Below are 57,077 nucleotides of genomic sequence, written 5' to 3'. Positions count from 1 at the left end.
GTGACTGAGATAAGTCAGCAGGTTTACGAATTGCATATGATCATATTCTGGATCTGTGTGATCATCGGGGTGTTGGTATTCGGCGTTATGCTTTGGGCTACTATCTTTCATCGCAAGTCCAAAGGGGTGAAGCCAGCAACATTTCACGAAAGTGTTAAGGTTGAAATTGCCTGGACAGTGGTTCCTTTTCTTATTCTTATCGGTATGGCTATCCCCGCCACTAAAACACTGATCGCGATGGAAGATGTGTCATCTCCTGATGTGACAGTGTTAGTTACCGGCTCTCAATGGAAGTGGCATTACAAATACATGGATAACGACGTTGAATTCTTTTCTCTACTTGCCACCCAACCAGAGCAAATCAATAACAAGCTGGAAAAGAATATCAATTACCTGTTGGAAGTTGATCGCCCTTTGGTTATTCCTACTAATCAAAAGGTCCGTTTTCTGATCACCTCAGACGACGTTATTCATTCCTGGTGGGTTCCGGATTTTGCTGTTAAGAAAGACGCCAACCCTGGTTTTATCAATGAAGCCTGGACACGAGTTGATAAGCCCGGAATCTATCGCGGTCAATGTGCTGAACTTTGCGGAAAAGATCACGGTTTCATGCCTGTTGTGGTTATTGCTAAGGAGCCTGCTGATTATGCTGCCTGGATCGAAGAGCAAGAAGAAATACAACGCAAAGCCAAAGAAGAAGAGCAAAAGCTGCTGGCGATGAATATGGATATGGATGAGTTAATGAGTGTTGGTGAGCGAGTATACGTTACCAACTGTGCTGCTTGTCACATGCCTAATGGTGAAGGTTTACCTGGCGTATTTCCTGCTTTGAAAGGCAGCGACATTGCCATAAACGACATGCAAAAACATATTGAAGTTGTGGTTAATGGCGTAGCAGGTACGGCCATGCAGGCTTACGGAAAACAACTTTCGATGAAAGAACTAGCAGCAGTAATTACCTACGAGCGTAACGCATGGGGCAATGACACTGGTGAATCAGTGCAAGCTAAAGACGTTAACGCCGTATTGAACGGACAATAAGGGGAAGTTGAGATGAGTACAGTGACAGACGATATCCATCACGACGAGCACCATGATCACCACGATCATAAACCAACGGGCATAAAACGCTGGTTGTACACCACAAACCACAAAGATATCGGCACCTTATATCTTTGGTTTGCATTTATTATGTTTTTAATCGGCGGGGCTATGGCCATGGTGATCCGGGCAGAGTTATTCCAGCCTGGATTACAGATTGTCGATCCTAACTTCTTCAATCAGATGACCACAGTGCATGGCTTGATTATGGTATTCGGTGCTGTAATGCCAGCATTTACCGGCCTCGCTAACTGGATGGTGCCCTTGATGATTGGTGCACCGGACATGGCACTGCCAAGAATGAACAACTGGAGCTTCTGGATTTTACCTTTTGCTTTCCTGATATTGCTGATGTCTTTGTTCATGGAAGGTGGTGGTCCCTCTTTTGGTTGGACCTTCTACGCGCCACTATCCACAACCTACAGTAATGACTCTACAGCACTGTTTGTATTCTCTGTTCACATTATGGGCGCCAGTTCCATCATGGGGGCGATTAACGTTATCGTCACCATTTTAAACATGCGTGCCCCTGGCATGACATTAATGAAAATGCCCTTGTTTGTTTGGACCTGGCTAATTACCGCATTCTTATTGATAGCGGTTATGCCAGTGCTGGCGGGCGCGGTAACTATGGTGTTAACCGATAAGTTCTTTGGTACCAGCTTCTTTGATGCGGCTGGCGGTGGTGATCCGGTGATGTTCCAGCACATCTTCTGGTTCTTTGGACATCCGGAAGTTTATATCATGATCTTGCCAGCCTTCGGCATAATCTCACAGATAGTGCCCACCTTTTCCCGAAAGAAATTATTTGGCTATTCCTCGATGGTTTATGCGACAGCTTCTATCGCGCTATTGTCCTTTATCGTGTGGGCTCACCACATGTTTACCACTGGGATGCCGGTAGGGGCCGAGCTGTTCTTTATGTTCGCCACCATGCTGATATCGGTACCCACCGGGGTTAAGGTATTTAACTGGGTTGCTACCATGTGGCGCGGCGCCATTAGCTTTGAAATCCCCATGATGTTTGCCCTGGCCTTTATCGTGTTATTCACCATAGGTGGCTTGTCAGGTTTAATGCTGGCGATTACCCCCGTGGATTTCCAATATCACGATACGTATTTTGTGGTAGCACATTTCCACTACGTTCTGGTGACTGGCGCAGTGTTTTCAATCATGGCTGCCACCTATTATTGGCTGCCAAAGTGGACCGGGAAAATGTACGACGTGACGTTAGCCAAGTGGCACTTCTGGTGTTCTTTGATTTCAGTAAACGTGCTGTTCTTCCCTATGCACTTTGTGGGTTTGGCAGGCATGCCTCGTCGAATTCCAGACTATGCGTTGCAGTTTGCTGATTTTAACAAGTGGATCAGTGTGGGGGGCTTTGCGTTTGGGCTTTCACAACTGATTTTCCTGGCGTTACTAATCAAAGCGTGTCGCAAACAAGGCGAGCCAGTTACGGCTCAAGTTTGGGATGGCGCAGAAGGTCTTGAGTGGGAAGTTCCGAGCCCGGCTCCTTACCACACTTTTGAAACGCCACCGGTTGTAAAGTAAGTCATTTTTAACAATGAACTCTGAAAAACAACAAGAAAACAAAAAGGTCATCATTAAGTTGGTGGCCGTTGTTTTCGGTATGTTTGGTTTTGGCTTTGCGTTAGTTCCTTTATATGACGTGTTTTGTGCCGTAACAGGTATCAATGGAAAAACCTCTAACGAAGCCGCGCTATACCAAAATATTGAAGTGGACGAGAGTCGTCTTGTTACCGTGGAGTTTATTACTCGCACTAACACAGGTATGCCATGGGAATTTGAAACTAAGACGCGGCGTGTAGAAGTGCACCCGGGAGCAATGCACCAGGTAGACTTTTATGCCCACAATCCCAGTCAAAGAGATATTGTCGGTCAAGCCGTACCATCTGTCTCGCCTGGGCCTGCAGCTATTTATTTGAATAAAACAGAGTGTTTTTGCTTTGAGCAGCAACCACTCAAAGCGGGTGCTGAGATCACTATGCCTATGCGTTTTTATGTGGACCCAGCACTACCGGATAATATTACATTTTTTACAGTGCAATATACTTTGTATGACGTAACCGAACGTGGCCAAGAAATTGCCATGAATCGCGGTTAAAGGAGATGAAATGAGCGAACAACAATACGAAAAATACTATGTTCCCGACCAAAGCCCTTGGCCATTTGTGGGGGCCGTTGCCCTGTTTTTGATGGCCTATGGCGCTGGCACCTTTGTCATCGAAATGAAGAACGGTACGGATGGCAGCGGTTCGCTCATCCTGCTGGCCGGCTTTTTGGTTTTACTGTTCATGTTGGTAGGCTGGTTCAAAAACCAGATTGATGAATCTATGTCTGGTATGCATAGCGCGCAATTGGGTCGCTCTTACCGTCAGGGCATGTCATGGTTTATCTTTTCTGAGGTGATGTTCTTTTTTGCCTTCTTTGGTGCACTATTCTACGCAAGAGTAATTGCCGTTCCTTGGTTAGGCGGAGCGTCCAACAACGCTATGACTAACGAAGTCTTGTGGCCCACTTTCCAGGCCATGTGGCCTTTGGTTGAAACACCAGGCGGGACGACCACAGAAGCAATGCCTTGGACCGGATTGCCACTCTATAACACCTTAATCCTGTTATTTTCTTCTGTTACTGCGCATTTTGCTCATGTGGCGTTGGAGAAGGGAGAGCGCGGCAAGTTAAAACTGTTTTTAGGTGTGACCATCCTGCTGGGTTGTTCATTCCTGTATTTGCAAGTAGTCGAGTATGTACATGCATACCAGGAAATGGGACTGACGTTGGATTCAGGCATCTATGGCAATACTTTCTTTATGCTTACTGGATTCCACGGACTCCATGTCACATTAGGCACCATTATGCTGATAGTGATGTTCGGCCGAGTTATGATGGGGCATTTCTCTCATGACAATCAATTTGCCTTCCAGGCGACCAGCTGGTACTGGCACTTTGTTGATGTTGTATGGGTATGTTTGTTCGTCTTTGTATACATACTATAATGAGAATTAAAAGGGCCGGGGATTAGGCGTAATAATCCCCGTTGCTACCGCGATTACCAGTAGCAAAATTATGATGGCAGAGGTCATCACTCTTCTGCCAATAAATTTAGTCATTGAGCCCTGTCCAGGTTCGTTCTTAAGCATAATCATCATGGCTTTAAATAAATTGTAAATCATAAACAATAACAGTAACGCCACGATAATTTTAACAGCCATAAATAACTCCGGGTTTGTCGCTAAGCAGTAATGAAAAAACCGCCTTTAGTCCCTACCATAATCAGTTTTGTCGCGGTTGTCATCTTATTGAAATTGGGTTTCTGGCAATTGAGTAGAGCGCAAGAGAAGCAGTTGATTGCTGAACGAAAAAGTACGCAAGAAGAAGTGGTTTTCAATAGCGTGCAATCGGCACTGGCCACAAGTGGAGCGCACGACTTTAAGCGAGTAAAACTAACTGGTCAGGTGGATCTGGAGCATTTACTGTATTGGGATAATAGAGTACTTGATGGGATCGTGGGCTATGAAGTGTTGGCGCCGGTGACTACCAATGCTGGAGTTTTGTTGGTGAATTTTGGTTGGGTACCGGACCAGGATTTTCGTCGCTCTTTGCCAGAAGTGAGTTTACCTGAAGTCATACAACAAACTCACATTGTTTTGTATGCGCCCTTGCACAACCAATTGGTTCGTCAATCTGGAGTGCCAGAACAGTGGCCTCATCTATTGCAGCAACCAGACTTAAAAATGCTGAATGAGATATTGCAAACAACGCTCATTCCCATGTTAGGTTATGTAGAGGACTCAAAAGCTTTTGGGTTGAGCAACAATTTTAAACCGGTAACTATGTCCCCAGAGAAGCACATAGCCTATGCTATTCAATGGTTCCTCTTGGCGTTGGCATGTTTATTAATTTACGGCTTTGCGTTAAGGAAAAAATGGAAAGATGAGCGAACAGAAAAAACAAAATAATCGCAGTACCTTGGTCATTTTTGTATTGGTATTTCTTTTACCTGTGGTATTAGCTTGGTTCGCTTTGCAGGGGGATTGGTTTAATAAAGGTGCGACAAATAAAGGTGAACTCATGTCACCTGCGGTTGAAATGGCGGATATTCTTCGTGGTGACAAACCCGTGTGGCGTATTGTTTATGTGTTGCCACAGCAATGTGATGCGCGATGTGAAAACGCCCTTTACAGTTTGAATCAGGTTTGGGTTGCCTCAGGTAAAGCCCAAGAACGGGTGGTCCCCAGCTTGTTAGTCCTGCCAAAGAGTGACGTGGGTGCGGTAGAAAAGCTCAGCAGTGAAACGCCATTCGCTTTAATAAATACAACTTCAACATACCTTGATAAGGTGTTTAAAAACCAGTCTGTTAGTGGTATTTTCATTGCAGATACGCTGGGGAATGTAATTTTGCGTTATTCCCTCAGTGAAGAACAACAACAAGCGGTAATGCAAAGCCGCGATATACTTGCCGATCTAAGAAAGGTCCTGAAGCTTTCGCGTATCGGATAGAGCTGTTTTATGAAAACGTTAGTTAAGGTCAGCATTTTTCTTGCTTTGGTGGTCATCATTTTGGGGGCATATACCCGATTGACTGATTCAGGGTTGGGGTGTCCAGACTGGCCGGGTTGTTATGGCCATATGGTCGTGCCTAAATCAGATGAGGCGATATCCAAAGCGGAGATTGCTTTCCCGGAGCGTCCTCTAGAGGCCAGCAAAGCCTGGATCGAAATGATTCACCGTTATTTCGCAGGCACTTTAGGATTGCTGATTTTATTCATATTCATAAGTGCCCTCAAAAACAGACAGCAACAAACACCCATTAAACTGCCCTTTGTTATATTGTTATTGGTTATCTTCCAGGCAGCATTAGGCATGTGGACTGTGACCATGAACTTATTGCCAGTGGTGGTGATGGGCCATTTGTTGGGTGGCTTTACCTTACTCTCTTTACTGTTTCTATTACACCTTCGTTTGAAACCCTACCGAATTCCCGGTGGCGATCCCAGAGTACGTAAGTTCGGTCGATATGCGACGTTGGGTTTATTCATTTTAGTGATTCAGATTGCGCTTGGCGGTTGGACCTCTGCCAACTATGCTGCTTTGGCTTGTACTGAGCTACCCATTTGTGAGGGCAACTGGTATGAAAATCTTAACTTCTCTGGTGCTTTTAGTGTGCCGGAAGCAGACAATTATGAGTTTGGTGCGCATCCTTACGACGAGCGCATGACCATGCACATAGTGCATCGATTTGGTGCACTCATTACCTTCTTGTATTTGTGCTGGTTGGGTATCAGATTGTACACCTCAGCAATTTCCGACCGGGTAAAAAACCAATCAGTGTTGATGGTATCTGTATTAGGAGTACAGATTGCTTTGGGTGTTTCGAACGTCGTGTTTAGCTTGCCCGTAGCCGTCGCGGTTGCACACAATGCCGTCGCAGCTCTGCTGCTTTTGACTCTAATCTTGTTGAATTACACCCTGTATAGAAAGGCGTAATGTTATGGAAAAAGTAATAAAAAACGGGTCTTCTTCGCAAACGTTTCAGGGGGCTTCCTGGCGTGATTATTATGAAATGACCAAGCCTAAAGTGGTGTTGTTGTTATTGCTAACTGCGCTTGTGGGCATGTGTTTGGCTGTTGAAGGAGCACTACCGATTCAACCGCTTGTTGCTGGTATGATTGGAATAGGCATGCTGTCTTCCTCCGCAGCGGTGATCAATCACGTTGTGGATCGCAATATCGATGGCAAAATGGCACGAACTTACAACCGTCCTGTGCCAAAAGGCAAAGTCTCCCCCGGACGTGCCTTGGTGTTTGCCGCGGTTCTATGTGTCGTTGGTTATCTTATTTTAGAGTTATTTGTAAACACGCTGACAGCTGTATTGACCTTTGCCAGCCTGGTGGGCTATGCCTGCGTTTACACTATGTACTTAAAGCGTGCTACGCCACAAAACATTGTTATAGGTGGTTTGGCTGGAGCGGCGCCGCCGCTACTTGGTTGGACCGCTATGACAGGGGAGATCCACGGTAATGCGTTACTGTTGGTGCTTATTGTCTTTACCTGGACACCACCTCATTTTTGGGCGTTGGCCATACATAGAGAAAAAGATTACGCCAAAGCTGAAGTGCCAATGTTGCCAGTAACACACGGTGTAGAGTTCACCAAAACCTCGGTTCTCGGCTATACCGTATTGCTTGGATTGATATGCTTAATGCCCTATCTGGTTGGTATGTCTGGATTGATATATCTCGTAGGGGCGACTTTACTCAATATTGCCTTTTTGATTTACGCTTGGAAACTCAAGTTTGCCGCCAATGAGCAAACAGCCATGAACACCTTCAAGTTTTCGATACTGCATCTGATGATTCTATTTGTTGTGTTGTTAGTGGATCACTATTTTAAAATAGTTATATGAAACAAAACCTTTTTATTGGTATCTGCGCCGTATTAGCACTGATAGGTGGCATTTGGGGAGCGTTAAATGTCGCTCCGCCGAAAACCCCGGCTTATGCTCAAATGTACCCAGTACCGCGTATATTGCATGAAAGTGAATTGAACGCTCATGATGGTTCGACGATTACCCCTGCGTGGTTCAAAGATCAGTGGACACTGGTTTTTGTAGGGTATACCTGGTGCCCGGATATCTGCCCTACCACATTGGCGGAACTCAAACGAATTTATCCAGAATTACAAGCTATCAGCAGTCAATATCCAGTCAGAATTCTGTTCGTTTCAGTTGACCCCGGCCGAGATGATGTACCACGGCTTAACGAGTACATTCAGTTTTTTCACGAAGATTTTTTTGCTGCTACTGCTGAGCACAAACAACTCTTTCCGCTAGTGCGCAGCATGGGAATGGCATACGCGATAGCCGAAAGTACTGACAAACCCGATTACCTTGTAGATCACAGCGCCTCGATTGCTATCATCAATCCGGATGCTCATCTTATCGGGCGATTTAAGCCCAATTATCAGCCCGGTGAAATGGCGATAAGTGACGGTCAACAGATATTGGCGGATCTACCTATTCTAATCGGCAGCCACTAGTCTAAAAATTTTCCTTCCGAGGTTGCCACAAACCAAGGCTGAGAGTGCCAGTAATAGCGGCCCTTATAAGTTTTACTGGGGGCTGTGCAATTTACTCGCGAGCGTCCCGGTTTAAGCGTCACATCACTGGACACGTACAATGTATCTTCTTGCCATAAGGTGCTGATGCGCTCGCCGCGGAAATAGCAGCTTAGCAGAGTTTTATTAAAATCACTGGTGTCTAGTGTTATTGCATACTCTAGTTTTGGAGGCGTGTAAAACACCGGGTTTTCTATGGCGGCGGATACAACTGGCATGGCCAGAGTTTGTAATTTGGTCTTCAAGGTATTGAGGTTGCTGTATATGCCTGCTGCAGGAAAGCGCGGTACCTCCGACAGTTTGGTTTGATACCCGACAGCCCCTGAATGCTGAGCAAACCCAATCAGTCCAAGCTCTTCGATTAATTTGCTTAGAGCCTTATTGTATTCACCGAAGGGGTAGGCAAAAAATCCTGGTGAACTCCCCAGGTTTTTTTCTAGTGCTGCTTCTGCATTCAATATGCGCTGTTTGGTTTGAACCAGCCAGTCAGCTTCTCTGGCCTTGTCCAGCATGTGGCGGTGATCCCAATAATGATTTGCAATTAACACCCCTTCTTCGGACAAGTGTTTTAGTTCTTGCCAATCCAGATGACTGGGGCTGACTCCCACCTCCGAAGGATTGATAAAAATAGTGTAGGGAAAGCCTCTTTCTTTCAGCAATGGATGCGCATTATCCTTGATATTGCGAAAGCCATCGTCGAACGTTATGGCTACAGCCTTGTCAGGTAGCGGGGCATTTGCTTTTATCTTCGCCATCATTTCTTGTAATGACAATACGTTATGGTTGGCGTTCAAATAGGCTAAGTGTTCTGCAAATTTTTCAGGGGAAATTGAGGTCGAGGGGGGCGTATCACTGCTGACGTGATGGTATAACAGAATGGTTGCGCTATTATTGGCCTGCGCCAGGGAAACTGCGGTGAAGTAGAAAACAATGGCAAATACTCTGATTAATACACTCATACAACTCACTAATTAAAATCCAATACAGAAGAAGAGTATCAGTTTGACTTTTTATCATGCAACTCGTCATTTCATTGCTTTGGCCTTTCCCATGATTATCAGCAATATTTTCTTGCCATTGGTAGGGCTTGTGGACACGGCTATTGTAGGGCATTTGCCGGGTAGCCACTATCTCGCAGGTGTTGCTCTTGGCAGCATCATCATTACCCAGCTTATTTGGGTTTGTGGTTTTTTGCGCATGGCCGTAACAGGGCTTAGCGCCCAAAGCAGCGGCCCGGAACAAAAGCAAGAATCCATCTCCGTGCTGGGTAATGGGGTTTTATTGGCTTTGCTGTTGGGCTTATTGTTGTGGTTGTTCAGTCCCTTCCTGTTTCAAATGGGGGTGTATTTTTCCGGTAGCAATACACAGGTGGTTGCAGTTGCTCACGATTACTTTTTTATTCGAATGTCAGTTGCGCCAGTTTCGCTGGTAAATCTGGTGCTGATAGGCTGGCTGCTTGGCAGACAACAACATAAAAATGTGATGAAAATACAGATTATTGCCAATCTGTTGAATATGCTGCTGAGTGTCTTTCTCGCCATTGGGCTAACGATGGATACCGCTGGGGTAGCCATCGCAACAGCACTGAGCGAATGCCTGGTTTTGCTCATGTGTTTGTTTGCTATCGCTAACATTGAAGCCCAATGGTGGCGCAGATTTCACATTGCCAAACAATCCTTACAACGTTTACTGAGATTAAACCGAGACGTGTTTTTCAGAAATCTGTGTTTGCAGATTTTTTTGGGGATTTTTACCTATCTTGGATTACAGCAAGGCCAGCTAACCGCTGCGACAAACGCAGTATTGATGCAGTTTTTTGTGCTAATTGCGCTCGGATTGGATGGGGTGGCCTACGCTGCAGAAGCGCTAATTGGCGAAGCTTCGGGTAAAAAGAGTAAGAGCAAGTTTCGCCTCTGGACTAAGGTCAGTTTGCTTATTTCCAGCGCAGTCGCTATTTGTTACACGCTGGTGTTTGCGCTGGGGTTTAGATTCATTACCCATCTGTTAACGGATATAACCGAAGTACAGAGTTACATTCAGCAATTCAAAATTTACATCGTTTGCTTACCTCTCATCGCTCATTGGTGTTTTTTATTCGATGGTTGGTATGTCGGTTTGACTCAAGCTCGCGCTATGCTACTCACTATGTTGTTGAGTGCTGGTGTAGCAATAACTTGGTATTGCTTGCATTTTCTGGCGCTAAATGCTGACATTCTGTGGCAAGGCTTTTTGTTATTTTTATTGGCTAGAGGCGTTTTGTTGGGAGGCCATTTCTATTCCAGGCTTTACCATCAAAAAACTACGTGAGCGACTTTGTCGAGCCAAAAATCCACTTGCAGCAGTTTGCATCTAACCGAAGGGTGATCTTTACTTGAATCAGGCGCCAGAAATAATGATGTGTAAACACAAGGATATGAGGAGCAAACATCGTGGATGTTAAGCTAAAACGGCTTGAAGAGATAAAGATTCTCGCTGGCCCGATAGTGCTGAGCCGAGCATTGGACAGTGATGGAAAATCCTATTGGTGTAAAACGGCGCAACAGTCAGACAAACCAGCGCTGGAGATGCTCGAGCTTGAAATAGATAGTCACTTGAAATTCGAATCACCTGCATTGATTACATCTTCAGGTTGTATAACTCGCGAGCGGGATTACGTCAATTTATACCCGGCCGTTGAAGGCGCTGAACTCTTTGACAGCTTTCTCAAAAATCGATCCCTTGAGGTAACTGAGCAGCTAAAAATTAGTATCGCGTTGGCAAAATTGTTAGCTGATATTCATCAGCAACACAGTATGCTAGGTTTTGTTGAGCCGGACACGCTATTCGTGGATAAGCAGAGTTTGCAGGTCTATTCACTGAATACCTGGAATTTGCAAAAAGAGCGCAGCATTGACGAGAAAAAACAAGCGTTATTGATGGCGGGCTGCAATTTGCACACCGCATCACCAGAGGTAACCGGTAGAACGGACTGGATCCCGCAGCGTTATTCTGACTTGTATTCTTTGGGCACCTTGTTGTATCGCATTTTTATGGGGCATTACCCTTTTGAATTTCAAGACCCTTTGACCCTCATTCATGCGCACATAGCCAAACCCGTAGAATATGACCCGGGAAGAGCCTTTGCCGTACCGGAAGTATTGCTGAGTATCATCAGTAAGCTTTTAAACAAAACTCCAGAAGCGCGCTATCCAGACGCAAAGACATTAGTTGCTGATCTTGAACGTTGTTTGAATGAGCACAGCGAAAAGGGAGTTATAAGCGATTTTCGGATCGCTAAAGAGGAACAGAAAAAGGTCATTGGTTTTCCCAAATATATCTATGGCCGCGATTCGGAATTGGCCTTACTTCAGCAATGGTGCAACCAGGCAAGCGAGCAAGTCGGCATGGCATTACTGAGTATCTCCGGAGAACAAGGGATAGGCAAAACGGCACTGCTGCAAGAATTTAAGGCCGCGGTTCTACCGCAAAGTGCCCTGATTGGTTTGGTGAACGTGGAACCACAAATCCATTCCCTCAAACAAACTGCAATTTTTATCATGTTACAACAGTTGATTGAGCAGGCGCTTATCCTTGAGGAGTCACAATTACGCACGTTACAAGAGCAACTAAAAAAGGTTGCAGCTGAGCAAAGAGTACAACTTTACAACCTGTTCCCGGAACTGAAAGTGATATTACCCGATGAAAAAGGGGCCGCTTTCATCAAGAGTCAGGCGATAGAAATCGTTCTGACTCAGTTGTTGCTTTGCTTTTCAAAACTCGATAAAGATTTGTATCTGATTTTTGATGATGCCCATTACATGGATAAAACCACCTCTGATATTTTATTGGAGCTGGCTTCTTTGGGGCCACAATGCAATCTAAGGCTGGTTTTGCTGTTACGTGAAAACGAGCTTTCCGAAACATCCTCGGTGCAGCCTTTAGCCGCCGCTGAGCAGTTTGGCCTACTGACACATAAGGTTGAACTATTACCCCTGAGTGCTGCTGCCACTCACAATCTGGTGGAAGACACGTTTTGGGAAACACAATTTAGTCTGGAGTCTCTGTCGGAACAGGTTTTCCACAAAACTCAAGGCAATCCTTATTTCGTCAAATCATTCATTCAAAAATTGGTTGCTGAGGGGGCATTGTATGAAGACGAAGAGCAGGTCTGGAATTGGCATCCCGAGGAAGTCAGTCGTTCAAATATAACCGCAAATGTGGCTGAGCAGACAGGGGCAGGTTTGGCGAGTTTACCCCTAAGTCAAAGGCAATGCTTAAAGCTTGCAGCATTGATGGGTAAAGATATTGACACCGAAATACTCACGCAGGCTGTTGCCGTGTCCCCAGCAAAGCTCATTGAGTTTATCGAAAGCTGGAGCTCCTTGGGGCTATGGGTGCTGCGAGGCACAGAGCAAAAGTGCTATCAGTTTGCCCACAAAAAAATTCAATTAGCTGCCAGGCAACTTGATGTCGGTGTGAGCACTGAGCAGTTGCGCTTTTCTCTGGCTGATGCACTGTTTCAACAAAAAAGCCGTACCTGGCTCAGAGACAACGTGTTGCACTGGCTCTTTTGGGTACATCCGCTGTCGGGATATCAAAATGCCAAGGTGCCATCGGTGCAACTTGCTGAATATTACCTTGTTGCTGCGAATCGCGCTCAAGAGGAGCTTGAAAACGATGAAGCGTTAATGTGCTTTAGCCTTGGAGTACAGTTACTGAAAGAAGATGATTGGCAACAGCATTACGATATTTGTATGGCGTTGCATCAAGGATACTTGCAAGAATCATTGCGCAGCAATCAATTGGATGGGCTAAGCGCTACGATCGCAATACTGGAAAAGCGCGTCAACAATCCCGTTGACTCTGCGCGTATTATTGTCTGGAAGATGACAATGCTAAGCGCAACTGAAGATATTGAAGCGGCATTTTCTGAGGGAATGCGGGCAGTTAAAACGCTGCTCTGTGATTTTCCAGTAGCGGAGAATCAAGGCGATTACTTGTTATTGGAAAAACAATACCCGGCTCAGGGAATCAAGGCATTTGGTCTTTTCAATTGCACCAGCCAGGAGCCAACCACACAATTACATGCCCTGTTAAGCGAGTTATTAGATGTTGCCTGTAAACTCGATATCCATGCAGTGATGCAGGTTTCCTCCGTTGCCATTCAGCTGTGTATTGCGCAGGGTAATACAAAGTATGCCGTTAAATTTTATGCAATACATGCGCTGATGCTGACCAAACTTGCTCATAAACACGGTGATGCATTGCAATTTATTTTCGTTGCAGAAGAGCTGGCAGAACAACTCAAACTCAGTCAGCTGCACATAGATGAATTATTAGTCACCCGATATGCTCTTATTGCTCATTGGTCTGAACCGTTACAGCAGAGCTTGACATTTTTTGCCCGAAAGAGCGCGCAAGTGTTTGAGTCTTCTGAAGACCTGAATCATTGGGAAGTGCCGCTACATCACGCTATTTTTAGTTTGTTGACTGACAAGCCATTAGACAAAGTTGTAGAAGTTTTTGAAGTGTTAACCGAACTCATGGAGGAAGGTACTGAGACCCAGGAGGGGATTCAGGCTCAGCAGTGGATGGAATTTGCCCAAGGTATGTTACAAGCCAAAAAAGGGACAGATTCAATCGATGTTGAGTCGCAATGGGCAAGCTCTGCAAAGGGGATTGACCAGTCAACAAGGCTCTTTTCAATGCGCTTCGCTAATATGTGCAAAGCTATTTTGGATGGTGATTTTGCCCTGGCGGAACAGTATCGAAATGTTGCACAGGGACTGGTGGATAATATCTGGCCAGTGTATTGGCTGGCGGATTATCACGCCCTGGCAGGTATTGTTCTATTGCGTAATTCTGCAGTAAATAATAGCGATTCAAACCGAGAAACAATACTTAGTCAAGTTGATGAACACATTGCGCAACTACACTCGTGGTGTGCCAATAATGCTGACAATCACAGTGCAAAATGGCTATTGCTGGAAGCAGAGCGTCGAAGCTATATAGGTGAGCCAGACGCCTGGCAATATTATGCCAAAGCCGCCAGCGTAACTCAGAACATTCGTTCTTATTTATGGCAGTTTCTTTGCTGGGAAGCTTACGGTAGATACTGGTTAAGGTGTGGCGATGAGGTTTCAGCTTCTGCACATCTGCGGGAAGCTCTGAATTGCTTGAACCAATGGCATGCCAGGCAGGTAATCAGACGCTTACATGATGAATTTCCCAAGTTACGCCAGGCTGAACAACCGGTAGCAACAGCACCCTCATTGTCAGGGTCTGTAAAAAAAGAAAAAAATCTGGATCTACTTTCAGTACTAAAAGCTTCCGAAACCCTGAGTGGAACGGTGGATCTGGAGGCATTTGTCGAGCGGATGATGACCATCATTGTAGAGAATGCGGGAGCTCAAAAAGGCTGTGTTTTGTTTTTTGAAGACAGTAAGCTAGAGCTTAAAGGCAGTTATCCAGAAGTCATGTCATTGACTCAAATACCCGAAGCACTGTTGAACTATGTGGGACGCATAAGGACGCCTTACGCGGTGGATGATAGTGCTCAGGAGCCATTGCTTTCAGGAGCGAAAATACAACGCTTGTTGCCCAGGTCTATGTTGTTCATACCACTGCTGGTGGCAGGAGAGTTTCGTGGTGTTTTATATCTTGAACACGCAGATTTGAAGGGGTTCTTCACTTCTGATCGCATAGATATTCTGCAGCTGTTGGCGAATCAAACCGCAATTCTTTTTGACAACACCAGATTAAATCAGCGCTTATTGGCGAATAATCGAGATTTGGAAAAGAAGGTTGATGAGCGCACGGTAGAGTTAGCGCAGGCAAAATTAAAAGCGGAAGAGGCTACTGCCGCTAAATCAAACTTTTTAGCCAATATGAGTCATGAAATTCGCACGCCCATGAATGCGGTCATAGGGCTTTCTCGTCTGGCACTGAAAAAACAGGTGCTTCCAGAGCAACGAGATTACCTGGAAAAAATACTGAGTTCTTCAGAATCTCTGCTCACCTTGATCAATGACATTCTGGATTTTTCTAAAATTGAAGCGCAAAAGCTTACTCTGGAGTTCATACCTTTTAGTCTGGAAAATTCACTGCGCAGAGTGGTTAATCTCAGTAATCACAAAGCCCATGAAAAACACCTCGAATTTGTTTTGTCGGTGGATAGTAGTATTCCCGATGGTCTGATGGGGGATCCTTTGCGCATTGAGCAAATTATTATCAACCTTGTAAGCAATGCCATTAAATTTACCCATCAAGGTTATATCCATCTAAGTGTGCGTTTACTTTCAAGTATTGATGACACATTAAACCTGGAGTTTCGGGTCAAAGATAGTGGTATAGGCATGAATACTGAGCAATGTAGCCGACTATTTCAGTCTTTTAGCCAAGCTGATGACAGTGTTACCAGACAATATGGTGGTACCGGATTGGGTCTTGCTATTTGCAAACAGCTATGTGAACTGATGCAAGGTAGTATTAGTGTAAAAAGTACACCTGATGAGGGTTCTGAGTTTATTTTTACTATTCAGGTGGAGAAATCTGATGAGCCATCTGTCGGCACTCACGCGTTGGACGTTTCACATATCCGTGCGCTAGTGGTAGATGATATGGATGTCGCTCGAGAAGTAATGACCGAGGCACTTGAAGCGTTGGGTATAACCGTTGATGCCGTTGGCAGTGGCGAGGAGGCGTTAAAGTGGGTGGAAAAAGCAGAAAGGAGACAGCGGCCTTATGATTTTATCCTGATGGATTGGAAAATGCCGGGCATGGACGGTATCACGGCGTCACGGCGCATCCGGGACACCGTAAGTGGTAAGATCCCCCATATCTTGATGGTGACTTCATACGATAAAGAAGCATTGCGCACTACCGACGCTGATGACATTGTGGAAAGGTTTATTGAGAAGCCCGTTAACCAATCTGAATTGATAGACGCTATACAGCTTGCTTTAGGTGGTGACGAAAAAGAGCCATCGTCTTCGGATAGGGTAGAAACGGTCCCTGATTTTAGTGGTTATCGACTATTGTTGGTGGAAGATAATGAGCTTAACCGTCAGGTTGCTTTAGAATTTATGTTGGAAACCGGGGCGGCAATTGATGTTGCTCTTAATGGGGAGGAGGCAATTCAAGCTGTCCAGGATAAATCCTATGACATGCTCTTGATGGATATTCAGATGCCAGTGATGGATGGTATACAGGCTACAAAGCTGATCCGGCATAAAGGGGGAGAGATGCCTATTATCGCAATGACAGCCCATGCCATGACAGGCGACAAAGAACGCAGTTTTGCTGCGGGCATGAATGACCATATTACTAAGCCCATTTCGCCCAATGATTTGTTTGCTGTAATGGTGAATTATCTTCCGGACAAACGCCATCTTGTCAGTGAGCAAGATGAACTGAACAACAGCACTGAACAAGAAGAAAATTCTTTGCCAGAAGCTATCAGGGTGTTACAAGATATTGATGCTTTGCAGGTGAATAAAGCGCTGCTGCGTTTTCAGGGGCGATATCGATTGTATGAAAATCTGGTGCGAGATTTCATTCTGGATTATAGCAACCTGGAAGAAGTGTTGAGCGCTCATGTCAAGTCCCAAGATCAGCAACAAATCTATCGTATTATCCATTCATTAAAATCCAATGTGGCCTATATTGGTGCATTTGAGTTGTCCAGTGAACTAGGGGAACTGGAGCTAGTAGTTCGAGATGCTCAGCAGGTGAGCGAAGAGACATTGGGCATCACGGAACAGGTCAATGGGTTAATTCGAGATATTCAAGCAAGGTGGGATAAGCTCAACTCAGAAGCAGCGCAAAAGGTCAGCGCAGAACAAGATATTGCAGACGCCGAGCTTGAAGCAATGCTACCCTTACTGCATAGATCCGATTTTACTGTTGAGCAGATGATCAAAAATTTGAGAGAGCGTTGTCACAACAAAAATCAACTACAGGCGCTCAGCATTATCGACTCTTTAGTTAAAGAGTTGGAGTTTGAAGAGGCCGCTGATTATTTGCAACGCTGGTTGCAAGAGCAGCAAGCAGCAACTAAATAATGAGATTTTCGAGCAACTATGTTCCCAGAAAAGTCCAAAATACTCATTGTTGATGATGAAAAGAGCAACCTCAGGCTCTTATCTGAACTCATTGGTAATGAGGCCGACATTATGCTGGCTAAGAGCGGGCAGCAAGCATTAGAGAAAGCCAATAAAGCTCAGCCTGATGTGATCTTGCTCGATGTGGTCATGCCCGACATGGATGGCTTTGAGGTTTTATTGAAACTCAAAAACAACCCTGCGACAAGGTTGATACCTGTGATTTTTATTACCGGTTTAACCGATGTCAAATTTGAAGAAAAAGGCCTGGCTCTTGGGGCGAGCGATTACATTATCAAACCTATCCATGAGCAACTTGTTAAAGCGAGAATTAAGCTACATCTGCAACTGGTAAAGCAAAGGAGCCTATTGGAGAAAGTTGCACTGGTTGATCCCTTGACCGATTTGCCCAATAGAAAGAAATATGAAGAGGTGGCAAATCTGGAATGGCGTGCTGCCGTGCGTCACAGTTCCTGGTTTTCTATAGCGTTATTTAACGTAGATGGTTTTAAGTCCTTTAATGAAAAGTTCGGTTATGCTACGGGTGACGAAGCGTTGTCAAAAATTGCAGTGGCCTTGTCTTCGCAGTTACAGAGATCCAGAGATTTTATCGCCAGATTTTCTGGTCAGGAGTTTGTTATCCTGCTGCCGGGAAGTGATCCTGAAGGGGCCATAAAACCTATTGAAAAGTGTAAAAGCGCGTTGGCTAGTTTACAAATCCCGTCGGCACTTGCACAAAGCGATTATCTCACTGCATCTGTGGCGGGGGCGTCTATCATTCCCGACATGTCAGATTCCATTGATACTTTACTTTTCGCCGTCACCAAACAGTTAAGCACGATGCAGCAACAAAGATTGAATCAAGTCAGCTGGCAGCAACCAGGGTGAGCATGTGGCTATGTTAAATATTTTCCCGGAAAAGCCGAAAATTCTCATTATTGATGATGAGAAGTCCAACTTGAAAATTCTTACTGAATTGTTATCCGGTGACGCGGATGTCTCGGTGGCGAAAAGTGCGGAACAGGGGTTGTGGAAAGCGAAAAAATTCCAGCCTGATCTCATTTTGTTAGACATCATCATGCCTGACGTTGATGGCTTTGAAGCGCTGCAGCGATTGAAAAATGAGCCTGACCTCAGTGAAGTGTCGGTGATTTTTATCACCGGCCTGGACACCGCAGACAATGAAAAGTATGGTCTTGATCTCGGTGCTTTAGATTACATCCGCAAGCCATTTAACGCTGCAGTGGTTAAATCTCGTATTGCTACTCACTTAAAGTTGATACAGCAAACCAAAGAATTAAGGAAGTTGTCGGTTAAGTTGCGAGAAGCTGATGAAGCTAAGAGCCGCTTTCTCGCCAATATGAGCCATGAAATTCGAACCCCCCTTACTTCGATAATCGGCTATGCTGAGTTGCTGAAAAAGAATGAAATTTCGGGCATGGAAAGTGAGCAGGCAATAGATATCATCGCCACTAGTGGTAACCATTTACTTAACTTAATCAATGATATTCTGGATATCTCCAAGATAGAGGCTGAGAAACTGGAATTAGAATCAGTTTCGTGTCTCTTACCTGTATTGCTGGAAGAGGTTTTTGCCCTCATCAAACCCAAAATAGAATTGAAAAAGCTGGGCTTTGATTTAGAACTACAATTTCCCATCCCATCACACATCATCACTGACCCCACACGTTTGAAACAGGTGCTTATCAACTTATTGAATAACGCCATTAAGTTTACCGAAAAAGGGTCAATCAAACTCATTGTCTCCGCGAAGGGTAATCTGATGAAGTTTAATATCGTGGATACAGGTGTGGGGATTAGTAAAGAACAACAGGAGCGAATATTCAGCGCTTTCGAGCAGGCTGATGTGTCGGTAACAAGGCAGTTTGGCGGTACAGGACTTGGGTTGAATATTTCGAAGTATCTCACCACCAGGCTGGGAGGTGATTTATCCGTTAGCAGCGTGCCGGGAGTGGGTAGTGACTTTGAAGCCAGCATCACCTTATGTCCAGGGGATGAGGCCCTGCCTATACAAAATGAAACTGACTACGCTAAAGTGATCCACAGTCAAAAAGTGCGTCAAGCCAGTAATGTGCAGTTATCAGGCAAGGTGTTACTTGCCGAAGACCAAAAAGAACTCAGGATGCTTTTAACCATGATGCTGAGCAAGCTAGGGCTGACCGTTACTGCGGTGGAGAATGGCTTGCAGTTGGTGCAAGAGGCGCAACAGCAAGACTATGATTTAGTACTCTCTGATATTCACATGCCTGAAATGGGGGGGGAGGAGGCTATCGCTCTATTGCTGGATGCCGGACTCAATGTGCCTACCATTGCGTTGACGGCCAACGCGATGAAGCATGAAGTTGAGAATTATTTGAATAAAGGCTTCACTGATCATTTGAGTAAACCGATTCAGCGCAACGAGTTTATACGAAAGCTGGCTCTGTACCTGAACAAGGGCGACGATGCACAGGCTGATTCAGATTTTCACGATGATATGAAGGTGCGCTTTGCTGAGCAGTTTAAAAATAGTTTACCCTCAAGATTAGAAGTGTTGGAGAACGCTTTTTTTGCCCAAGATTGGCGAGCTATGACGCTGTTGGCTCACAGCCTCAGAGGCAGTTCTCAATCATTTTCCCTGCAAAACATCAGCGATTTAAGTATGGATATAGAGGCGCTGGCGACAGCGGTTGAAGTGGATAAGAGTCGAGCCAACGAACTTGCTGATATGTTATTAAAATTGAAGTCTGCAATCGAAGACTTATAGCTTTTTATCGCGCTTCTCGTTAGCGTTCAAATGAAAGGCGCTTTTCAGGCGAAAGCGCAGTATGCCAATGTAGCCATAGGCGGAGAATATCCCGCCTGCGAGTAATAAAATCAGGCCTGGGATTTGCCACCAGGCCTGCCAACGATACCCTGCAAAAATAAAAAGCACGCCCACAATAAACACCAATAAGCCTTTTTTAAAACTCAGCCAGTATCTGTGTAGGGTTATCCGCTCGATATCAGTCAATGACACAGGAGGGATGTCTTAATAGTAGGAGTGTTCGCCCGCCTGATGTTCCGTAGCATCTCTTACCCCTTTTAACTCAGGAAATTGCTCTAGCATTTGTTTTTCAATGCCTTCTTTGAGTGTTACGTCTACCATCGAACAGCCATTGCAGCCACCACCAAATTGCAGCAATGCAAAACCGTCATCAGTGATGTCCATCAACATTACCTGGCCACCGTGACTGGCCAGTTGCGGATTGATCTCAGACACTAGCATGTATTCAATGCGCTCCTTAAGAGGCGCATCTTCGGCGACCTTTCTGGCTTTGGCATTGGGTGCTTTTAGCGTGAGCTGAGAGCCCATTTGATCGGTAACGAAGTCAATCTCAGCTTCTTCAAGATAAGGTGCACTTTCCAGATCAACAATGGCCTCAAAACCATCGAAGGAAAGGTGTGTATCACTATCTTCAACCGCGTCCACTGGACAATAAGAAACACCACATTCTGCAGAGGCCGTGCCGGGATTGATCACGAACACTCTAATGTTGGTTTTTTCTGGTTGAGATTCCAGCAATTTGCGAAAGTGAGCTTGCGCAGACTCAGAAATATTAATCATCTCGACGACCTTAATGTAAACTGAGTGGGATTCTAGCAAAAATACCTGAGTAAAACACTCAAGTACTAAGCTCTTTTAGACATTTTTTGCCTATCAATGAAGATTCCCTTATGGTAAAGGCAATGATAAAAAGGTCCGATAATCAATGATATTAAGATTTTTCCTGTACTGTACGTTACTCATCACAGTTCGCTTCGTACACGCGGATATGTCGCAAATTCACACCAGTGATTTACAATATTTACCTACAGATGTGCAATATGATCCGCAAATTCCATTGCCGGAAGAAGTGTTGGGTTATCCGGTAGGCACCTGGCATATCAGGCATGATCAACTGCTGAACTATCTGTACCTGCTAGCTGAAAAATCAGATCGTATTAGCATCAAAGAGATTGGTAAAACTCATGAAGCCCGTAAGCTGGTTCACTTGCATATCAGTACTGCACAAAATCTGGATAAGTTAGCTTCGATTCAGCAAACTCATCAAAAAAATTGGTTGTTGCATGAAGACAAACGCGATCTCTCTGGTTATCCGTTAGTGTTGTGGATGGGCTACAGTATTCACGGTGATGAGGCTAGCGGGTCTAATGCGGCGTTGTTGTTAGCCTATTACCTGGCTGCGGCGCAAGGTGAGCAAGTGACAAAGTTACTGGAAAATAGCGTGATTATTCTGGACCCTTCGCTTAACCCTGATGGCTTATCTCGTTTTGCTCATTGGGCCAATTCTCACAAAAGCAAAAATCTGGTAGCAGACCCGCAAAACAGAGAGCATCAACAGGCTTGGCCATCGGCTCGTACTAACCATTATTGGTTCGACTTGAATAGAGATTGGTTACTACTTACTCACCCGGAATCACGCGCCAGAATAGAACAATTTCAGCAGTGGCGACCTCATGTATTAACTGATTTTCACGAAATGGGTACCAACAGTAGCTACTTCTTCCAACCGGGAATACCGTCAAGAACAAATCCTCATACCCCACAGGAAAACATAGAGCTAACTAATCTGCTGGCTAAATTCCATGCCAAGGCGTTAGATAAAGACAAGCGTTTGTATTTCTCGCAAGAGGCATTTGATGATTTCTACTATGGCAAAGGCTCCACGTACCCTGATGCCCATGGCAGTGTCGGTATCCTGTTTGAGCAAGCGAGTGCCAGAGGCCATATTCAGGAATCTGAAAATGGTCTATTGGCGTTTTCTCAAGCGATCCAAAACCAGTTCAATTTGAGCTTGTCTACGCTTGAGGGTGCCATGAGCAACAAAGGCGCTCTTCTGGATTATCAGGAGAGCTTTGCACGTAATACCGCTGAGCAAGCGACAGACGATGATGTTGCTGGTTATATGGTGACACCGGGAAATGATAGCAGTCGTTTTGCTTATTTTCTGGATCTATTAGCTCGTCATCAAATCGAAATTTATCCGCTAAGCAGTAACGTTAAACTAGACGACAAAACTTTTGTTGCTGGAGAGAGTTTTTTCGTGCCGGGCCGGCAAGCGCAATACCGATTGGTGAAATCGCTCTTCTCTACTCAAAAACGCTTCAAAGACAATACTTTTTACGACGTGTCTAACTGGAATATTGCACTGGCCTTTAACTTCGAGTTCGAAGAGGTAGAAAAGAGTCGGTGGCGCAAGATCCCGTTTTCCAAACAAGCTATCAATGAATTGCAGGTAAAATCCCCTGAGCCAAGTGCAGACGTCGTCGCTTGGGGATTTAACTGGAATGACTCAGATGCGCCAGCGTTACTGCAGTATTTATTGCAACAGGGAGCGCAGGTAAAACAGTCAGGTAAGGCCTTTACCGCAGTGACCCAGGACGGCGAATTTGCCTTTTTACCTGGCGCGGTCATCCTGCCTATGGGTCACAAACAGCCCAAAGGTATTACTCAGTCATTGATCAACAAAGCAGCTCAGCTCAATATCAAGTTGCATGGCCTGACTACCGGGATGACGCCGCAAGGTGTGGACTTAGGCAGCGGCTATATGAATAGTGTCTCAAGACCTGAAATCTTGTTATTGGGTGGTTCCGGTATTTCGCAATATGAAGTTGGGGAAGTGTGGCACTACCTGGATCAGTTTGTCGGGGTGGCGCCGAGTATTGTGGATATTGAGCGCCTGGGAGGAATTGATCTTAGCCGCTACAGTCATGTTATCGCCGTGGATGGCAACTATTCCACAACTACTGAACAGGACAACAAACGCCTGCAGCAGTGGTTGCAGCAAGGAGGCGTGTTGATTACCCAGAAGCGCGCTGCTATCTGGGCTGCTGAGCAGGATTGGTTGGTGGCGAAATTTAAGGATAGAGATGCGTTGGATTCGGTATTTGATACGGCAAATCTAAGCTTTTCAGATCAGGAGAGCCTGGATGGTAAAAAAAGAGTGGCTGGTGCGGTGTTTAATACCAATGTGGACTTAAGTCACCCTCTATTATTCGGTTTTGATAAACCCCAATTGCCTGTTTTCCGCAATAACACTGTGATCATGAGAAAAGCGACTCAGCCCTTTATCAATCCTATTGTTTATCAAAAAATGCCTCTATTAGCAGGTTATACCTCAGATGAAGTAGAGCAGCTATTGGCCGATAGCGCGATGGCTATCGCCCACAAAAAAGGCGATGGTCGGGTCATTGCTTTTGCTGACAATGTCAGCTTCCGAGGCTATTGGTTAGGTACCCGTCGATTGTTAAGCAACGCCATCTACCTGAGTAGTTTCATGGATGTTGAAGGCTAATCGATAAACTCCAAAGGTCAATCTTGATTTCTGGATTGACCTTTTTAATTTGCTCGACAATACACAGAAGCGTGCTGCCTGTGGTGATAACATCATCTAATAGCGCGATGTGACTTAAGCTTTCCAGTAAACCCGGTTGCTCGACTCGAAAACTCGAGATTGCGAGTTTTCGCCTTTCTGGTCCGCTAAGGCTGGCTTGTGGTGTGTTGAAAATCTTGCGGCTAATGAGGTTATCACCTGTTTTTAAGGCAAACTGCCTGGCGAGCTGGCTACCGATGACTTCTGTTTGGTTATAGCCTCTGTGTATCCGCTTGAAGGATGAGATGGGAACGGGCAACAGCATTTGCGGTAGCTGGTTATCGGCATAACAGGCCGTCACTTTTTCTTCCATTAGATTGGCAAGTGGTTTTCGCAAACAGGTCTTTTTCTGATATTTTAAGTGGTTTATCAAAGACTGTAATAGCCCTGTATGTGGACCAATACTGAGGGTGTTGTAACAGCTTAGTGCTTTCAGGTGTTGAGTAAAAAAGCGTTCATTGTTCAAAAAACGATAACTTTGACTTGCCGGAAAATGTTCGATTTGTTTGATGCATAGCTCACAGACAACGCTGTTTGCAGATTGCAAACAGCAGTAGCATTGATTGGTTCTGGCTATGAAATGTACTAAGGAGCCAGTCATGCATGTGTCCTTGAATTGCGCTAGATTGGTAAAAGTTTACAGGTGTTTCAGAGGTAATTTTGCAGTTAAAAGTACAGGATTTTGATGCCACACCCGACTTGGTGTTGTTGCATGGTTGGGGAGTGAATAGCGGGGTATTCAGCGGGTTAGTAGAGCGGCTTGTACCGCAACATCGTGTGCGTTTGGTGGATTTGCCTGGATTTGGCATGAACAACCATCTCGATGTGCAACACTTGAGTTTTATTGAATATTGCCAACTGGTTCAAGCTGTCATTCCATCGGGGGCAACTGTGGCCGGTTGGTCTTTGGGAGGGCTGGTAGCACAGTACATTGCGGTGCAAGAAAACACGCCCATTGCCCGACAAATCCTTATCTGCAGCAGTCCTTGTTTTCTGGAAGGCCATGACTGGCCGGGCATTAAACAGAAGGTCTTACAGAGCTTTCAACAGCAACTACAACAAGACTATGTCAAGACGCTGGAACGCTTCCTGGCTATTCAGGCAATGGGCAGCGCTACAGCCAAGGCTGACTTGCGCACCATCAAAGAACAAGTAAAAGCCGGAGGTGTTGCCAACCCGGGTGCTTTAGAGCGCGGTTTATGGTTTTTACAAACGGTGGATTTAAGAGAACAACTGGCTACTAACTCAATTCCAACGCTGCGAATTTTTGGTAATAAGGACAGCTTGGTACCTGTAAATAGTCGTAAAGTTATTGAGTTATTGCACCCCGGGGCCGATTACTACACCTTTGAAAAAGCATCCCACGCCCCTTTTATTTCTCACACCGACCAGTTTGTCTCAATCTTTAACGACTTTTTGCGGAATATTTAGTCTATTAGGGCATAACAGCGAGTGGAATAATCTCAATAAAAACTAATCAAAAGATTTATTTCTTTGCAATTTTGTTTAATAATTAAACATGAGGTAATAGGAGTAGTGTATGTCTTTTGATGTAAGAAATAGCGTTAATTCTGCTATTTTGTCTGGTGTGATGGGTGTTCAGAAAGCCTCTGATGGTATTACTGGCACGTCAATCAGCCTTGCTCAACAGCAAGCGTCGTTGCGTTCAACCAGCGATTTGCTTTCTGATGTAGCAACTCAACAACTTGGTGGTGTGTCTAAATTGCTACCTTCGGGTGGTGATACCATGACCAGCAATTTACTGTCACTGGTAAATAACCTGAATAACGCGCAGGCTTCGACTAAAGTCGTGGATGTGGCTAACGATACCGTTGGGCGCATTATTAACGAACTCGCGTAATTTTAGTTAGTTATTGTCATGAACATTGTCACGCCGTTGCCAACTGCCATTCCGTTCACTACGTCTAATGTGAACACGGAATCTGCGCGCCGTGATAATGTGCAACGGGAAGTTATTCCTCAGATAACACAGCCGGAAAACTCGGCTGCTGAGTCCGGGTTGGGCTCAGAATCCGACCGTCTAAAACAATCTGCCAAATCGGCTCAAGCAGCCCAGTCACCGGTTTATGAGCGACCGGTTGTACAGCAAAACCCAAATGGTGGAGACGCCAGTGCGCTGGGTAATACCAATGGTCAAACCCCCGACAACGCTCAGCAAGAGAGTGCCGGTAAGGAAGATGCAGAAGAGCGTCAAAGACAGCAGCAAGAAGCACTAGATCAGCAAGAAATTGAAAAGCTAAAAGCGCGAGATCAGGAAGTGAGAGCTCATGAGCAAGCCCATGCCGCTGTGGGCGGTCAGTACGCTGGCTCACCTAGTTATGAGTTTGAAACCGGACCGGATGGCCAGCAATACGCCGTAGGCGGTGAGGTTTCCATTGATATCTCCAAAGAGGCGGAGCCGGAAGATACCCTTACCAAAATGCAACAGGTAAGAGCGGCGGCGCTTGCACCAGCGGAGCCTTCTCCTCAAGACTTTCGAGTAGCTAGCGAAGCGTCACGGATAGCGGGTGAAGCCCGTGTCGAGATCTCACAACAAGAATTAGAAGCTCAGCAGGAGCAGCAAGAAGATAATATTGAGCGTATCTTCAACCCTCAAGCTGCACAACAGCCTGATCCCATTGAAGAAAACGTCCCTGAAATTGATGAGATTGTAGAGCCCGGCGATGTTAGCCCACCGACGCGTTCATTGGAGCAACCAGTGCAAAGTGTCACTGATGTATTCAATAACTTTTCAGAGGTGGGGGGCAATAGTGAAACCCCTGAGCTGTCAGGACAGCGCGATGACGAAATCAATCAGCGCGCCCTTAGAATTGCCAGTTTTTATCAGCAAACTTCTACTCCCAAAACCGAAGGCTTTCAGCAGTTCGCCTAGTTATTGTAACTTCGAACTCTAAGTAATCTGTCGAAACATCAGAACCATCAAATTGGACCACCAGGGAGAGCTTAAAGCCCTCCGCTGAGATGTGGCCGATTACTTTTTAGCTTTCGCAAAAGCTTCCGCGAAAGCGTTACCCATGGCACTGTTTTGAGACGACTTATTATCTTGTCTTGCTGGCCTTGAGTGTCTGGTAGGTTTGGCATCTGAGCGCTTGTTGGTCTTGTTTGCTTGATTGTTGTTCGCTTGATGCTTGTTTGCCGAAGCCTTGTCATCCAGCCGCATGGTCAATGAAATACGCTTGCGCTGCACATCGACATCGGTGACTTTAACCTTAACAATATCACCGGCTTTAACCACTTCTCTGGGGTCAGATATAAATTTATCAGTAATGCAGGATATGTGTACCAAGCCGTCCTGGTGTACACCAATATCAACAAAGGCTCCAAAGTTTGCGACATTGCTGATCACGCCTTCCAGAATCATTCCGGGCTTGAGATCGTTAATGGTATCGATACCTTCCTTAAACTTCGCCGTTTTGAACTCGGGTCTTGGGTCGCGTCCTGGTTTTAATAACTCTGAGAAAATATCTTTAACCGTTGGCAGCCCAAAGTGGTCATCAACAAAGTGCTCAGGCAGAAGTTTTTTCAACACATCGGCATTGCCAATAAGCTGCTTCATCTCACAACCGGCTTGCTCCTGAATACGCGCCACTACCGGATAGGCTTCTGGATGTACCGCTGAGGCGTCTAGTGGCTCATTGCCTTGGTTAATTCTGAGGAAGCCAGCACATTGCTCAAACGCTTTGGGACCGAGCCTTGTAACTTTGGTCAGCTCTTTGCGACTGCTAAAAGCACCATTTTGATTGCGGTAATCGACAATATTTTGTGCCAGTGTCTTATTCAAGCCTGAAATGTTAGCTAAAATCGCGGGGGAAGCGGTATTTAAGTCTACACCTACTGCGTTTACACAGTCTTCGATGACGGCTGCAAGCGATTGTCCTAATTGGCTTTGGCTAACATCGTGCTGATACTGGCCGACACCAATAGCTTTTGGCTCAATCTTGACCAACTCAGCCAAAGGATCTTGCAGGCGTCGAGCAATAGACACTGCACCGCGCAAAGATACGTCCATCTCGGGGAGTTCCTGTGAGGCTAGCTCTGAAGCTGAGTAGACGGAAGCGCCAGCTTCACTGACGATTAAACGAGTGAGCTTGAGTTCAGGCTCGTTTTTCATCAGTTCTGCAACCAGCTTGTCGGTTTCTCGAGAGCCCGTACCGTTGCCAATACTCACTAACTCCACTTTGTGCTGTCGACAAACATTAGCCAGGGTACGTAATGATTTGTCCCAATGGTTTTGTGGCGCATGTGGGTAAATCACCTGAGTTGCCAGCACTTTTCCGGTTTGATCAACCACAGCCACCTTCACTCCAGTTCTTAAACCTGGATCTAATCCCATGGTTACTTTAGGGCCTGCTGGGGCTGCCATTAATAGGTCTTTCAGATTGGAAGCGAAAACATTAATAGCCTCAAGTTCGGCACTTTCTCTTAATTGACTGAATAATTCGTTTTCCATGTACATAAGAATCTTTATTCTCCATGTCCACTGGATTACGCCTGAAAGCCATTTCCCGGCGGCTTTTTGCGATAAATGCTGGCTGGCAAGGCCAGTGTGCTCAGCGATAATGGTTTCGCAATAAGATGTCTTATCGCTTTCTTCTTTTTCCGGGTCAGGCTCCAGTGAAACCTGTAAAAAGCCTTCATTACGCCCACGGAACATCGCCAGTGCACGGTGCGAGGGGGTGGTCATGAGTTTTTCGCGATGATCAAAATAATCGCTGAATTTAGCGGCTTCTTTTTCTTTACCCGCTACTAACTGACTTTTGATAAAGGCTTGCTTCTTCAGGTGCAGACGGATTTTTTGTAAAAGGTCTGCATCTTCGGCGAAGCGCTCCATCAGGATAAAGCGAGCGCCATCCAATGCATCTTTAGTGGTTGCTACAACTTCGTTCAAATATTTTTGTGCTTCTGTTTCTGGATCCAGATTGGGATCGTTAAACAGTGCTTCGGCCAGTGGTTCTAAGCCATTTTCAATGGCGATTTGACCTTTGGTGCGACGCTTGGGCTTGTAGGGCAAATAGAGCTCTTCTAACTCCGCTTTAGATACACAGGTGTCAATCTTGTCTTTCAGCTCAGGGGTCAGCTTATCTTGTTCGGAAATCGATTTTACGATGGCCTCTTTACGTTCCCACAGTTCTCTTAAATAGGTGAGTCGTTGCGACAAATTACGCAGCTGGGTATCGTCCAGCCCTTGGGTCGCTTCTTTTCGATAGCGGGCAATAAAGGGAACTGTCGCACCGCCGTCCATTAATTCAACGGCCGCATTGATTTGGGCTTTTGAAATGTTCAGCTCCTCACTGAGCTGAGAAAAGATGGTTTGATTACTCATGGCTTTAATCCATTGGGAATTTTGCTTTAACAAAACTGTGGTTCTGTCACTTATCGCTGCAATATGAGGTCATACAGAGACATTACAATGTCATTCGTCGGTTTTCCTCACGTTGACTGGTTAGTGGGCATCCGGATAGTCGATTTCAACAATAAACCAGCGTTTTTTACCTTCTGGTGTCGACACAACGACTTCATCATCTACCTGGTGTTTGAGCAAAGCCCTGGCCATTGGACTGTCGATGGAAATGGCGTCTTTGCGATCAAATATTTCATCGTAACCTACAATTTGAAACTGTCGTTCTTCACCTTGCTCGTTTTCAATACACACGCGAGCGCCAAAAAATACTTTTCCGTCTTGTTGTGGCGAATAATCTACGACCTTCAAGGCTTCAAGGCGCTTTGTTAGATAACGCACTCTGCGATCGATTTCTCTGAGCTTGCGCTTGTTTTCTTTGTAATCGGCGTTTTCACTGCGGTCGCCTAAACTGGCCGCCCAGGTAACCTTAGCCGTGATTTCGGGGCGCTCTGTACGCCATAAATAGTCGAGCTCGGCTTTCAGTTTAAGGTAGCCTGGTCGAGTGATGAGGGGAGTTCGCATATTCAAAAAAACTAAATTCTTTTCCGATTCAATAGGTTGTCATATTTGTGTCAAAAAACACTATTCTCAACAGGAAAAATTTCTGTTTTGGACTAGAGTTAATAGTAACAAAAGCGCTGAGAATGGAGGTATAAAATTTCTTATCTCTTAACAAAACTCAATAAAAAACTGGGTTTTGCAACGTTTTAACTTTTGATGCCGTTTAAACGGTTTTGTAAATATTGCCAGGCGCAATACCATTCGAAATATCCGATGAGGACCAGGATCGGCAAGGAAATGGTCGAACAGAAACTATAAAAAAGCCGGGTTAATTCCCGGCTTTGTTCTGTCTGGATAACAGTATTTCAGAATTACTTGGATTCGATAGACAATAATTCTACGTCAAATACCAGTGTTGAATTTGGTGTGATTTTGCCCGTTGCTCTTGTGCCATAAGCCAGTTCACTTGGAATATGGAAACGGTACTTAGAGCCGACATTCATTAGCTGTACGCCTTCTGTCCAACCTTTGATTACGCGGTTAAGCGGGAAAGTAGCAGGTTCGCCACGATCGTAGGAAGAATCAAATACTGTGCCGTCAATCAGGGTACCGTGGTAGTGAACTTTAACTGTGTCTTCAGCTGCTGGCTTTTCACCTTCACCTTGAGTCAATACTTCGTATTGAATACCAGATTCAGTTACCATCACGCCTTCGCGCTTTTTGTTTTCTTCCAGGTAAGCTAAACCAGCTTCAAGGTTTTTCTGGCCTTCAGCTGCCGCCATTTCAGTTTGGGCTTGCTGCGCGCTGGCTTGCAGGGCTTGTAGTAATTGAGTGGCTTCTTCGTCTGTCAAAAGTGCGTTGCCCTCAATCGCAGCAAGGAAACCGCGTTTAACTTGCTCGGCACTGAAAGAAAGGCCAAGTTGAGCATATTGCTCCACTTGATTTTCTACGTATTTACCCATGTTCTCACCCAAAGCGTAAGCTTGCTTTTCTGCTTCAGGTAATTGATTTACTTGTTCAATAGTCATTGTCATTGCTGCTGCCTTTTCTGTATTGGCGGTATTTGAAGATTGTTCTTGTTGACATGCGCTCAACCCAATCACGCTAGCCATTGCTAACCAAAGCGTTTTATTTTTCATGACGTGCTCCGAATTATTTTAGTTTGTGATTTGTTTGAAAAAAGCCAGAAATTGTGGCGGGCAGTTTCCACGCAAAGCGCATATACTAAACACAGTTTTTCCATTTCGAAACCTTAAGACCAAAATAAAACCGTGTTTAGTGCGAAAAGTAACCGAATCCTGAAGTTTTTGCTGCTCATCTGCCTGATGACCAGTTTGATCGCGTGTGGCACCTACCGAAAAGAATCCGCGCTTGAGTTTCAACATGCTGAAGATGGCAGTATGGCAGCGGATATCTCCGCGGATGCCAAAATTAGTGTGGTATCCAGTATTGATTTGGGATTATTGGTATGGGACCTGGAATTCAATCAAAAGGTTTATCAATGGGGTTACAAAGGCGACGGTGAAACCATTAATCTGGTGTCCACCGTTAAGATCGCCAGTGATACCTCTTATGTGGTGAGTGCCGACCGGGAATCTTTCGCCATCTGGAACCTGGAAAACGGAGAGCCCGATGGGTTCTGGCGCATTGACGAATCAACCATACGAGATGTGGCCATTGCCGATAAGGGAACAACAGTTCTTGTTGGCAGAAGCAATGGTAAGGTATTGATGCTGGAGCCTTTTACGGGAAGACGATTAGAGTTTTTGGGGCACACTGAGCGCATTAACAGCGTTGATATTTCCCCCAACGGCTATTACGCATTAACCGGCGGTAACGATTATGTCGCTTACCTTTGGGATACCCGAACTGGCCAGGTAGTGTATCGCTTCGATCACCCCAGCCGGGTGACTAAAGTCGCTTTGGATCCCAAAGGTCGTTATCTGTTTACTGCAGACAGCCAAAAAACAGCGCGTATTTGGGATGTACAAACTGGCGAGGAAGTCTCTACCTTACAGTTTATTCAGAGGCAGATAATTTTCTCTGCTGTGCAGTTTTCAGAAGATGGCACAAGACTTTTAACCGGCTCACCGAATCGTTTGTTGGCTCTATGGGATGTCAAAACCGGGAAAAAACTCAATGGCTGGCGAGTAAAACCCAACGACAAGGCCATGGGTAACAGTGCCATTGTGTATGGCGTCGGTTTTTATGGTGATAATCAGGTTATTTCCGAAAGTAGTAGTGGCTGGGCTGAGATTTGGGACATACAATAGCGCTCCTAACTATTTTGCAAGGCAATTGAATTGAACGAGATAGAACAGTTACAGATCAAAGTGGCATACCAGGAGGACACCATTGAGGCTCTGAATCAGGCACTTATCAAGCAACAACAGCAAATTGCTGAGCTGCAATTTAAGATGCAGCATGTCAGCAGTAAATTGAAAGAAATGTCCTCCAGTAATATTGCCTCTTTGGAAGATGAAACGCCGCCGCCACATTACTAGAAGGTAGAGGCTGACAGTTATTGCTGAGGTTTGAAAATCCCAATCACGTTCTCATTGGCGCGGGTTTGCTTTTCAGTTTCAGCATCGGTTTGTGATTTGTGATAACCGCAGTGCACACATTCGACTTTTTCTACGTTATTTTCCATGAATAGCATCAGGCTGTCATTGGCTTTACAATGTGGGCATATTGCGCCTGCAATAAAACGTTTTTTAATTCTGGTACTCATTTGCTCAGTCTATGGTGATGACGACATCGCTATTTTATCCAAACTAAAACAAAAAGTATGATTTTATTAAAACAGTTCGCTCTGATGCAGGGCGGAGAATACCTCATCCGGGATGCCAACCTGCAATTCAATAGCGGGCAACGAATTGGCATCATTGGCCGCAATGGTTGTGGCAAGTCCACCTTCTTTAAAGCGGTTTTACAACAATTTCCCATTGAAGAAGGGGAGTTGAGCGTTCCATCTGAATGGCAAATTGCCCATGTTGCCCAGGAAACCCCAGCGGTTGAAAAGACCGCACTGCAATACGTACTGGATGGGGAAAAACAATTACGTCATCTTCAGACGCAATTAGAAGCTGCGAATGAAGCCAATGACGGCATCCTGATTGCTGAATTACACGGCAAGCTGCAGGATATTGGTGCCGACACCATTGAGGCCAGAGCTGGCATTATCTTGAGCGGTTTGGGGTTTGAGCAAAACCAGCATCTTTTGCCGGTAAGCAGTTTCTCCGGTGGTTGGAGGATGCGCTTAAACCTCGCGCAAGCGCTATTGAAGCGTTCTGACCTTCTGTTGCTCGATGAACCCACTAACCACTTAGACCTGGATGCTGTCATCTGGCTGGAATCCTGGTTAAGAGGTTATGAAGGGTGCTTGATGCTTATTTCTCACGATAGAGATTTTTTGGATGCGGTGGTTAATCACATTGTCAGCTTTGAGCAAACGAATCTGAGGGCCTACACAGGTAACTACAGCAGCTTTGAAAAGCAACGAGCGGAGCGCTTGCGATTGCAGGAAGCCACGGCTCGCAAGCAACAGGAAAAGGCTGCCCATCTGCAAAAGTTCATTGACCGTTTCGGGGCCAAAGCATCCAAAGCCAAACAAGCACAAAGTCGCAAAAAGCAACTGGATAAACTGGTTCAAATCATTCCAGAAACACAAGACTCTTCATTCTCTTTTTCTTTTTTCACTCCTGAAAAGCTGCCTAATCCGTTGGTTTTAATGGAAAAAACGGAAGCGGGCTACGGCGATGTGAGTATCCTCAGGAATATCCAGTTAAATCTGGTGCCAGGAAGCCGCATTGGCTTGTTAGGGCGCAATGGCGCCGGCAAGTCGACATTAATTAAAATGTTGGCGGGGGAGCTGGCGCCGCTGAGTGGCGAGTACGCCACGAGTGCAGGGTTGAAGGTGGGTTACTTTTCTCAGCATCAGATGGATAAGTTGCGCCCTGATATGTCAGCATTGCAGCACTTTCAGGTGTTGGATCCAAAAGCGACAGAGCAAAGTCTGCGCAACTTCATTGGCAGCTTCGGTTTTCATGGTGACGACGCCCTAAGCCCGGTAGCGCCCATGTCAGGGGGGGAAAAGGCGCGTTTATCCTTGGCTCTGATCGTATATGAAAAACCGAACTTATTATTATTGGATGAGCCCACTAACCACCTGGATATGCAAACTCGCTTAGGACTGACGTTGGCATTGCAGTCCTTTGAAGGGGCGATGGTTATCGTGTCTCACGATCGCTTTTTAATCTCAGCGGTGTCTGACGAATATTATCTGGTAGACAATGCTCAGGTGGATCGTTTTGATGGCGATATTCACGACTACGAAAAATGGGTTTTAACAAAATCTGTTGCGACATCGGATAAGCAACAAGAATCGTCGCCTGGCAAATCACGCAAAGATATCAAACGCCTGGAAGCTCAATTTCGGCAAGAGATACAGCCCATTAAAAAGCGTCTGAACAAAGGCGAAAAACAAATGGAGCAATGCCAACAGCAGTTGGATGAGTTACAGGTTGCTCTGGCGGATACTTCTTTATATGAAGAGCAAAATAAGTCTATGTTGAAAGACTTGCTTACTAAGCAAACTCAGCTCACCAGTGAATTGCAGGAGGCTGAGGAAATCTGGTTTGAAGCGCAGGAAGCATTAGAGAGTGCCGAAAATGAATTCAGACAATCTATTGAATCCTGAGGCCTTCTGGCAATTTTCATGTGAACTTTACGCTCGTCCGGGCGTAAAAGAGCAATGTTTGGATGCGCAAAATAGATTGCGTCTAAACGTGAATATCTTACTGCTGTGTCAATGGCTAACAAACCACGGTTTTAGTATCTCTGCTGCTGATTTTAGTCACATGCGGCGAGAAATCGCAGAATCTGAAAATACGCTGTTAAATCTCAGGCAAAAACGCAACAGCCTTATCAAAGGTAGTTCAGAATACAAAGCAGCTTTAAAATGTGAACTAGATTGGGAAATGAAACAACAACAGACTCTTATTGAGGCACTCGCCAAGACTACTCGGGTAAACGCATCAGAGCATTGTTTATACAACTATATGCAATCCTGTGACCCGGCGCTTACTCCGGAAGTTGAAAAACTTAAACAGGTGCTGGAGCAAAGCGCGGTATGATCGTTACCTCCGAATTCAAAGCGCCTTTTTGGGCGCGCAATCGTCACCTACAAACCATCTGGCCCCGCTTTTTCGTGCGCAAGCCTAAGCTGGACTTACAATGGGAGAAGTTAGCTACTCCGGATGACGACTTTATCGAATTGGCGTGGACCAAGAATGAACCTTCTCAAAATGGCCTGGTGGTTATATTTCACGGTCTTGAAGGCTCTGCTGATTCTCATTACGCTGCTCATCTGATGGCTATGTTAAGTGCGCAAGGTTGGCGTAGTGTTTTGGTGCACTTTCGCGGCTGTGGGCCATCGGGAAATCAAACCGCGCGCTCCTATCACTCTGGCGAAACGCAAGACAATAAACGGGTACTGGAAGAACTGCGCAGACGCTACCCCGACATGCCTTTTGTGGGGATCGGGTATTCCCTGGGGGGCAATATGTTGTTGAAGTTACTGGGGGAAGAACCCGAACAAAGCTGGTTGCAACAAGCCGTTGCAGTATCGCCACCTTTCGATTTGGCGCGTTGCTCAGAAGCGATAGCGCAGGGGTTTTCCAGGGTTTACCAATATCACCTGTTAAAAAGCATGCGCCGTAAGTTCAGTGAAAAGTTTCATCGCTTTGACTATCGCACGCGACTTGGCCTGAGTTTGGCAGAGATTAATAACTTTAAAAGTTTCTATCAGTTTGATGACAAGATCACCGGGCCTTTACACGGGTTTAAGAATGCGCTTGATTATTATCAGCGCTGCAGTGCCAACCAGTTTATGCAAAATATAAAAACCCCGACTTTGGTGCTGCATGCCAAAGACGATCCTTTTATGACGCCAGATATCGTGCCGCCTGGCAAACGAATCTCCCCAGCGGTGCGAATCGAATTAAGCGAACGTGGTGGACATGTGGGCTTCCTGCAGGGCTCGTTGCTTAACCCAGTGTTCTGGGTCAATGAGCGCATCAAAAGGGCACTTAATGAAATAGGTATGTAAGCGCTCGCATACCTAAATGGTTTTGATGTTAAAGAGTAAGTAATGTCTGTTATTGTACCTGTAGAAGAAATTCCTGAAGACAGTTTGAAAAATCTGATTACCGCATTTGTACTGCGAGAAGGCACTGATTACGGTGAACATGAAGTGGCACTTGAAACTAAGGTTCAGCAGGTTCTTGCCATCATCAAAAGGGGAGACGCGCAGATAGTATTCTCTGAATTGGATGAGAGTTTTGATATTGTCAGTAAAGCCGATTTACAGACGATGATGAGCAATGACTATCAGGAATAAAGCTGGTTTTTGAACAGCCTCTATTAAACCGGATATTACTTTTGTGCAGATGGCTCAACTCGCCAGGGTGGATTGAGTCGGTTCTCTCCCGCGTGATACAGCTTTATTTTGTTGCCTGACGGATCGTGCAGGATCGCTTCTTTCCACAAATAACGCTGCTCGGTAGGAGGTTGTTCAAACTGAATGCCTTTTGCGACAAGCTCTTGGTAGCGCTCATTTAGAGCGTATTGGTCTTTCCGGTACAATTTTGCAGCAGTCTGTGTGCAATTTAGACAAGGCGAATGCTTGAAGATCTAGTGGTTCTAAATCAAAAGCATCCAACACAGTATAAATTGCACACAGGCGCTGCCCGAAGGGTTCGTCATATAAGCGCTTTACTCTTTGCCACAGTCCTTTGACTTAGCACCACTAGGCCTGTAGGACTGTACCGCGATTAAAGCGCTTATATATAGAACAAATATTGTACAGTAAAGGTCAACACGCTCTCGCTTTTCAGTCTCAAAATAAATCACCGCTCCTTGGGGTATTGGCATGTCTTCCAGCGATAGCGAAAAAGTTGAGTTACCTTGCGGGCAGGAAAAGCGCGCGTAATGCGGAGTATCAACAATAAGTGTAAAGCCCATGGCAATGTAGAAACTAATCGCTTCCTGCATGTCTGAAACGGGCAAGGTAACCTGATTCAGGTCCATGAGCATTCACCTTTGTTATGGTTTGTAGAGCACCAAGGTGGCAGATACTGGAACTGAATGTCCAATTGAACTCAATCCTGCTACCTTCTGCAAGGCTTCAATTCCGGGTACTAAGCCAAAATCAGCAGCATTGATGATAATTGGGGTGACTAAGGTGCCGGTTATGTTGTCTGTTGCGGGCGTCAACAAGATGTCCAGCGTGACTTCCTGATTTGTGCCATGCAAGGATAGCTGCGCAGTGAGCGTGTAACGAGTGGCTTTTTCAAGTGAATCCAGCGCTGCAGGAAGCGTGAAGCTCAGTGTTGCCGTTTTGGTGTTAGCAACGTCAAATAGCATGGTCTTCATGCGTTCATTGCGAATAGGAATTCCAGACTCAATAGAACTGAGGTCCAGTTCAATTGTCACTTTGCTCTGCTGCGCAATGGTGGCTGAAACTTGTTGTACCCGGTGCACTTCACGGAAGTGGAGATTTTTGGTGGAGACAAAAGAGACTTCTGATTTTTCGGCGTCTAACTGCCATTGAGAAAAACAGGCTGTGGAGAAAAAAGCCAATAATACTAAAAGTTTATTCATCTTTACTTACCAGGTTATACAAGACTATTTGTTCCCAATCCACCCGCTGATCACCGAGCACCACAAAGTCTGGATTGAGCAAGCTCTTACGGCGATTGTAAGTAAGCGGTTCAAACTCTGCCGATAAAATCTTACCGCCCGCTTCGGAGACGATGCACTGTGGCGCACCCGTATCCCACTCACCTGTAATGCCAATACGCAAGAATACATCAGCTTTGCCTTCGGCGATAAAACAAGACTTCAACGAGCAACTGCCCAATGGGATCGTACTGTAGATGCGCTCTTTGGTCATGCGGGACATGACCCGGTCTTCTGGTTGACGGCGGCTAATGGCCACCAATACCTCACCGCTTTCCGGATCCGCCAGCTTTCTGACGAATATTTGTTTATCTTCTTTCGGGCTTTCCTTGAAGGCGCCATGACCTTTACTGGCGAAATATAAGGTTTCACCAACGGGCCAATAGATGACGCCTATGGCGGGTTCATTATTTTCAATTAAAGCAATATTGATAGCAAAGTCGCCACTTCGGGCAATAAATTCTTGAGTACCATCTATGGGATCGATTAACCAATAACGGGACCAGTTCTTACGGATTTCCAAAGACTCGTGTTTGCTCTCTTCCGACATGATAGGGATGTCTGGCGAGTGTTCTTTGAGGTACCGGGTAATTATCTCATTGGCTTTGTAATCTGCAGTAGTAACCGGCGAATCGTCGTCTTTGCTAAAACTGTCAAAATCCCCCGAGTCGTATATATCCATGATACTCGAGCCCGCCTTGAGCGCGGCGCTTTTAGCGATTTGTAGTAATTCCTGATAGGGGTTCATCGTTAACTGTTGAGCCTCTTGTGTGCCAACATTAACGCTGCGATGCAGCGTGCTTCGGTAAAATCTTCGCGATTGAGCAATGCGTCCATATTATCAAAAGACCACTCTACTACTTCAAGGGGTTCAGGCTCATCGCCTGGTAGCTTCTCCGGATACAGATCATGAGCCAAGAGTATGTGCATGTGGGCGCTGAAAAAGGTGGGAGCCATGGTGACAGTGGTCAGCGCTTCTAGTTTTTTGGCGCCAAAGCCCACTTCTTCTTTTAATTCGCGATTCGCGGCTTCTTCAGGGGATTCTCCGGGGTCTATCAGGCCCTTGGGAAAACCCAATTGGTATTCGTGTAACCCTGCGGCATATTCGCGTACCAGCAGAAAGCGATTGTTATCTACCATTGGCACTATCATAACCGCACCGCGGCCAGAGCCTGCCATACGCTCAAATATGCGCTTTTCGCCATTTGAGAATTCCAGATGAACCTGTTCCAATTTAAACAAACGACTCCGGGCCACGACTTCTCTATCGTGTATTATGGGTAATTGTTTTTCGGAATCTGTTTTACTCACTCTGGCGCCGCGTTACAATTGCTTTACTCATACTATAACGCTTATGAATTCAAATGCCTACGTTACATTGGAAGGAAATAGAAACCGTCCTGCTAGATATGGATGGAACATTATTGGATTTGCACTACGACAACCAATTTTGGATGCACCATCTGCCTAAACGTCTGGCAGAAAAGCGCGGAGTTAGCTTCGAAGAAGCGCAACTGTATTTAACTCAAGAATATCAGCGTGTAACGGGGACATTAGATTGGTATTGTCTCGACAAATGGGCGGAAAAGCTGGAAATGGACATTGTGGAAGCGAAGCGCGAGATTGATCACCTTATCTCTATGCGCCCCGACACCATCCCTTTTCTTGATGCCTTGCGGGACACGGGTAGAGAAGTCTATCTGGTGACGAATGCCCATCCAGACTCACTGTCACTTAAAGTTGAGAAAACGCAACTAGACCAGCACATAAACGTATTGTATTCCACTCATCAGTTTGGTGTGACTAAGGAATCGCAACTGTTATGGCAAAAACTGCAACAGGAAATTGGTTTTGACAAGACCACCACACTGTTTGTCGATGACAGCCTGACCATATTAGAAGCGGCGCAGGAGTTCGGTATTAAACACTTATTAGCGGTGGAGAATCCCGATAGTCAAAAACCGGTGCGCAATATTACTCAGTTTCCCTCGGTGCGCGATTATCGAGACATCACCCCGGATATCTTTACCAGCTCATTGCTGACATAGAGATCTTGACAGCCACACTGGCTGTCTTTATAGCTTTATCTGATAAAACCCTTGGGCATCGGCGCGACCGAAGAACTTAGCGGCATCATGCACTTCTTTAGGCAGGTTTTCAGACACTTTAAACTGACCATTGACGCTAAATTTTCCATTGTGCTGCACCACGGCTTTAGCACTTAGGTTAAGTGAGTTATCTGGAGCCGTCGTGATTTCAATTGGCCCGTTGTCACAATGTAAATTGGCCTCAAAGTTACCCAATTGCACCTGGCCATTAAAACCTGCTACGCCTGCATTCAACCAGCTGCCAGTGCCTTTTAATTCGCTACAGCCATTGGTTTTGTGATAATAAAAATGCTCAATATTGATTCGGGCTCTGCCGGAGGCATCTACCGGAATTGGCAATTCAACTTGTGCCATTAGCAGTGGCGTTGGGGCGAATAAGCTAAGGTTTTGAGCGCTAATACCAGACAAGCTTACATTGATATCACCTTTAATGGAGATCTGTTCGCTATCTCGGGCGCTACCGGCGTCTAATTCCAGTGTCGCATTGCCAATGAGTAATGGTAAAAAGCTTAGCTGCCAGTCGACGTTGTTAATGCCGAGACCTTTAACTACTACCTGATCAGCATGGCCATCCCAAACAGTGCCTGATAAACCTTTTAAGGAAATGTCGGCAGGTAAGGGTAAGCGTGGAATTAATTGACTGGCAGGTAGCTTAACCAATAAAAATACCACAAAGAGAATTACTGCACCTGCAGTGAGCGTCAATTGTTGTTTCATAGTCCTGCTGTTTACAATTTGCTGAGTCTGAGACGGCGAATTTTGACGATGCCTGGGCTGTCGCCTTCAGCGATATCCGCTTCGATGATTTGTACTCCCATCTTTTCAAGGGACTGCAACCAGTTAAGTACATTGTCAAAGCGGGCATTATCAACCCAGATCTGGATGTCATCACCCTGGGGCTGCATGCGGGAAATAGTAATGTCGCTGCTATTGGCTGTTTGGTTTACCGCTTGCGGTAAAGAGCCGCTAAATTGATTACCCTGGCCACCGGATTGTTTAAGTTGTACAGCGCGGTTGGCATTTTGCGTCACCCAGGTTAAAAGCTCTTTTTGGCTATTCAGGGAGGCGCTATTGCGTTCGATGCTGGCTTGCATGGGCGCATAAATCAAAAAGTAGATGGCGCCAATGACAATCACCACGGTACTTAACAATACCAGCTTTTGCTCTCTATCGGTAAGCTGGGCGAAACGTTGTTTTAACTCTTCAATTTGTTTCATGACCTGTTTCCCTTACTCACTTCTGATGGCCAAAGAACCGATAACCTGATCGTCACGGTTGTTAATAGCGCCTTGTTCTACGGTGAAGCCTTGCTGTTCAGCCACGCGTTTAAAGGTTTCCAAGGCATCATAGCCTGTGGCCACCGCCTGCATGCGAATTTCGGAACGGGCGCGATCAAAGCGCAAGGTTTGCGGTTTGATCTGGCTTTGAGCGAACGCGCCATCAAGTACGGACATCATGGCTAACATGGAAACACCACCACTGGTTTGATCCAGTGCTTCCATTTTCTGACGCATCTGACTTCTGACATTTACAATACGGCGGGTTTCCGGGAAGGCCCGCTTAAACTCCGCTTCGATTTGCTGTTTGATAGCATCGCTTTGACTACTGAGTTGCGAGGCCTGAATGCCTTTGTCCACAAAGGTCGTGAGCAGTGCCACGCCTGCTAAAATCGCTGCTAAACGCCACTGACTAGCCCCACTCTTACCGCGTTTTTTAACCTTATACTGTTCTTGCAGCAGATTGAATTCAGTCGCTACTGCTTGTTGCGCCAGGGTTTGCATGGCCATAGGGCCTGGATGATAGTCAATTTCAACATTGGCCAGATTGTGAATTTGCGGTTCAGTGCTGAATTGTAGGTGTAGTTTCTGCTCTTGTTTTTTGGCATACAGCTCTACAGCGGGTGCCAGCCACTGGATTTCTCCAGATAAGCCTTGCCACGGGGCTTGCCTGATTATGAGGTCATTATCCAGAGTAAGTGCTTGCCAACTTGCATCTTCATAAGGTATGCAGAGGGTGTCAGGCAGAATTTTGCTGCAAAACAGATCGGCATCTTGCAAACAGTCTAACCAGTATTGCATTTTGGCCTTACTGACAATGGCCACCTGTTGGTCTTTATCTTCTTGTTTGTGCCAGGCGAAAAACAAATCGTCTACATCTTGAGAGAGTTCATCCTCCAGCATATAGGGCACGGCGCTGAGTAATTTGCGATTGGCTTTCCCCGGCAAGGTCACGTTTTTTAACAACACTTCGCTGCCTGGAACAATGAGTATTGCCTCATCTTTGCCTGTGCGCTGCTTGAGTGTGGAAAGCTGCTCTGTCGATTCCAATACGCCAGAGGCAATGATCTCCTGTTCCTGAGCAGACCAAACCAGCCAGTTTATCTGGCTGTCGGGCTGGTTTCCCAGGCGGATAACGAGTTTTTCCATTAGAGCTTTCCTCCAAATTCACGTCTGATCACGTGAACTGTATCATCTGGTGCCACTTTAAAGACGGATGACATCTTGAACGTGGCGCTATTATACGTGGTTTTCACATGCAAAATAAAATACCGGGTTTTGACAACGAACATGTTTTGCAAGTCTGTATGTAAATTGGCTGCAGAAACATTTGGTTCGCTAAAGAATTGTGACAGTGTGTCAAAAGGAATACCGCCGATGATGTTCTCTGCATTACTCTTGCTAACCCCGAGCAACGCCGCCAGCACCGGGGCTTTTTCCGGCGTAAGAGTATTCACATTCAGCGCAAAGTCTTGTTTGTCCGGAATCACGCAAACCAGTGGCATGAGCTTGTTTAACCAGCTTAATTCTACTCCTTTTACCAGGCGCAGTTCCGACTTAGAGGCCATTTTAGTATTCGCCGCAAGATACGGGTGCTCCAGGGATTCGTAGTCGGCATCTTCAGCACCGTAATTGCCGTTGAGCATACTGTCTTCGTCCAGCCAGTCAATTAAGGCATCTTTTAAGGTGTCTCGGTTGAATGCTGGGATATCCAATCCATCAGTTTGCAATAAGCGCTTGAAAGACTCTTGCAAATGTAGCTGATGGGCATTACTGCTGCCACTGCCGCTAGCAGAACCGGCACTACCAGCAGCAGAGCCACCACTTTTAAGGGCATTAAGGTTAAAACAGGACTGCATATCTTCCAAGGTGGCTTCAATAAATCCGCCTTCTACAGGGAACTGGATATTTTCCTGGGCCCAAGGCTGCGTGATGTCGATTGTGCTATTGTTCTGTTTGATCAGTTGCGCAATGGTTTTTTGGGCAAATTGTTCGGCACCTATGGCAAGCCAATAAGCCTGATTATTGTCTTTTAGACTCATAGAGCGCTTCACTTGCAGTTGCAGGCGAGACCCCATGTCGGTGGCGCTGATAGATACTAAAGCCACCACCAGTAATACCACAATAAGTGCGACGCCTCTTTGCTTATGCATTAGTCAGTCCCTTGCGTGGTGGCCAGGGCGAACTCCCGACGAATTAAACCAAATTCAGTGCTGGCAATCTCAATAGCGATGGCGTAGGGCAGTTGGTTACCTGTGTAGGTATCCTGCCAGATATTATTGTCGTTGGACGTGGTTTTATCTTTGGAGATGCGAAACTGAAATTGCAGATCTTCAATGTCAGTTAGTAGTACCCGAATTTTTGGTTCACTACCAATGACGTTGTCGACATAGTTACCATAAAGGCGCTGCAATTCGCCGGATTGCAATCGATAGCCGACACCCTGCAGGGTGCTGCGAGGTAAAATCAGTTGCGGATTGGCCCAGCCAGCACGCACAAATGCCAGGCCATCAGCATCACTTTCAAAGGCATTTAAACCACCGCTTATCACGACGTTGTTAGATTGACCTTGTTGCACTCGAGCTGCCCGTTCAACTGCTTGTTGCAGGTCTCGTTCGATTATCGACATCGCCCGCTGCAAATCTTGTAGTTTGGTAAAACGTTTAGTGGAAACCTCATCAGTGTCCAGGACGGTATTCAGCACACTATGAGAAGCCAGACCAATCAGGGTAAATACCGCCAGGGCCACGAGTATTTCCAGTAATGTAAAACCTTTATGAGCCGTCATGGTCACAGTGTCACTGGTGCTGGATTGGGGTTAGACAAATAGGTTTTCACCGAAGTGACCACTGATTCCATTTTTTCATCTTGGGCTACAATCACTTCCACCTGACGAAACTCCTTATCCTGGGTTTCAGTGACCAGATGTTGATAGTGCCAGGTTCGCCCCCCTAATTCGACAGAGCCTTTGAGGTTGTTTTCTGGCGGCCATTGGCGTTCAGTAAGCAGGTTATTGAGTTCGTTGTTGGCGACCCAGGTAGCCATGGTCATATCTTCCAGTGTGCTGATGCCGCGAATGTGCTCACCGGTGGCTTTCATGATGGAGGTGGCGGTGAGGGCAAAAATAAACAGTGCCACCATGACTTCTAGTAGTGTCAGTCCTTTGACATTCATAAAAACTCCAACGGACCTTCTAATTCCAGCGGCGTATATTCGTGGCCGTTAACCCGAAAATAAACCGGATCTGCATCACCAAATTGCGGCTCGAATTTAAAGGTGACACTGAAGGGGGTGAATTCACCACTGGAAAAAATAAACACCTGGGGCGGCTCCGGCTCTTCTTCTTCCTCTTCGCCAATACTGGTACTCTCATTTGAGACTGATAGTTCTTCATCAAAAATACCGGCATCAAACAAGCTGTCTTCAGCGAGCCAAGGCAGATCATCCAGTTTCAGCTCCAGATAAAAGTCCTCTTGCAATTGGTGTTCGGAAAACAGCTTATCATTATCGATAGGGCGCCATTTATCTTCGTCATTGAGGAACATGAAATAGTATTGACTCTTTTCTGGCTCCAAACGCAAACCCAATTGCATTTGATTGAGCACCGCATAATCCGATGCCATATCAAACACCACTTGAAAGCGCTGTGCCTGTTTGCGCAGTAGCTTGTCGTAATCAGTGCCGGAATAGTTGAGCATGACAACCGCCACAGCCATGCCAATCATAAACAGCACCACCATGATCTCGATCAGGGTGAAACCTTTATGGAATAGGGTTTTGTCGAGGCGGTGCTGCATAAATATGGAGGACTTAGTTCAGAAAGTCGTTGATATTCCAGTTACCGATGTCGTCGTCACTGCCAGGTTGACCATCAGGCCCGTTACTGAACACGTCGATAGTGCCCATCTCACCCGGATTAAGTAACTGATAATCGTTACCCCAAGGATCCTGCGGTAAGCGCTTGATGAAACCGTCCTGAGGAAAGTTACGCGGTACCGGTTCAATGTTAGAAGCCGTTACCAATGCTTCCAGGCCTTGCTCGGTAGAGGGGAATACGTTGTTGCGCAACTTATACATTTCCAGCGCACTTTCCAGTTGTTGGATATCGATAGCCGCCTTTTTAAGCTTGGCCTCTTCGGTATTGCCTAAAATATTGGGGGCAATAATGGCGGTCATGATACCGATGATGAGGATCACCACCATTACTTCAATTAAACTGAAACCTTTATTTTTCACTGCTTTACTCCTGTTACACAATTGAATTGAGCGACACTATCGGTAGCAAAATTGCAATTACGATAAAAAATACAATTCCGGCCATTACCAGTATTAGCATCGGACTTAAAATACTCAGCGCCACGCTGACCTGCATTTCAAACTCGCGATCCTGGTTGTTGGCTGCCCGGCCTAACATCTGTTGTAACTCGCCACTTTTCTCGCCTGAGGCAATCATGTGCATCATCATGGGCGGGAATACCTTGGTTTTACCCAATGCCACCTTCAGACTTGAGCCTTCCTGAACCATTTCCGCCGATTCCAGAATCAGCTTTTTAATGTAATCGTTCAGTAGTACCTGACCGGAAATACGCATGCCTTCAAGGATGGGCACGGCACTGGCGGTCAGAATACTTAGGGTGCTGGCAAAGCGGCTGGTGTTCAGCCCTTTAATCACTTTGCCCATCACGGGTAGGGACAATAAACGGCGATGCACCTGTAAACGAAAACCCTCGTTGAGCATCATGCGCTTGAACAGCACGATGGCGATGATGATGGCTGCCAAAGTGTGGAATATGTAGGCTTTAACCCATTCACTGAGGTTGATGAGAAACTGCGTAACGCCCGGTAAATCCTGGCCCATGGTGTCGAACTGACCGACAATCTTAGGTACCACATAAGTGAGCAGCATGGTGACGATGATTAGTGCTACCACCACCATTATGGTGGGATAAACCATGGCCTGAACAATGATACTGCGGGTGTGCTGTTTCTTTTCGGTATAATCCGCCAAGCGGTTGAGAACCGTATCCAGGTGACCCGATTTTTCACCTGCCGCTACCATAGCGCGGAACAGTTGGTCGAAAACGTAGGGGAATTCCGCCATGGCATCAGCGAGAGAGTGGCCTTCAACCACTTTACTGCGCACTGCCATCATCATATTTTTCTGACGGGGTTTTTCACATTGTTCCGCTACTGCCAGTAAGGCTTCTTCCAGCGGTAAAGCGGATTCAACCAGGGTGGCCAGTTGTCGGGTTAACAGAGCCAGATCACTTGCTGAGATTTTAGGTTGAAAGAGTTGTAGCCCTTTTGAGATTTTTTGTTCTTTTTCTGCGGCGGGCTCTACTTCCAGTGGGATGAGACCCTTCTCACGCAACTGCGAACGAATCTGTCGGGCATTGTCGCCTTCTAAAATACCACTTTTGTTGCGGCCCTTTGCATCAAGGGCTTTATAGGAAAAGGCCGCCATTCTATTCTTCCCTTGTTACGCGTAACACTTCTTCCAGTGTTGTGACGCCCAGTAATACTTTGCGGCAACCATCTTCGCGAATGCTTGGTGTGGATTGGCGAATGTATTTTTCAATCGCCTGCTCGCCGTGGCCATTGTGTACCAGTTCGCGGATATTTTCATCCACTAATAGTAATTCGTGAATGCCTGTTCTTCCTCTGTAGCCTGTATGGTTACAGGCTACACAGCCACCGGCAGCATAAATACTATGCTCGGAAATCTGCGCTTCTGAGATACCCAGGATATTCAGCTCCTGGCTGGTGGGCTGGTGAGGCACACGACAGTCTTCACATAGGGTTCTCACCAAGCGTTGTGATAATACCGCCAATAAACTGGAAGATAATAAGAAGGGTTCGATGCCCATATCTTCTAAACGCGTAATTGCACCAGCAGCGGTATTAGTGTGCAGGGTAGATAATACCAGGTGACCGGTTAAACTGGCCTGAACACCAATTTGAGCCGTTTCCAGATCTCGAATCTCACCTACCATTACCACATCAGGATCCTGACGCAAGATAGCTCTTAAGCCTCGGGCAAAGGTCATATCTACTTTGCTGTTTACCTGGGTTTGTCCGATACCGGGCAAATCAAATTCAATGGGATCTTCCACCGTTAAGATGTTGCGATCTTTGGAGTTTATTTCGCTCAAACCCGCGTACAAGGTGGTACTTTTACCCGAACCCGTGGGGCCGGTAACCAAAATGATGCCATGGGGTTTGCGAATAAGGTCTGAAAACTTATCGCGGTTGGCCTGGGTCATACCCAAATCTTCAAGATTGAGTCGAGCGTTATTTTTATCTAATAAACGCAATACCACACGCTCGCCATGTCCGGTAGGCATGGTACTAACCCGCACATCAACGGCACGCCCGGCAATACGCAGGGTAATACGGCCATCCTGAGGTACGCGTTTCTCGGCAATATCCAGTTTCGCCATAACCTTGATACGGGATACCAGCATGGAGGCCAGTTTGCGATTGGGTTTGAGAATTTCTCTTAATACGCCATCCACTCTGAAGCGCACGGTAAGCTGGGTTTCAAAGGTTTCGACATGGATATCCGATGCGCCTTCTTTGATGGCTTCACCCAGCATGGCGTTAATCAGCTTGATAATAGGGGCATCATCTTCGCTTTCTAACAAGTCTTCTGTTTCTGGCAGTTCTTCCGCTAGAGAGAACAAATCACTTTCGTTGCCAATGTCTTCCATTAGCTGTTTTGCAGCAGAGGTATCTCGCTGGAAGGCATCGGTTAGCAGCTTTTCAAAGCGGTCGTTATCGACTTCGTTTAGCTCGAAGGGTTTTCCCAGGAAGCGTCTGACTTCCTGGAATGCCGACAATTCGGTTTCGTCTGTGTGATACAGAATGGCTGGATTGGCGATATTGTCCAACAGCACGCGATGGCGTTTAGAAAAGCCAAAGCTCAGTTGTGAGGGCAGTAAACTGGTGTCTTCCTGCTCTGCCTCAACAACGTCGTTTTCAACCGCTTCGGCCTGTTCCATTAAGTTCTCACTCATGGTCTAGTCTTCCTTGTTCTTCTCTTGCAAATACTCTTCAAAAGAAGGCGGAAGTTCCAGTTCATCATTCCAGTCAGGCAAGGTTGGTGTATCGGTCAACGGCATCAAAGCAATACCCTTTTCTTCGCGTTTTAACTGTTCGGCGCGAATAAAGTTGTATTTGCGATGACTGATCTTATTCATGGTGATGCCATCGCGAATGATGGTGGGACGAATAAATACCATCAAGTTGCGCTTGCGCTTGGTGGTGGAGGTGGACTTAAAGATGTTGCCCAGATAGGGGATATCACCCAGCAGAGGTATTTTAGAGACACTCTCCTGTACGTCATCATCAATCAAACCACCTAACACGATAGTGCCGCCATCATCCGCCATTACCGTGGTTTTAATTTCACGCTTGTTGATGGCGATATCCACTGAAGTTGCACCACTCACACTGGAGACTTCTTGCTCGATAACTAATTGTACGGCATTCCCTTCGTTGATTTGTGGTGTGACTTTCAACTTAATACCCACTTCCTTACGCTCCACCGTCTGGAAAGGGTTGGAGTTGTTGGAGCTGGATGTAGACCCGGTAATAATGGGTACTTCTTGACCCACAATGAAGAAGGCCTCTTCGTTGTCCATGGTGGTCAGATGCGGTGTGGCCAGGATATTGGAGTTAGTGTCTGTGCTAACCGCTTGCAATACCGCGCCCCAATCGTCTTTTACCGCACCCACTAAAAAGCCATTAACTGTTCCAAGTAGATTTGCCAAAAGAGAGGGGTCACCTTGTTCAGTGTTGGTGGTCTCTGTTTGGATAGGGTCACCGCCATCAGTTGGTTGGCTAAATGTTGTGGTGGTTGTGGTTTCATCCTGTGCTTGATCGTAAGCTACAGCCAAAGAGCCGATGGGCACCACACCGTTAGTGAACTGTTGACCACCACCGGCCTCAGTGGCCCACTGAATACCTAACGTGGTACCGTCGCCTTCAGAGACTTCCACTATAATAGCTTCTACTTGGACCTGGGCGCGGCGCACATCCAGCTGGCGAATAACTTCTTCTAAAGAAGCCATCATGTCCGGCTCAGCGGTAATCACCAGCGCGTTAGAATCAATGTGGGCATCAATATTGACTTCTCGGGAGGTGTTACGACGGTTACGGCTATTGTTACCCGCTTGTTCTTCCTGACCGATGCTGGCACTCACACCTTGCAATACGTTCACCAAGTCTTCGGCTTTAGCGTATTTAAGGAAAATTACCCGAGTATTACCATTGGATTCCAGTTCTTTATCGAGGCGATTGATAAGGGTAATGATGCGTTCACGCGCTTTGATATCACCGCTGACGATAACACTATTGGTTCTGTCGTCGGCAACCACTTTAGGTTCAAGGTTATCCGGAGTGTTGCTTTTGCCTTGAGAGTTGTTGATGCTTTCCAGGATACGCACCATTTCTGAAGCAGAAGCAAAGCGCAATTTAACGATTTCTACTTCGCGGTCACCGGCTTTATCAACCCGTTCGATGATTTCCGTCAAACGATTAACCACGGCGGCACGACCTGTGATCATCATGACATTAGAAGGATCATGGCTGATAACGTTACCGCCACCGGCCTGGTCGTTTAGCTGTCTTAAAATAGGAGCCAGTTCTCTTACTGGCACGCTGTATACTGGCACCACTCGAGTGATCATTTCATCACCATCGAACAGTTGACCATCCACTACTGGAATATTCGACGACTTAGCGTCCTTGTCTCGCACTACCTTGAGTACACCACTAGGCATTTCAACAACCGCGAAGCCATAAACTTGTAAGACGTTTAAGAAAAACTGGTAATACTGATCTTCCGATAATAAATCGTAACTGCGTACGGTGATTTTACCACGCACGTTTGGATCCACGATGATGGTTTTTTTCAGGTTTTTACCGACGATATTGATAAATTCAGTGATCTCGGTGCCTTTAAAGTTTGGCGAGTATTCTGCGGCCCATGCCGGAGAATTGAGGGCTATCATAGACGCGATAGTGGCGGCCAGCAGGCCCTTTATCAGCGGACGAAATTTCCTCATAGTTCTTTCCTTTTTTAGTTTCCGGCAGAGTCGGGTAATTCCAACGACAAAGTGGTTTGTGAACCGTCTCTGGAGAGCGTAATTTCTAAATATTCTGCAGTGCGCAACATTTTCATGGCTTCCATCGACTGTTGAATGTCCGTCAGATCGAGACCATTAATTTCAGTAAGTATATCGTTTGCCTGCAAACCTGCTTCTTTAAACAACGTAGGGTCTTTACCTGGGTTGACTTTATAGCCTGCAATTTCGCCATTTTCCCGGTGGGGCTGAATGGCGATAAAGTCGGTAAACTTGGCAGGAGAGGCACGTAGCGCCATGGCCGCAGCACGGGTATCTTCGGTAAGTGCAGGTGCGGGTTTTCTCATTCGGTCTTGCGGGCCATTAACCATCGCTGGTTTGATAATGTTGTTCGCTCCGGGAGTGATGGCTTTTACTGCCGTGAAATCGTGACCGTCTAACATCAAAGTTTCCATGCGGCCACTGTTATCAATAATAATGCGATCTGGGAACACTTCTTTTACCACAGCGCGTGTGCCATCGATTTTTTCACCAATGCCGTAAGTGTTTTGTTCGCCGCGATTTTCAATGATTGCGGCCCCTTCTTGTTCTGCGGTGCTGGCTACCAGGCCAGATAAGGTTAAATTGAGATTGGTTTCCGGGGCATCTTGTACCACGGTTTTAACTTCTTGTTTTACGGCACCTGGATCGCCAAATAGATGTAAGCGTTTGATGCTATTTACATTTACTGATTGCTGTTTTTTGTCGCTGTTGTTCGATTGCAGCGTCACCGTATTTTGTGCGGTATCGGCTTCGGGTGAGGGGATGAGGCGCCAGACGATTTCTGCGGCATAGGCCAAAAGATAGACAACCAGCAACAGCACCACCAAACGATTGATTAACTTTTGATGCTTTTGCCAGATTGACCATAGTTGGTCTGTTGATAATTGTGCTGCTGTCATGTGAAGTTCGTTATTAAATAGCTCTTTATTAGTAGAGTGTGTTGGCCTTTTCTGTACGAAATTTGTTCTATATATAAGCGCTTTAATCGCTGAACAGTCCTACAGGCCTAGTGGTGCTAAGTCAAAGGACTGTGACAAAGAGTAAAGCGCTTATATGACGAACCCTTTGGGCAGCGCCTGTGTGCAATTTATACTGTGTTGAATGCTTTTGATTTAGAACCTCTAGACCTTCAAGCATTCGCCTTGTCTAAATTGCACACACACTGCTGCAAAATTGTACCGAAAAGTTCAACACACTCTCGATTTGTTATGAGTTGAGCTTTATTTTCGGTGGACCATGATAGTCAGTCGCTCAAAGCGGTACAACTCTAAATACAATTAATTGCAAAAAAATTACGCGTTGCAAGGTTAATCTCCTGATGATTCACACTATCCATCATCATTTTATCCAGTAGTTTAGGTTACCAGTCTAAACTCACCCTGAACAAAGCGTAACGACCGCGCTTGAATTTGCTACGTAAGTCCCTAAATTAGGAGCCTATGGCAAAAAATAGTAAACATTCTCAGCATGACCACGATGCCCCAGTCGGCGTCCGACTGGACAAATGGCTCTGGGCTGCGCGATTTTTTAAGACCCGAAGCCTGGCAAGAGACAATATTTCTGCTGGTAAAGTACAGTATAATGGTGCTAAGGCAAAACCCGGCAAAATTGTTGAGCCCGGCGCCGTGATTAAAGTACCACAGGGCTATGATGAGAAAATCATTACGGTATTGCGGGTGTCCGAACAGCGGCTTTCAGCGCCTTTGGCACAACAGCTTTATGAAGAGACGCGTTTAAGTGCCGAGAAACGCGCTGAGAATGCCGCTGCCAGAAAGATTAATGCTTTCCACAGTCCCAAGCCGGAGCAACGACCTGACAAAAAGCAGCGTCGTGAAATAATTAAACTTAAGCACAGTTAATGTACTCATAACTGTGTCGATAATTGGAGCCAGTAATGGATCAAATACAACGCTTCCTGTTTGACAACGCTAGTGTCAGAGGGGAAATAGTGCAACTATCCAGTAGTTATAAAGAGATGTTGCAAGCCCAGGCTTATCCCGAAAACATTCAACGAGTGCTGGGTGAGATGGCAGTCGCCACTTCTATGTTGGTGGCTACTTTAAAAATTGAAGGTGAAGTAAGTTTGCAAGTGCAGGGTAACGGCGCAGTTAAATATGCGCTGGTCACTGCCAATGATAAACAAGAGATGCGCGGTATTGCTCGGTGGGATGAGACACCAGAGCAAAGTGAATTTGTGGATATTTTCCAAGGCGGAATTTTTACCATTACTATCACTCCTGAAACCGGGCAGAGATATCAAGGCATTGTGGCTATCGATAAGCCTAACTTGGCTCAGTGCCTCGAGGGCTATTTCAGCCAATCTGAACAACTACCAACACATATTGAGTTGCGTGTAGATGTCCAGAGTAAACGCGCAGCTGGGTTGTTCTTACAAGTAATTCCCGACACGGCTGAAAGCTCAGTTAATAAAGAGAATGCTGAGTTTGAGCACCTTACTAAGCTGGCCGAAACTCTGCAGACTAAAGAACTAACCGAGTTGCCGTTCGAGCAAGTGTTGCATCGCCTGTTCCACGAAGAACAAGTCAGAGTTTTCGAACCGCAATCAATTTGTTTTAAGTGCAGTTGTAGCCGAGTTAAGAGTGCAGCAGCGTTAAAGAGCATCGATAAGGCAGAGCTTTTAGAGGTAGTGGCGGAACAAGAGCAGATAAAAATGAACTGTCAGTTTTGCCATGCTGAATATGTTTACGATGCGCTGGATGTTGAGGCCATTCACGCTGGTACATTTGAACAGAGTCATTCGGTTCAGTAAAAACTTCTGATTTTATCCCTTCTAACTAGTTTTGTAGCTTTAAGTTGACAAAACTGGTTTAGAAGGGCTGCTTTCCCCTCCTGATTGAAAAAAAATAGTTATTCATTTTTCCTATAATCTTATATTTTTGATCAACTTTCACTTTTCCTTTCATTTCTTTTAAATTCAATTAAAACAGTGGGTTATGCTATCCTTTCGGTTCTATTGACTGAGCTTATCCGTAATATAAATACAGTAAATATGAAAGTTTAAGCAGCTTTGTGTTACTTCTATTACCGGGTGACTTGTTTAAGCGCCTTATTTAAGTAGAATTGCGCCGGTTTTTAAAGTGTAGTTCATCCTGAAAGTTTACTCAGAGGCAAACAAAATGACGGCATCCCCCAAAAATCAACTTATCGATCTCTCTCCCTCAGAATTACTGGAGCACGCGTTACGTGCAGGTGAAGGGGAATTCGCAGCCAACGGCGCTTTTGTGGTAAAAACAGGCGAACGCACGGGCCGTTCACCCAATGACCGCTTTTTGGTCAAAGAAAGTTCTACAGAACAAAATATTGATTGGGGAAAAGTAAACAAACCCGTTGAAGAAAACGTATTCAATGCCTTGTGGGATAAAGCTGAACAGTACTTATTACAACAAAAACAATATTATGCTTCGCATCTGGAAGTGGGGGCTGACCCGCAATTTAGTTTACCTATGGTGGTCAGAACTGAAACCGCATGGCAACAACTGTTCGCCCGTAATTTATTCATTGTTCCTGAGAGCTGGAACAGCAATGGCAAAACACCATGGCAGATTATCAATGTCCCTGGCTTAAAGTGTGACCCTGCTGTGGATGGCACTAATAGTGACGGCGCTGTTATGATCAACTTCAAGCAGCAGAAAGTGCTATTGGCGGGTATGCGTTATGCAGGTGAAATGAAAAAAGCCATGTTCTCGGTACAAAATTACTTGCTTCCTGAACATGACATCTTGCCCATGCACTGTTCGGCTAACGTCGGCACTGATGAAAGTGTGACACTGTTTTTCGGTCTGTCAGGTACAGGTAAAACCACACTTTCCGCTGATCCTGAGCGCTTTTTGATTGGTGATGATGAGCACGGCTGGGCAAAAGGCAGTGTATTTAACATTGAAGGCGGTTGTTACGCCAAATGTATCGACTTGTCACAAGAAAAAGAGCCAGTTATCTGGAATGCCATTAAATTTGGCACCATCCTGGAAAATGTACACCTTGACGAGAATCGCGTACCGGACTTCACTAACACTGAACTAACTCAAAACTCTCGTGCGGCATACCCACTAGAGCATATTGAAAAACGCAAACTGGAAAACCGCGCAGGTGAGCCCAAATCAGTGGTATTCCTGACTTGTGATGTGAGCGGAGTATTACCACCTGTATCGATTCTTTCTGAGGAAGCCGCAGCTTATCATTTCTTAAGTGGTTATACTGCTAAAGTGGGCTCTACTGAGATTGGTTCTACAGCCGCTATTGAGTCGACATTCTCAACTTGTTTTGGCGCGCCTTTCTTCCCGCGTCCGGCAAGTGTTTACGCCGAGCTATTGATGAAGCGCGTTCGCGAGTTCAACAGCAAAGTGTATTTGGTCAATACCGGCTGGACTGGTGGTCCGTACGGCGTTGGTCAGCGTTTTGATATCCCAACCACACGTGCCATTATCACCGCCATTGTTGAAGGTAAGTTGGAAGGTGTAGAAACCCAAACATTGTCGCAACTTGGCTTGAGCGTGCCAGTTGCAGTGCCAGGGGTTGATAGTAAACTATTGGATCCCAAGCAAACCTGGCAAGATCAGGAAAAATATCAGAAGTACCTGGAAAAACTGATTGCTGAGTTTACGCAGAATTTTGAAAAGTACGAGGTATCTGACGCGATTAAGAATGCTGGTCCTGACCTCGCGAGATAAGAATAACAAAAATAAGGACCAGCCCATTCAAGCCCGGACCAACCACCGGGCTTTTTTGTGCCCAATGGATGGTTTCAATTGGGCTGCATTGGATGAGCTGTTTTGCCTGGGTTACTTTTTAGTGGAAAGGGTAACCGTTGCTGTTAACCCCCCTTCAGGGTGGTTTTTGAGTTCAACCTTACCGCCATGCATGTCTACTATGCGCTTGATGATAGCCAATCCCAGTCCTGAGCCTGTAGAGCCACGGGCCTTGTCACCTTGCTTGAAAGGTTGGAACAAGTCTTCGATTTCATCTTCCGGTATACCTTTGCCGTAGTCTCTGACAGAGAAGCGCACAATATGGGCTTTTTTGTCGTACTCTGAACAGAGCAAAATATTGTCGCTGCCGTAACGAAAGGCGTTTTCGATGAGATTGTCTAACACGCGTTTAATAGCCACCTTGCGCACCAAAATTTGCGGAATCTCTGTTAGCTGCAGCTGGATATTGTGATGTTCTTCGATATTTCTCGCCAGCACAGCATCATTGATAAGTTCATTTACGTCGGTTAATTCGCGTTTCTCGCCTTTATCATGGCGCACGTAGTCGATGAACTGGTCAATGATGTCATTCATATCTTCGATATCGTGAATGATTCCTTCAGAAATCCAATCTTGATCCTGCGGCAGCATCTCTGTGGCGATACGAATGCGCGTTAATGGCGTCCTCAGATCGTGTGAGATGCCTGCGGTTAACAGTGCCCTGTCATCCTCTAATTGCTTAATCCCTTTGGCCATCTGATTAAAGGCGCGAGTAACCGACACTATTTCGGTGGAACCTTCTTCAGCCAGTGGTGGGGGAATGTCCCCCTTTCCGACTTTTATTGCCGCTCTTTGCAGCGCTAATAAGGGGCGGTTGAGGCGTCTGACAAATAGCCAGCCTCCGGCGACACTGAGCACACCAATAACCATTAAAAAGAAGGTCAATGGTGAGATATTTGGATCGTTAACACTGCTCAGAGGAACGGTGATCCAGAAATTGGGCGCTTGAGGTGGCCTGATCCAGAATACGTTCTGGCCATCTTCTTTAACATTTACTCTGACTTCCGCAGGGCCACCCAATTCTTGGGACATTTCGCGGGTAAAAAACTGGTAGTAAGTGGCGTCAGCCAGTCCGTTTTCAAGTGCCCTGGCTTCACTGTAGATACGGATCCCGGTGGCTTCAAAAAAACGTTGATGAAAAATTGGATCGCGATGATCCATGCCATCAATAAACAAGACCTTGATCTGGGTTGCTAACAAGCTGTTTATCTGTTTATAGCTGGGACCAATGAAGTAATAGGTAACAGAGAGATAAGAAACCACCTGATTGATTAACAGCAGCACGCCGATGAGAAGCACCGTTTGCCCGAAGGCGCTTTGGGGTTTTATGCGCATAAAGCAAATTTCCGGAACGCTTTACGCATTCCGGCTCTGATTATTGATTAGAAGCGGCGGCGACACTGTCACCATCAGGCACAAACACGTAGCCTAAGCCCCAAACGGTTTGTATGTAACGAGGGTTTGCCGGGTCTTCTTCCAGCATTCTGCGCAGACGTGATACCTGTACATCAATACTGCGCTCTAGCGCACTATAATCGCGACCACGTGCCAAATTCATTAGTTTGTCTCGAGAGAGAGGCTCTCTGGGATGGGTGACTAACGCTTTTAACACTGCAAACTCGCCGCTGGTAAGTGTAATGGGTTCGCCATCAGCCAGCATTTCCCGGGTACCGAGATTCAAACTGTACTGCCCAAAACTCACTATTTGTTCTTCTCTAGATGGTGCACCAGGGGCTTCACTGGCATTGCGTCTCAATACGGCTTTAATGCGCGCCAGTAACTCTCTTGGGTTAAAGGGTTTTGGCAGGTAGTCATCGGCACCCATTTCCAATCCGATAATACGATCAACTTCATCGCCCTTGGCCGTTAGCATGACAATAGGCAGTTTGTTTTCTTTCTGGCGCAACCGTCGACAGATGGACAAGCCATCTTCACCGGGCAGCATCAAATCTAATACCATTAAGTGGAAATTTTCGCGTTCAAGGAGACGATCCATTTGTTCTGCGTTGGCAGCACTACGAACCTGATAACCTTGTTCTACCAGATAGCGCTCTAACAAACTACGCAAGCGCATATCATCATCTACTACCAAAATTTTGGGGGTTTCTTGTCCCATATCGGTTCCACCAATTTATGTTTTCATTCACCATTTAATATAGAGGATAAGAAGGGAAAATAAACCGTGCAGAATGTAAGCAGGTGCCTCAAAGTGTTTCTGAATGTTTCAATTACCCGCTAATGAACATTGTTCATTTAAAATGTAACAGGGATTTAGGATTTTAACTGTCTGCAACCCAATCCATTTGAAAGCTGGAACGACGCTTCTTATCCATTATTTCTTCAATAAGTGGCGTTAAAATTAACTCCATCGCCAGCCCCATTTTACCACCGGGAACAACGA

At 45.8% G+C, this 57,077-nt stretch carries 56 protein-coding genes (2 of these 56 only partly in view); 27 read left to right on the top strand and 29 right to left on the bottom strand.

Annotation, left to right across the window (positions count from 1 at the left end):
* The 4 genes in view from coxB to ACXAGP_RS06035 are tightly spaced (at most 13 nt apart) and all read left to right on the top strand, a layout consistent with a single transcriptional unit that may run on beyond the window.
* Positions 1–1,041, top strand: the 3' portion of a protein-coding gene (gene coxB / locus ACXAGP_RS06050; RefSeq protein ID WP_475260253.1) for a cytochrome c oxidase subunit II. The gene continues 75 nt to the left of window position 1, outside the view; 1,041 of the gene's 1,116 nt are visible here — the last part of the coding sequence; its start codon lies beyond the left edge, outside the window; its stop codon occupies positions 1,039–1,041.
* A gap of 12 nt (positions 1,042–1,053) precedes the next feature.
* Complete coding sequence (gene ctaD, locus ACXAGP_RS06045; protein WP_475260182.1) at positions 1,054–2,652, top strand: cytochrome c oxidase subunit I; 1,599 nt, start codon at positions 1,054–1,056, stop codon at positions 2,650–2,652.
* 13 nt (positions 2,653–2,665) lie between these two features.
* Complete coding sequence (locus ACXAGP_RS06040) at positions 2,666–3,226, top strand: cytochrome c oxidase assembly protein (RefSeq protein WP_475260181.1); 561 nt, start codon at positions 2,666–2,668, stop codon at positions 3,224–3,226.
* 10 nt (positions 3,227–3,236) lie between these two features.
* Positions 3,237–4,118: a cytochrome c oxidase subunit 3 gene (locus ACXAGP_RS06035; RefSeq protein WP_475260180.1), complete on the top strand. Its 882-nt coding sequence runs from the start codon at positions 3,237–3,239 to the stop codon at positions 4,116–4,118.
* Between the two features lie 6 nt (positions 4,119–4,124).
* Here ACXAGP_RS06035 and ACXAGP_RS06030 read toward each other — a convergent pair whose 3' ends face one another.
* Positions 4,125–4,334, bottom strand: a complete 210-nt coding sequence (locus ACXAGP_RS06030; RefSeq protein ID WP_475260179.1) for a DUF2909 domain-containing protein — start codon at positions 4,332–4,334, stop codon at positions 4,125–4,127.
* A 30-nt stretch (positions 4,335–4,364) separates the two neighbouring features.
* On the opposite strand from ACXAGP_RS06030, the gene ACXAGP_RS06025 reads away from it, so the two are divergent.
* From ACXAGP_RS06025 to ACXAGP_RS06005, 5 genes are read left to right on the top strand one after another with little or no spacing between them, the layout of a single operon-like run.
* On the top strand, positions 4,365–5,081 hold the full coding sequence (locus ACXAGP_RS06025) for an SURF1 family protein (RefSeq protein ID WP_475260178.1): 717 nt from the start codon (positions 4,365–4,367) through the stop codon (positions 5,079–5,081).
* Positions 5,056–5,622, top strand: coding sequence for a hypothetical protein (locus tag ACXAGP_RS06020; protein WP_475260177.1), 567 nt, complete (start codon positions 5,056–5,058; stop codon positions 5,620–5,622). The genes ACXAGP_RS06025 and ACXAGP_RS06020 overlap by 26 nt, the downstream gene beginning before the upstream one ends.
* A gap of 9 nt (positions 5,623–5,631) precedes the next feature.
* Positions 5,632–6,609, top strand: a complete 978-nt coding sequence (locus ACXAGP_RS06015; RefSeq protein ID WP_475260176.1) for a COX15/CtaA family protein — start codon at positions 5,632–5,634, stop codon at positions 6,607–6,609.
* Positions 6,610–6,613: 4 nt separating this feature from the next.
* Positions 6,614–7,528, top strand: a complete 915-nt coding sequence (cyoE, locus tag ACXAGP_RS06010; RefSeq protein WP_475260175.1) for a heme o synthase — start codon at positions 6,614–6,616, stop codon at positions 7,526–7,528.
* Positions 7,525–8,160, top strand: a complete 636-nt coding sequence (locus ACXAGP_RS06005; RefSeq protein ID WP_475260173.1) for an SCO family protein — start codon at positions 7,525–7,527, stop codon at positions 8,158–8,160. Before cyoE ends, ACXAGP_RS06005 begins: the two co-directional genes overlap by 4 nt.
* Here the strand turns inward: ACXAGP_RS06005 and ACXAGP_RS06000 are convergent.
* The gene (locus ACXAGP_RS06000) at positions 8,157–9,197 is read right to left on the bottom strand and encodes a polysaccharide deacetylase family protein (RefSeq protein WP_475260172.1); all 1,041 of its coding nucleotides are present in this window, start codon (positions 9,195–9,197) and stop codon (positions 8,157–8,159) included. The genes ACXAGP_RS06005 and ACXAGP_RS06000 overlap by 4 nt on opposite strands.
* 43 nt (positions 9,198–9,240) lie before the next feature.
* On the opposite strand from ACXAGP_RS06000, the gene ACXAGP_RS05995 reads away from it, so the two are divergent.
* The 4 genes from ACXAGP_RS05995 to ACXAGP_RS05980 all read left to right on the top strand — a co-directional run bounded on the left by ACXAGP_RS05995 (position 9,241) and on the right by ACXAGP_RS05980 (position 20,085).
* Positions 9,241–10,545, top strand: coding sequence for an MATE family efflux transporter (locus tag ACXAGP_RS05995; RefSeq protein ID WP_475260171.1), 1,305 nt, complete (start codon positions 9,241–9,243; stop codon positions 10,543–10,545).
* A gap of 122 nt (positions 10,546–10,667) precedes the next feature.
* Positions 10,668–17,279, top strand: coding sequence for a response regulator (locus ACXAGP_RS05990; protein WP_475260170.1), 6,612 nt, complete (start codon positions 10,668–10,670; stop codon positions 17,277–17,279).
* A gap of 18 nt (positions 17,280–17,297) precedes the next feature.
* On the top strand, positions 17,298–18,206 hold the full coding sequence (locus ACXAGP_RS05985) for a GGDEF domain-containing response regulator (RefSeq protein WP_475260169.1): 909 nt from the start codon (positions 17,298–17,300) through the stop codon (positions 18,204–18,206).
* Positions 18,207–18,216: 10 nt separating this feature from the next.
* Positions 18,217–20,085 carry a response regulator gene (locus tag ACXAGP_RS05980; RefSeq protein ID WP_475260168.1) on the top strand — a complete coding sequence of 623 codons (1,869 nt, stop codon included), beginning with the start codon at positions 18,217–18,219 and terminating at the stop codon, positions 20,083–20,085.
* Here the strand turns inward: ACXAGP_RS05980 and ACXAGP_RS05975 are convergent.
* Positions 20,080–20,337 (bottom strand): hypothetical protein, encoded by a 258-nt coding sequence (locus ACXAGP_RS05975; protein WP_475260167.1) that lies wholly within the window; start codon positions 20,335–20,337, stop codon positions 20,080–20,082. The genes ACXAGP_RS05980 and ACXAGP_RS05975 overlap by 6 nt on opposite strands.
* A gap of 12 nt (positions 20,338–20,349) precedes the next feature.
* A complete protein-coding gene (gene nfuA, locus ACXAGP_RS05970; RefSeq protein ID WP_475260166.1) occupies positions 20,350–20,925 on the bottom strand; it encodes a Fe-S biogenesis protein NfuA in 576 nt (191 codons plus the stop codon).
* Between the two features lie 145 nt (positions 20,926–21,070).
* On the opposite strand from nfuA, the gene ACXAGP_RS05965 reads away from it, so the two are divergent.
* A complete protein-coding gene (locus ACXAGP_RS05965) occupies positions 21,071–23,656 on the top strand; it encodes a M14 family zinc carboxypeptidase (protein WP_475260165.1) in 2,586 nt (861 codons plus the stop codon).
* Here ACXAGP_RS05965 and ACXAGP_RS05960 read toward each other — a convergent pair.
* Positions 23,637–24,335, bottom strand: a complete 699-nt coding sequence (locus tag ACXAGP_RS05960) for a ComF family protein (RefSeq protein ID WP_475260164.1) — start codon at positions 24,333–24,335, stop codon at positions 23,637–23,639. The genes ACXAGP_RS05965 and ACXAGP_RS05960 overlap by 20 nt on opposite strands.
* Before the next feature lie 59 nt (positions 24,336–24,394).
* Here ACXAGP_RS05960 and bioH point away from each other — a divergent pair, with 59 nt between their 5' ends.
* The 3 genes from bioH to ACXAGP_RS05945 all read left to right on the top strand — a co-directional run bounded on the left by bioH (position 24,395) and on the right by ACXAGP_RS05945 (position 26,627).
* Positions 24,395–25,165 (top strand): pimeloyl-ACP methyl ester esterase BioH, encoded by a 771-nt coding sequence (gene bioH, locus ACXAGP_RS05955; protein ID WP_475260163.1) that lies wholly within the window; start codon positions 24,395–24,397, stop codon positions 25,163–25,165.
* Positions 25,166–25,274: 109 nt separating this feature from the next.
* Complete coding sequence (locus ACXAGP_RS05950) at positions 25,275–25,595, top strand: hypothetical protein (protein WP_475260162.1); 321 nt, start codon at positions 25,275–25,277, stop codon at positions 25,593–25,595.
* Between the two features lie 18 nt (positions 25,596–25,613).
* Positions 25,614–26,627: a putative metalloprotease CJM1_0395 family protein gene (locus ACXAGP_RS05945; protein WP_475260161.1), complete on the top strand. Its 1,014-nt coding sequence runs from the start codon at positions 25,614–25,616 to the stop codon at positions 26,625–26,627.
* Between the two features lie 99 nt (positions 26,628–26,726).
* Here the strand turns inward: ACXAGP_RS05945 and ACXAGP_RS05940 are convergent, their stop codons facing one another.
* From ACXAGP_RS05940 to ACXAGP_RS05930, 3 genes are all read right to left on the bottom strand, one after another.
* The gene (locus ACXAGP_RS05940; RefSeq protein ID WP_475260160.1) at positions 26,727–29,078 is read right to left on the bottom strand and encodes a Tex family protein; all 2,352 of its coding nucleotides are present in this window, start codon (positions 29,076–29,078) and stop codon (positions 26,727–26,729) included.
* A gap of 120 nt (positions 29,079–29,198) precedes the next feature.
* Positions 29,199–29,678 carry a transcription elongation factor GreB gene (greB, locus tag ACXAGP_RS05935; protein WP_475260251.1) on the bottom strand — a complete coding sequence of 160 codons (480 nt, stop codon included), beginning with the start codon at positions 29,676–29,678 and terminating at the stop codon, positions 29,199–29,201.
* Positions 29,679–30,028: 350 nt separating this feature from the next.
* On the bottom strand, positions 30,029–30,796 hold the full coding sequence (locus ACXAGP_RS05930) for an FKBP-type peptidyl-prolyl cis-trans isomerase (protein WP_475260159.1): 768 nt from the start codon (positions 30,794–30,796) through the stop codon (positions 30,029–30,031).
* Between the two features lie 186 nt (positions 30,797–30,982).
* Between ACXAGP_RS05930 and ACXAGP_RS05925 the strand changes: the two genes are divergently transcribed.
* Positions 30,983–31,930, top strand: a complete 948-nt coding sequence (locus tag ACXAGP_RS05925; protein WP_338294777.1) for a WD40 repeat domain-containing protein — start codon at positions 30,983–30,985, stop codon at positions 31,928–31,930.
* A gap of 30 nt (positions 31,931–31,960) precedes the next feature.
* Positions 31,961–32,161 (top strand): SlyX family protein, encoded by a 201-nt coding sequence (locus ACXAGP_RS05920; protein WP_475260158.1) that lies wholly within the window; start codon positions 31,961–31,963, stop codon positions 32,159–32,161.
* Between the two features lie 17 nt (positions 32,162–32,178).
* On the opposite strand, the gene ACXAGP_RS05915 is transcribed toward ACXAGP_RS05920, so the two are convergent.
* Positions 32,179–32,388 (bottom strand): YheV family putative zinc ribbon protein, encoded by a 210-nt coding sequence (locus ACXAGP_RS05915; protein WP_475260157.1) that lies wholly within the window; start codon positions 32,386–32,388, stop codon positions 32,179–32,181.
* 57 nt (positions 32,389–32,445) lie between these two features.
* Here ACXAGP_RS05915 and ACXAGP_RS05910 point away from each other — a divergent pair, with 57 nt between their 5' ends.
* Genes ACXAGP_RS05910 through ACXAGP_RS05895 form a run of 4 tightly spaced genes read left to right on the top strand, consistent with a single transcriptional unit; the run spans position 32,446 to position 36,057 of the window.
* On the top strand, positions 32,446–34,356 hold the full coding sequence (locus tag ACXAGP_RS05910) for an ATP-binding cassette domain-containing protein (RefSeq protein ID WP_475260155.1): 1,911 nt from the start codon (positions 32,446–32,448) through the stop codon (positions 34,354–34,356).
* Positions 34,328–34,792 carry a TIGR02444 family protein gene (locus ACXAGP_RS05905; protein ID WP_475260154.1) on the top strand — a complete coding sequence of 155 codons (465 nt, stop codon included), beginning with the start codon at positions 34,328–34,330 and terminating at the stop codon, positions 34,790–34,792. Before ACXAGP_RS05910 ends, ACXAGP_RS05905 begins: the two co-directional genes overlap by 29 nt.
* Positions 34,789–35,766, top strand: coding sequence for a hydrolase (locus ACXAGP_RS05900; protein WP_475260153.1), 978 nt, complete (start codon positions 34,789–34,791; stop codon positions 35,764–35,766). The genes ACXAGP_RS05905 and ACXAGP_RS05900 overlap by 4 nt, the downstream gene beginning before the upstream one ends.
* Before the next feature lie 42 nt (positions 35,767–35,808).
* Positions 35,809–36,057: a YheU family protein gene (locus ACXAGP_RS05895; protein ID WP_475260151.1), complete on the top strand. Its 249-nt coding sequence runs from the start codon at positions 35,809–35,811 to the stop codon at positions 36,055–36,057.
* A 35-nt stretch (positions 36,058–36,092) separates the two neighbouring features.
* Here ACXAGP_RS05895 and ACXAGP_RS05890 read toward each other — a convergent pair whose 3' ends face one another.
* The 5 genes from ACXAGP_RS05890 to nudE form a co-directional block, all read right to left on the bottom strand.
* Positions 36,093–36,302, bottom strand: coding sequence for a VOC family protein (locus tag ACXAGP_RS05890; RefSeq protein WP_475260150.1), 210 nt, complete (start codon positions 36,300–36,302; stop codon positions 36,093–36,095).
* Positions 36,303–36,431: 129 nt separating this feature from the next.
* Positions 36,432–36,746, bottom strand: a complete 315-nt coding sequence (locus ACXAGP_RS05885; RefSeq protein WP_475260148.1) for a VOC family protein — start codon at positions 36,744–36,746, stop codon at positions 36,432–36,434.
* A 15-nt stretch (positions 36,747–36,761) separates the two neighbouring features.
* Complete coding sequence (locus ACXAGP_RS05880; protein ID WP_475260147.1) at positions 36,762–37,319, bottom strand: YceI family protein; 558 nt, start codon at positions 37,317–37,319, stop codon at positions 36,762–36,764.
* Complete coding sequence (gene cysQ / locus ACXAGP_RS05875; protein WP_475260146.1) at positions 37,312–38,145, bottom strand: 3'(2'),5'-bisphosphate nucleotidase CysQ; 834 nt, start codon at positions 38,143–38,145, stop codon at positions 37,312–37,314. The genes ACXAGP_RS05880 and cysQ overlap by 8 nt, the downstream gene beginning before the upstream one ends.
* 2 nt (positions 38,146–38,147) lie before the next feature.
* Positions 38,148–38,708, bottom strand: a complete 561-nt coding sequence (nudE, locus tag ACXAGP_RS05870; RefSeq protein ID WP_475260144.1) for an ADP compounds hydrolase NudE — start codon at positions 38,706–38,708, stop codon at positions 38,148–38,150.
* A 53-nt stretch (positions 38,709–38,761) separates the two neighbouring features.
* Between nudE and yrfG the strand changes: the two genes are divergently transcribed.
* Positions 38,762–39,445 (top strand): GMP/IMP nucleotidase, encoded by a 684-nt coding sequence (gene yrfG, locus ACXAGP_RS05865; protein WP_475260143.1) that lies wholly within the window; start codon positions 38,762–38,764, stop codon positions 39,443–39,445.
* 27 nt (positions 39,446–39,472) lie between these two features.
* Here yrfG and ACXAGP_RS05860 read toward each other — a convergent pair whose 3' ends face one another.
* From ACXAGP_RS05860 to gspC, 12 genes are read right to left on the bottom strand one after another with little or no spacing between them, the layout of a single operon-like run.
* A complete protein-coding gene (locus tag ACXAGP_RS05860) occupies positions 39,473–40,222 on the bottom strand; it encodes a type II secretion system protein N (RefSeq protein WP_475260141.1) in 750 nt (249 codons plus the stop codon).
* 11 nt (positions 40,223–40,233) lie between these two features.
* Entirely contained in the window at positions 40,234–40,722 is a 489-nt protein-coding gene (gene gspM, locus ACXAGP_RS05855; RefSeq protein ID WP_475260140.1) for a type II secretion system protein GspM, read from the bottom strand.
* A gap of 12 nt (positions 40,723–40,734) precedes the next feature.
* The gene (gene gspL / locus ACXAGP_RS05850; RefSeq protein WP_475260139.1) at positions 40,735–41,931 is read right to left on the bottom strand and encodes a type II secretion system protein GspL; all 1,197 of its coding nucleotides are present in this window, start codon (positions 41,929–41,931) and stop codon (positions 40,735–40,737) included.
* Positions 41,931–42,935, bottom strand: a complete 1,005-nt coding sequence (gspK, locus tag ACXAGP_RS05845) for a type II secretion system minor pseudopilin GspK (protein ID WP_475260138.1) — start codon at positions 42,933–42,935, stop codon at positions 41,931–41,933. Before gspK ends, gspL begins: the two co-directional genes overlap by 1 nt.
* Entirely contained in the window at positions 42,935–43,570 is a 636-nt protein-coding gene (gspJ, locus tag ACXAGP_RS05840) for a type II secretion system minor pseudopilin GspJ (protein ID WP_475260136.1), read from the bottom strand. The genes gspK and gspJ overlap by 1 nt, the downstream gene beginning before the upstream one ends.
* 2 nt (positions 43,571–43,572) lie before the next feature.
* A complete protein-coding gene (gene gspI, locus ACXAGP_RS05835) occupies positions 43,573–43,956 on the bottom strand; it encodes a type II secretion system minor pseudopilin GspI (protein WP_475260135.1) in 384 nt (127 codons plus the stop codon).
* Positions 43,953–44,579 (bottom strand): type II secretion system minor pseudopilin GspH, encoded by a 627-nt coding sequence (gspH, locus tag ACXAGP_RS05830; protein WP_475260134.1) that lies wholly within the window; start codon positions 44,577–44,579, stop codon positions 43,953–43,955. Before gspH ends, gspI begins: the two co-directional genes overlap by 4 nt.
* Before the next feature lie 13 nt (positions 44,580–44,592).
* Complete coding sequence (gene gspG / locus ACXAGP_RS05825; protein ID WP_338290384.1) at positions 44,593–45,018, bottom strand: type II secretion system major pseudopilin GspG; 426 nt, start codon at positions 45,016–45,018, stop codon at positions 44,593–44,595.
* 13 nt (positions 45,019–45,031) lie between these two features.
* Positions 45,032–46,246 (bottom strand): type II secretion system inner membrane protein GspF, encoded by a 1,215-nt coding sequence (gene gspF, locus ACXAGP_RS05820; protein WP_475260132.1) that lies wholly within the window; start codon positions 46,244–46,246, stop codon positions 45,032–45,034.
* Position 46,247: 1 nt separating this feature from the next.
* A complete protein-coding gene (gene gspE, locus ACXAGP_RS05815; protein ID WP_475260131.1) occupies positions 46,248–47,798 on the bottom strand; it encodes a type II secretion system ATPase GspE in 1,551 nt (516 codons plus the stop codon).
* Between the two features lie 3 nt (positions 47,799–47,801).
* Complete coding sequence (gspD, locus tag ACXAGP_RS05810; RefSeq protein WP_475260130.1) at positions 47,802–49,850, bottom strand: type II secretion system secretin GspD; 2,049 nt, start codon at positions 49,848–49,850, stop codon at positions 47,802–47,804.
* Between the two features lie 14 nt (positions 49,851–49,864).
* Entirely contained in the window at positions 49,865–50,809 is a 945-nt protein-coding gene (gene gspC, locus ACXAGP_RS05805) for a type II secretion system protein GspC (RefSeq protein WP_475260129.1), read from the bottom strand.
* 540 nt (positions 50,810–51,349) lie between these two features.
* Between gspC and hslR the strand changes: the two genes are divergently transcribed.
* The 3 genes from hslR to ACXAGP_RS05790 all read left to right on the top strand — a co-directional run bounded on the left by hslR (position 51,350) and on the right by ACXAGP_RS05790 (position 54,598).
* Positions 51,350–51,769, top strand: coding sequence for a ribosome-associated heat shock protein Hsp15 (gene hslR, locus ACXAGP_RS05800; protein ID WP_475260128.1), 420 nt, complete (start codon positions 51,350–51,352; stop codon positions 51,767–51,769).
* 35 nt (positions 51,770–51,804) lie between these two features.
* Positions 51,805–52,680 carry an Hsp33 family molecular chaperone HslO gene (hslO, locus tag ACXAGP_RS05795; RefSeq protein WP_475260126.1) on the top strand — a complete coding sequence of 292 codons (876 nt, stop codon included), beginning with the start codon at positions 51,805–51,807 and terminating at the stop codon, positions 52,678–52,680.
* 367 nt (positions 52,681–53,047) lie between these two features.
* Positions 53,048–54,598, top strand: coding sequence for a phosphoenolpyruvate carboxykinase (locus tag ACXAGP_RS05790; protein WP_475260124.1), 1,551 nt, complete (start codon positions 53,048–53,050; stop codon positions 54,596–54,598).
* Between the two features lie 111 nt (positions 54,599–54,709).
* Here ACXAGP_RS05790 and envZ read toward each other — a convergent pair whose 3' ends face one another.
* The 3 genes from envZ to ACXAGP_RS05775 form a co-directional block, all read right to left on the bottom strand.
* Positions 54,710–56,011: a two-component system sensor histidine kinase EnvZ gene (gene envZ, locus ACXAGP_RS05785; RefSeq protein ID WP_475260122.1), complete on the bottom strand. Its 1,302-nt coding sequence runs from the start codon at positions 56,009–56,011 to the stop codon at positions 54,710–54,712.
* Between the two features lie 40 nt (positions 56,012–56,051).
* Positions 56,052–56,792: an osmolarity response regulator transcription factor OmpR gene (gene ompR, locus ACXAGP_RS05780; RefSeq protein WP_338290393.1), complete on the bottom strand. Its 741-nt coding sequence runs from the start codon at positions 56,790–56,792 to the stop codon at positions 56,052–56,054.
* Between the two features lie 163 nt (positions 56,793–56,955).
* A protein-coding gene (locus ACXAGP_RS05775) for a phosphoribulokinase (protein WP_475260120.1) crosses the window boundary here: on the bottom strand, positions 56,956–57,077 show its end. Its footprint extends 781 nt past the window's final position; only the last 122 of its 903 coding nucleotides appear in the window; the start codon falls outside the window, past its right edge — the gene reads right to left on this strand; its stop codon occupies positions 56,956–56,958.

The sequence above is a fragment of the Planctobacterium sp. AWM4_229 genome (assembly GCF_056160305.1).
The sequence above is the reverse complement of the archived record's forward strand: the minus strand, read 5'-3'. Positions and strand labels throughout refer to the sequence as shown.

What these genes read in the sequence shown, in the direction of transcription:
- ctaD (WP_475260182.1), top strand. Translation starts at nt 1,054, where the DNA reads ATGAGTACAGTGACAGACGATATCCATCACGACGAGCACCATGATCAC.
- ACXAGP_RS06040 (WP_475260181.1), top strand. Translation starts at nt 2,666, where the DNA reads ATGAACTCTGAAAAACAACAAGAAAACAAAAAGGTCATCATTAAGTTG.
- ACXAGP_RS06035 (WP_475260180.1), top strand. Translation starts at nt 3,237, where the DNA reads ATGAGCGAACAACAATACGAAAAATACTATGTTCCCGACCAAAGCCCT.
- ACXAGP_RS06030 (WP_475260179.1), bottom strand. Translation starts at nt 4,334, where the DNA reads ATGGCTGTTAAAATTATCGTGGCGTTACTGTTATTGTTTATGATTTAC.
- ACXAGP_RS06025 (WP_475260178.1), top strand. Translation starts at nt 4,365, where the DNA reads ATGAAAAAACCGCCTTTAGTCCCTACCATAATCAGTTTTGTCGCGGTT.
- ACXAGP_RS06020 (WP_475260177.1), top strand. Translation starts at nt 5,056, where the DNA reads ATGAGCGAACAGAAAAAACAAAATAATCGCAGTACCTTGGTCATTTTT.
- ACXAGP_RS06015 (WP_475260176.1), top strand. Translation starts at nt 5,632, where the DNA reads ATGAAAACGTTAGTTAAGGTCAGCATTTTTCTTGCTTTGGTGGTCATC.
- cyoE (WP_475260175.1), top strand. Translation starts at nt 6,614, where the DNA reads ATGGAAAAAGTAATAAAAAACGGGTCTTCTTCGCAAACGTTTCAGGGG.
- ACXAGP_RS06005 (WP_475260173.1), top strand. Translation starts at nt 7,525, where the DNA reads ATGAAACAAAACCTTTTTATTGGTATCTGCGCCGTATTAGCACTGATA.
- ACXAGP_RS06000 (WP_475260172.1), bottom strand. Translation starts at nt 9,197, where the DNA reads ATGAGTGTATTAATCAGAGTATTTGCCATTGTTTTCTACTTCACCGCA.
- ACXAGP_RS05985 (WP_475260169.1), top strand. Translation starts at nt 17,298, where the DNA reads ATGTTCCCAGAAAAGTCCAAAATACTCATTGTTGATGATGAAAAGAGC.
- ACXAGP_RS05980 (WP_475260168.1), top strand. Translation starts at nt 18,217, where the DNA reads ATGTTAAATATTTTCCCGGAAAAGCCGAAAATTCTCATTATTGATGAT.
- nfuA (WP_475260166.1), bottom strand. Translation starts at nt 20,925, where the DNA reads ATGATTAATATTTCTGAGTCTGCGCAAGCTCACTTTCGCAAATTGCTG.
- ACXAGP_RS05965 (WP_475260165.1), top strand. Translation starts at nt 21,071, where the DNA reads ATGATATTAAGATTTTTCCTGTACTGTACGTTACTCATCACAGTTCGC.
- ACXAGP_RS05960 (WP_475260164.1), bottom strand. Translation starts at nt 24,335, where the DNA reads ATGACTGGCTCCTTAGTACATTTCATAGCCAGAACCAATCAATGCTAC.
- ACXAGP_RS05950 (WP_475260162.1), top strand. Translation starts at nt 25,275, where the DNA reads ATGTCTTTTGATGTAAGAAATAGCGTTAATTCTGCTATTTTGTCTGGT.
- ACXAGP_RS05945 (WP_475260161.1), top strand. Translation starts at nt 25,614, where the DNA reads ATGAACATTGTCACGCCGTTGCCAACTGCCATTCCGTTCACTACGTCT.
- ACXAGP_RS05940 (WP_475260160.1), bottom strand. Translation starts at nt 29,078, where the DNA reads ATGAGTAATCAAACCATCTTTTCTCAGCTCAGTGAGGAGCTGAACATT.
- greB (WP_475260251.1), bottom strand. Translation starts at nt 29,678, where the DNA reads ATGCGAACTCCCCTCATCACTCGACCAGGCTACCTTAAACTGAAAGCC.
- ACXAGP_RS05930 (WP_475260159.1), bottom strand. Translation starts at nt 30,796, where the DNA reads ATGAAAAATAAAACGCTTTGGTTAGCAATGGCTAGCGTGATTGGGTTG.
- ACXAGP_RS05925 (WP_338294777.1), top strand. Translation starts at nt 30,983, where the DNA reads ATGACCAGTTTGATCGCGTGTGGCACCTACCGAAAAGAATCCGCGCTT.
- ACXAGP_RS05915 (WP_475260157.1), bottom strand. Translation starts at nt 32,388, where the DNA reads ATGAGTACCAGAATTAAAAAACGTTTTATTGCAGGCGCAATATGCCCA.
- ACXAGP_RS05910 (WP_475260155.1), top strand. Translation starts at nt 32,446, where the DNA reads ATGATTTTATTAAAACAGTTCGCTCTGATGCAGGGCGGAGAATACCTC.
- ACXAGP_RS05905 (WP_475260154.1), top strand. Translation starts at nt 34,328, where the DNA reads ATGAATTCAGACAATCTATTGAATCCTGAGGCCTTCTGGCAATTTTCA.
- ACXAGP_RS05900 (WP_475260153.1), top strand. Translation starts at nt 34,789, where the DNA reads ATGATCGTTACCTCCGAATTCAAAGCGCCTTTTTGGGCGCGCAATCGT.
- ACXAGP_RS05895 (WP_475260151.1), top strand. Translation starts at nt 35,809, where the DNA reads ATGTCTGTTATTGTACCTGTAGAAGAAATTCCTGAAGACAGTTTGAAA.
- ACXAGP_RS05885 (WP_475260148.1), bottom strand. Translation starts at nt 36,746, where the DNA reads ATGGACCTGAATCAGGTTACCTTGCCCGTTTCAGACATGCAGGAAGCG.
- ACXAGP_RS05880 (WP_475260147.1), bottom strand. Translation starts at nt 37,319, where the DNA reads ATGAATAAACTTTTAGTATTATTGGCTTTTTTCTCCACAGCCTGTTTT.
- cysQ (WP_475260146.1), bottom strand. Translation starts at nt 38,145, where the DNA reads ATGAACCCCTATCAGGAATTACTACAAATCGCTAAAAGCGCCGCGCTC.
- yrfG (WP_475260143.1), top strand. Translation starts at nt 38,762, where the DNA reads ATGCCTACGTTACATTGGAAGGAAATAGAAACCGTCCTGCTAGATATG.
- ACXAGP_RS05860 (WP_475260141.1), bottom strand. Translation starts at nt 40,222, where the DNA reads ATGAAACAACAATTGACGCTCACTGCAGGTGCAGTAATTCTCTTTGTG.
- gspM (WP_475260140.1), bottom strand. Translation starts at nt 40,722, where the DNA reads ATGAAACAAATTGAAGAGTTAAAACAACGTTTCGCCCAGCTTACCGAT.
- gspL (WP_475260139.1), bottom strand. Translation starts at nt 41,931, where the DNA reads ATGGAAAAACTCGTTATCCGCCTGGGAAACCAGCCCGACAGCCAGATA.
- gspK (WP_475260138.1), bottom strand. Translation starts at nt 42,935, where the DNA reads ATGCATAAGCAAAGAGGCGTCGCACTTATTGTGGTATTACTGGTGGTG.
- gspJ (WP_475260136.1), bottom strand. Translation starts at nt 43,570, where the DNA reads ATGACGGCTCATAAAGGTTTTACATTACTGGAAATACTCGTGGCCCTG.
- gspI (WP_475260135.1), bottom strand. Translation starts at nt 43,956, where the DNA reads ATGAATGTCAAAGGACTGACACTACTAGAAGTCATGGTGGCACTGTTT.
- gspH (WP_475260134.1), bottom strand. Translation starts at nt 44,579, where the DNA reads ATGCAGCACCGCCTCGACAAAACCCTATTCCATAAAGGTTTCACCCTG.
- gspF (WP_475260132.1), bottom strand. Translation starts at nt 46,246, where the DNA reads ATGGCGGCCTTTTCCTATAAAGCCCTTGATGCAAAGGGCCGCAACAAA.
- gspE (WP_475260131.1), bottom strand. Translation starts at nt 47,798, where the DNA reads ATGAGTGAGAACTTAATGGAACAGGCCGAAGCGGTTGAAAACGACGTT.
- gspD (WP_475260130.1), bottom strand. Translation starts at nt 49,850, where the DNA reads ATGAGGAAATTTCGTCCGCTGATAAAGGGCCTGCTGGCCGCCACTATC.
- gspC (WP_475260129.1), bottom strand. Translation starts at nt 50,809, where the DNA reads ATGACAGCAGCACAATTATCAACAGACCAACTATGGTCAATCTGGCAA.
- hslR (WP_475260128.1), top strand. Translation starts at nt 51,350, where the DNA reads ATGGCAAAAAATAGTAAACATTCTCAGCATGACCACGATGCCCCAGTC.
- hslO (WP_475260126.1), top strand. Translation starts at nt 51,805, where the DNA reads ATGGATCAAATACAACGCTTCCTGTTTGACAACGCTAGTGTCAGAGGG.
- ACXAGP_RS05790 (WP_475260124.1), top strand. Translation starts at nt 53,048, where the DNA reads ATGACGGCATCCCCCAAAAATCAACTTATCGATCTCTCTCCCTCAGAA.
- envZ (WP_475260122.1), bottom strand. Translation starts at nt 56,011, where the DNA reads ATGCGCATAAAACCCCAAAGCGCCTTCGGGCAAACGGTGCTTCTCATC.
- ompR (WP_338290393.1), bottom strand. Translation starts at nt 56,792, where the DNA reads ATGGGACAAGAAACCCCCAAAATTTTGGTAGTAGATGATGATATGCGC.